Source organism: Streptomyces sp. NPDC044064, from assembly GCF_056434245.1.
This window is the reverse complement of the sequence record NZ_JBWKFN010000035.1, coordinates 57,672-107,703: the sequence shown is the minus strand read 5'-3', so window position 1 is coordinate 107,703 and position 50,032 is coordinate 57,672. Positions and strand designations below refer to the sequence as shown.

General features: G+C 71.8%; 55 protein-coding genes, 1 tRNA gene and 1 pseudogene (1 of these 57 running past the window's edge). 32 read left to right on the top strand and 25 right to left on the bottom strand.

Annotated elements, in window-relative coordinates:
- Positions 1–267: 267 nt before the first annotated feature.
- Positions 268–735 carry an NUDIX hydrolase gene (locus AC07DS_RS39275; RefSeq protein ID WP_479153397.1) on the bottom strand — a complete coding sequence of 156 codons (468 nt, stop codon included), beginning with the start codon at positions 733–735 and terminating at the stop codon, positions 268–270.
- Positions 736–753: 18 nt separating this feature from the next.
- Between AC07DS_RS39275 and AC07DS_RS39270 the strand changes: the two genes are divergently transcribed.
- The 14 genes from AC07DS_RS39270 (at position 754) to AC07DS_RS39205 (ending at position 9,041) form a co-directional block, all read left to right on the top strand.
- Entirely contained in the window at positions 754–1,533 is a 780-nt protein-coding gene (locus AC07DS_RS39270) for a GntR family transcriptional regulator (protein ID WP_479153395.1), read from the top strand.
- A 140-nt stretch (positions 1,534–1,673) separates the two neighbouring features.
- Positions 1,674–2,030: an SCO3933 family regulatory protein gene (locus AC07DS_RS39265; protein ID WP_479153393.1), complete on the top strand. Its 357-nt coding sequence runs from the start codon at positions 1,674–1,676 to the stop codon at positions 2,028–2,030.
- 2 nt (positions 2,031–2,032) lie between these two features.
- Positions 2,033–3,385 carry an FtsK/SpoIIIE domain-containing protein gene (locus AC07DS_RS39260; RefSeq protein ID WP_479153391.1) on the top strand — a complete coding sequence of 451 codons (1,353 nt, stop codon included), beginning with the start codon at positions 2,033–2,035 and terminating at the stop codon, positions 3,383–3,385.
- 82 nt (positions 3,386–3,467) lie between these two features.
- Positions 3,468–3,632, top strand: a complete 165-nt coding sequence (locus AC07DS_RS39255; protein WP_479153389.1) for a hypothetical protein — start codon at positions 3,468–3,470, stop codon at positions 3,630–3,632.
- Complete coding sequence (locus tag AC07DS_RS39250) at positions 3,632–4,300, top strand: DUF2637 domain-containing protein (protein WP_479153387.1); 669 nt, start codon at positions 3,632–3,634, stop codon at positions 4,298–4,300. The genes AC07DS_RS39255 and AC07DS_RS39250 overlap by 1 nt, the downstream gene beginning before the upstream one ends.
- A 21-nt stretch (positions 4,301–4,321) precedes the next feature.
- Entirely contained in the window at positions 4,322–4,513 is a 192-nt protein-coding gene (locus tag AC07DS_RS39245) for a mobile element transfer protein (RefSeq protein WP_279551317.1), read from the top strand.
- Between the two features lie 11 nt (positions 4,514–4,524).
- On the top strand, positions 4,525–4,683 hold the full coding sequence (locus AC07DS_RS39240) for a hypothetical protein (RefSeq protein ID WP_380880610.1): 159 nt from the start codon (positions 4,525–4,527) through the stop codon (positions 4,681–4,683).
- 23 nt (positions 4,684–4,706) lie between these two features.
- Positions 4,707–5,033 (top strand): SpdD-like protein, encoded by a 327-nt coding sequence (locus tag AC07DS_RS39235; RefSeq protein ID WP_479153385.1) that lies wholly within the window; start codon positions 4,707–4,709, stop codon positions 5,031–5,033.
- A gap of 90 nt (positions 5,034–5,123) precedes the next feature.
- A complete protein-coding gene (locus tag AC07DS_RS39230; protein ID WP_479153383.1) occupies positions 5,124–5,675 on the top strand; it encodes a GGDEF domain-containing protein in 552 nt (183 codons plus the stop codon).
- An 85-nt stretch (positions 5,676–5,760) separates the two neighbouring features.
- Entirely contained in the window at positions 5,761–5,955 is a 195-nt protein-coding gene (locus AC07DS_RS39225) for a hypothetical protein (RefSeq protein WP_479153381.1), read from the top strand.
- Positions 5,952–6,194: a hypothetical protein gene (locus AC07DS_RS39220; RefSeq protein WP_479153380.1), complete on the top strand. Its 243-nt coding sequence runs from the start codon at positions 5,952–5,954 to the stop codon at positions 6,192–6,194. The genes AC07DS_RS39225 and AC07DS_RS39220 overlap by 4 nt, the downstream gene beginning before the upstream one ends.
- Positions 6,191–7,579, top strand: a complete 1,389-nt coding sequence (repSA, locus tag AC07DS_RS39215) for a replication initiator protein RepSA (protein WP_479153378.1) — start codon at positions 6,191–6,193, stop codon at positions 7,577–7,579. The genes AC07DS_RS39220 and repSA overlap by 4 nt, the downstream gene beginning before the upstream one ends.
- 2 nt (positions 7,580–7,581) lie before the next feature.
- Positions 7,582–7,779: a helix-turn-helix transcriptional regulator gene (locus AC07DS_RS39210; protein WP_479153376.1), complete on the top strand. Its 198-nt coding sequence runs from the start codon at positions 7,582–7,584 to the stop codon at positions 7,777–7,779.
- Positions 7,779–9,041, top strand: a complete 1,263-nt coding sequence (locus tag AC07DS_RS39205) for a tyrosine-type recombinase/integrase (RefSeq protein WP_479153374.1) — start codon at positions 7,779–7,781, stop codon at positions 9,039–9,041. Before AC07DS_RS39210 ends, AC07DS_RS39205 begins: the two co-directional genes overlap by 1 nt.
- Positions 9,042–9,264: 223 nt before the next feature.
- On the opposite strand, the gene AC07DS_RS39200 is transcribed toward AC07DS_RS39205, so the two are convergent.
- From AC07DS_RS39200 to AC07DS_RS39175, 6 genes are all read right to left on the bottom strand, one after another.
- Positions 9,265–11,337 carry a hypothetical protein gene (locus AC07DS_RS39200; RefSeq protein WP_479153372.1) on the bottom strand — a complete coding sequence of 691 codons (2,073 nt, stop codon included), beginning with the start codon at positions 11,335–11,337 and terminating at the stop codon, positions 9,265–9,267.
- 236 nt (positions 11,338–11,573) lie between these two features.
- Positions 11,574–12,119 (bottom strand): putative immunity protein, encoded by a 546-nt coding sequence (locus AC07DS_RS39195; protein WP_479153370.1) that lies wholly within the window; start codon positions 12,117–12,119, stop codon positions 11,574–11,576.
- Between the two features lie 52 nt (positions 12,120–12,171).
- Positions 12,172–13,581 carry a Cys-Gln thioester bond-forming surface protein gene (locus AC07DS_RS39190; protein ID WP_479153368.1) on the bottom strand — a complete coding sequence of 470 codons (1,410 nt, stop codon included), beginning with the start codon at positions 13,579–13,581 and terminating at the stop codon, positions 12,172–12,174.
- 314 nt (positions 13,582–13,895) lie between these two features.
- Positions 13,896–14,366 (bottom strand): single-stranded DNA-binding protein, encoded by a 471-nt coding sequence (locus AC07DS_RS39185; protein ID WP_479153366.1) that lies wholly within the window; start codon positions 14,364–14,366, stop codon positions 13,896–13,898.
- Positions 14,367–14,683: 317 nt separating this feature from the next.
- On the bottom strand, positions 14,684–17,017 hold the full coding sequence (locus AC07DS_RS39180) for a GTPase (RefSeq protein WP_479153364.1): 2,334 nt from the start codon (positions 17,015–17,017) through the stop codon (positions 14,684–14,686).
- Positions 17,018–17,020: 3 nt separating this feature from the next.
- The gene (locus AC07DS_RS39175) at positions 17,021–18,628 is read right to left on the bottom strand and encodes a dynamin family protein (RefSeq protein ID WP_479153362.1); all 1,608 of its coding nucleotides are present in this window, start codon (positions 18,626–18,628) and stop codon (positions 17,021–17,023) included.
- 271 nt (positions 18,629–18,899) lie between these two features.
- On the opposite strand from AC07DS_RS39175, the gene AC07DS_RS39170 reads away from it, so the two are divergent.
- Positions 18,900–18,975, top strand: a tRNA-Arg gene (locus tag AC07DS_RS39170).
- Between the two features lie 576 nt (positions 18,976–19,551).
- Positions 19,552–19,749, top strand: a pseudogene (locus tag AC07DS_RS39165) (helix-turn-helix domain-containing protein); the annotation flags it as partial.
- 49 nt (positions 19,750–19,798) lie between these two features.
- Here the strand turns inward: AC07DS_RS39165 and AC07DS_RS39160 are convergent.
- Together AC07DS_RS39160 and AC07DS_RS39155 are read right to left on the bottom strand one after the other, a co-directional pair.
- Complete coding sequence (locus AC07DS_RS39160; RefSeq protein ID WP_479153361.1) at positions 19,799–20,365, bottom strand: SMI1/KNR4 family protein; 567 nt, start codon at positions 20,363–20,365, stop codon at positions 19,799–19,801.
- A complete protein-coding gene (locus AC07DS_RS39155; protein ID WP_479153360.1) occupies positions 20,362–21,204 on the bottom strand; it encodes an IS5 family transposase in 843 nt (280 codons plus the stop codon). Before AC07DS_RS39155 ends, AC07DS_RS39160 begins: the two co-directional genes overlap by 4 nt.
- Before the next feature lie 122 nt (positions 21,205–21,326).
- On the opposite strand from AC07DS_RS39155, the gene AC07DS_RS39150 reads away from it, so the two are divergent.
- Together AC07DS_RS39150 and AC07DS_RS39145 are read left to right on the top strand one after the other, a co-directional pair.
- Positions 21,327–21,920 (top strand): hypothetical protein, encoded by a 594-nt coding sequence (locus tag AC07DS_RS39150; protein WP_479153358.1) that lies wholly within the window; start codon positions 21,327–21,329, stop codon positions 21,918–21,920.
- A 529-nt stretch (positions 21,921–22,449) separates the two neighbouring features.
- Positions 22,450–23,019 (top strand): DUF4232 domain-containing protein, encoded by a 570-nt coding sequence (locus AC07DS_RS39145; protein ID WP_479153355.1) that lies wholly within the window; start codon positions 22,450–22,452, stop codon positions 23,017–23,019.
- A gap of 146 nt (positions 23,020–23,165) precedes the next feature.
- Here AC07DS_RS39145 and AC07DS_RS39140 read toward each other — a convergent pair whose 3' ends face one another.
- From AC07DS_RS39140 to AC07DS_RS39130, 3 genes are all read right to left on the bottom strand, one after another.
- A complete protein-coding gene (locus AC07DS_RS39140) occupies positions 23,166–23,771 on the bottom strand; it encodes a transposase (RefSeq protein WP_479153353.1) in 606 nt (201 codons plus the stop codon).
- Between the two features lie 95 nt (positions 23,772–23,866).
- Positions 23,867–25,048: a CapA family protein gene (locus AC07DS_RS39135; protein WP_479153352.1), complete on the bottom strand. Its 1,182-nt coding sequence runs from the start codon at positions 25,046–25,048 to the stop codon at positions 23,867–23,869.
- A 65-nt stretch (positions 25,049–25,113) separates the two neighbouring features.
- A complete protein-coding gene (locus tag AC07DS_RS39130) occupies positions 25,114–25,740 on the bottom strand; it encodes a hypothetical protein (RefSeq protein ID WP_479153351.1) in 627 nt (208 codons plus the stop codon).
- 499 nt (positions 25,741–26,239) lie between these two features.
- Here AC07DS_RS39130 and AC07DS_RS39125 point away from each other — a divergent pair, with 499 nt between their 5' ends.
- Complete coding sequence (locus AC07DS_RS39125) at positions 26,240–26,593, top strand: hypothetical protein (RefSeq protein WP_479153350.1); 354 nt, start codon at positions 26,240–26,242, stop codon at positions 26,591–26,593.
- A 224-nt stretch (positions 26,594–26,817) separates the two neighbouring features.
- Here AC07DS_RS39125 and AC07DS_RS39120 read toward each other — a convergent pair whose 3' ends face one another.
- Entirely contained in the window at positions 26,818–27,237 is a 420-nt protein-coding gene (locus tag AC07DS_RS39120; protein ID WP_479153348.1) for a hypothetical protein, read from the bottom strand.
- 125 nt (positions 27,238–27,362) lie between these two features.
- On the opposite strand from AC07DS_RS39120, the gene AC07DS_RS39115 reads away from it, so the two are divergent.
- Positions 27,363–28,004: an SIMPL domain-containing protein gene (locus AC07DS_RS39115; RefSeq protein ID WP_479153347.1), complete on the top strand. Its 642-nt coding sequence runs from the start codon at positions 27,363–27,365 to the stop codon at positions 28,002–28,004.
- Positions 28,005–28,037: 33 nt separating this feature from the next.
- Here the strand turns inward: AC07DS_RS39115 and AC07DS_RS39110 are convergent, their stop codons facing one another.
- Positions 28,038–28,577: a hypothetical protein gene (locus AC07DS_RS39110; RefSeq protein WP_479153345.1), complete on the bottom strand. Its 540-nt coding sequence runs from the start codon at positions 28,575–28,577 to the stop codon at positions 28,038–28,040.
- Positions 28,578–28,737: 160 nt separating this feature from the next.
- Here AC07DS_RS39110 and AC07DS_RS39105 point away from each other — a divergent pair, with 160 nt between their 5' ends.
- Complete coding sequence (locus AC07DS_RS39105) at positions 28,738–29,136, top strand: DUF6234 family protein (protein WP_479153344.1); 399 nt, start codon at positions 28,738–28,740, stop codon at positions 29,134–29,136.
- 55 nt (positions 29,137–29,191) lie between these two features.
- Here AC07DS_RS39105 and AC07DS_RS39100 read toward each other — a convergent pair whose 3' ends face one another.
- Positions 29,192–29,572, bottom strand: a complete 381-nt coding sequence (locus tag AC07DS_RS39100) for a hypothetical protein (protein ID WP_479153342.1) — start codon at positions 29,570–29,572, stop codon at positions 29,192–29,194.
- A 317-nt stretch (positions 29,573–29,889) separates the two neighbouring features.
- Between AC07DS_RS39100 and AC07DS_RS39095 the strand changes: the two genes are divergently transcribed.
- The gene (locus AC07DS_RS39095; RefSeq protein WP_479153340.1) at positions 29,890–30,537 is read left to right on the top strand and encodes a hypothetical protein; all 648 of its coding nucleotides are present in this window, start codon (positions 29,890–29,892) and stop codon (positions 30,535–30,537) included.
- Between the two features lie 32 nt (positions 30,538–30,569).
- Here the strand turns inward: AC07DS_RS39095 and AC07DS_RS39090 are convergent, their stop codons facing one another.
- Together AC07DS_RS39090 and AC07DS_RS39085 are read right to left on the bottom strand one after the other, a co-directional pair.
- Positions 30,570–31,022 (bottom strand): N-acetyltransferase family protein, encoded by a 453-nt coding sequence (locus tag AC07DS_RS39090; RefSeq protein ID WP_479153339.1) that lies wholly within the window; start codon positions 31,020–31,022, stop codon positions 30,570–30,572.
- Positions 31,023–31,124: 102 nt separating this feature from the next.
- Entirely contained in the window at positions 31,125–33,143 is a 2,019-nt protein-coding gene (locus AC07DS_RS39085; protein WP_479153337.1) for a hypothetical protein, read from the bottom strand.
- A 196-nt stretch (positions 33,144–33,339) separates the two neighbouring features.
- Between AC07DS_RS39085 and AC07DS_RS39080 the strand changes: the two genes are divergently transcribed.
- Together AC07DS_RS39080 and AC07DS_RS39075 are read left to right on the top strand one after the other, a co-directional pair.
- Complete coding sequence (locus AC07DS_RS39080; protein ID WP_479153335.1) at positions 33,340–34,299, top strand: D-2-hydroxyacid dehydrogenase family protein; 960 nt, start codon at positions 33,340–33,342, stop codon at positions 34,297–34,299.
- 813 nt (positions 34,300–35,112) lie between these two features.
- Positions 35,113–35,406 carry a chaplin gene (locus AC07DS_RS39075; RefSeq protein WP_479153333.1) on the top strand — a complete coding sequence of 98 codons (294 nt, stop codon included), beginning with the start codon at positions 35,113–35,115 and terminating at the stop codon, positions 35,404–35,406.
- Between the two features lie 65 nt (positions 35,407–35,471).
- On the opposite strand, the gene AC07DS_RS39070 is transcribed toward AC07DS_RS39075, so the two are convergent.
- The 8 genes from AC07DS_RS39070 to AC07DS_RS39035 form a co-directional block, all read right to left on the bottom strand.
- Positions 35,472–36,338 (bottom strand): tyrosinase family protein, encoded by an 867-nt coding sequence (locus AC07DS_RS39070; protein WP_479153332.1) that lies wholly within the window; start codon positions 36,336–36,338, stop codon positions 35,472–35,474.
- A complete protein-coding gene (locus tag AC07DS_RS39065; protein ID WP_479153330.1) occupies positions 36,322–36,816 on the bottom strand; it encodes a tyrosinase family oxidase copper chaperone in 495 nt (164 codons plus the stop codon). The genes AC07DS_RS39070 and AC07DS_RS39065 overlap by 17 nt, the downstream gene beginning before the upstream one ends.
- A gap of 109 nt (positions 36,817–36,925) precedes the next feature.
- The gene (locus tag AC07DS_RS39060; protein ID WP_479153328.1) at positions 36,926–37,438 is read right to left on the bottom strand and encodes a hypothetical protein; all 513 of its coding nucleotides are present in this window, start codon (positions 37,436–37,438) and stop codon (positions 36,926–36,928) included.
- Between the two features lie 177 nt (positions 37,439–37,615).
- Positions 37,616–38,200, bottom strand: a complete 585-nt coding sequence (locus AC07DS_RS39055) for a vitamin K epoxide reductase family protein (RefSeq protein ID WP_479153326.1) — start codon at positions 38,198–38,200, stop codon at positions 37,616–37,618.
- The gene (locus AC07DS_RS39050; protein WP_479153324.1) at positions 38,200–38,700 is read right to left on the bottom strand and encodes a DUF5949 family protein; all 501 of its coding nucleotides are present in this window, start codon (positions 38,698–38,700) and stop codon (positions 38,200–38,202) included. The genes AC07DS_RS39055 and AC07DS_RS39050 overlap by 1 nt, the downstream gene beginning before the upstream one ends.
- A 104-nt stretch (positions 38,701–38,804) precedes the next feature.
- Positions 38,805–39,098 carry a hypothetical protein gene (locus AC07DS_RS39045; protein WP_479153323.1) on the bottom strand — a complete coding sequence of 98 codons (294 nt, stop codon included), beginning with the start codon at positions 39,096–39,098 and terminating at the stop codon, positions 38,805–38,807.
- Positions 39,099–39,289: 191 nt separating this feature from the next.
- Entirely contained in the window at positions 39,290–40,108 is an 819-nt protein-coding gene (locus AC07DS_RS39040; protein WP_479153321.1) for a hypothetical protein, read from the bottom strand.
- Positions 40,109–40,276: 168 nt separating this feature from the next.
- Positions 40,277–40,516 carry a chaplin gene (locus AC07DS_RS39035; RefSeq protein WP_479153319.1) on the bottom strand — a complete coding sequence of 80 codons (240 nt, stop codon included), beginning with the start codon at positions 40,514–40,516 and terminating at the stop codon, positions 40,277–40,279.
- 325 nt (positions 40,517–40,841) lie between these two features.
- Between AC07DS_RS39035 and AC07DS_RS39030 the strand changes: the two genes are divergently transcribed.
- The 8 genes in view from AC07DS_RS39030 to AC07DS_RS38995 are tightly spaced (at most 3 nt apart) and all read left to right on the top strand, a layout consistent with a single transcriptional unit that may run on beyond the window.
- Positions 40,842–42,086, top strand: coding sequence for a glycosyltransferase family 4 protein (locus tag AC07DS_RS39030; protein ID WP_479153317.1), 1,245 nt, complete (start codon positions 40,842–40,844; stop codon positions 42,084–42,086).
- Positions 42,083–43,504: an exopolysaccharide biosynthesis polyprenyl glycosylphosphotransferase gene (locus AC07DS_RS39025; RefSeq protein WP_479153315.1), complete on the top strand. Its 1,422-nt coding sequence runs from the start codon at positions 42,083–42,085 to the stop codon at positions 43,502–43,504. Before AC07DS_RS39030 ends, AC07DS_RS39025 begins: the two co-directional genes overlap by 4 nt.
- Positions 43,505–43,507: 3 nt before the next feature.
- On the top strand, positions 43,508–44,866 hold the full coding sequence (locus AC07DS_RS39020; protein WP_479153313.1) for an O-antigen ligase family protein: 1,359 nt from the start codon (positions 43,508–43,510) through the stop codon (positions 44,864–44,866).
- Positions 44,863–46,572 carry a murein biosynthesis integral membrane protein MurJ gene (gene murJ, locus AC07DS_RS39015; protein WP_479153312.1) on the top strand — a complete coding sequence of 570 codons (1,710 nt, stop codon included), beginning with the start codon at positions 44,863–44,865 and terminating at the stop codon, positions 46,570–46,572. The genes AC07DS_RS39020 and murJ overlap by 4 nt, the downstream gene beginning before the upstream one ends.
- Positions 46,556–47,317: a polysaccharide deacetylase family protein gene (locus AC07DS_RS39010; RefSeq protein WP_479153310.1), complete on the top strand. Its 762-nt coding sequence runs from the start codon at positions 46,556–46,558 to the stop codon at positions 47,315–47,317. The genes murJ and AC07DS_RS39010 overlap by 17 nt, the downstream gene beginning before the upstream one ends.
- A complete protein-coding gene (locus AC07DS_RS39005; RefSeq protein ID WP_479153308.1) occupies positions 47,314–48,471 on the top strand; it encodes a glycosyltransferase in 1,158 nt (385 codons plus the stop codon). Before AC07DS_RS39010 ends, AC07DS_RS39005 begins: the two co-directional genes overlap by 4 nt.
- On the top strand, positions 48,468–49,124 hold the full coding sequence (locus tag AC07DS_RS39000) for a YveK family protein (protein WP_479153306.1): 657 nt from the start codon (positions 48,468–48,470) through the stop codon (positions 49,122–49,124). The genes AC07DS_RS39005 and AC07DS_RS39000 overlap by 4 nt, the downstream gene beginning before the upstream one ends.
- A protein-coding gene (locus tag AC07DS_RS38995) for a GNAT family N-acetyltransferase (protein ID WP_479153305.1) crosses the window boundary here: on the top strand, positions 49,121–50,032 show its 5' portion. The gene runs 201 nt beyond the window's last position; 912 of the gene's 1,113 nt are visible here — the first part of the coding sequence; the start codon lies at positions 49,121–49,123; the stop codon falls past the right edge of the window. Before AC07DS_RS39000 ends, AC07DS_RS38995 begins: the two co-directional genes overlap by 4 nt.

The window sequence follows — 50,032 nt, the reverse complement described above, 5'->3', positions numbered from 1 at the left end:
TCCCGACCGGCAATGAGTCGAGACTTCCGCGGCAGCTGCATCCCATGTCTGACCAGCGGAATCCACACATGAGCTTCGGAAAGAGAACGACCTCTAAAGCCGTGGAGCCGACCGCCCCAGCCACAGAGGGTGTCTCCCACTTCCTGCCCGCAGTCGCCGAGTGCGCCGCCGGGCGCGGCCAGCCGGGGCGGAGACAGGAGGCAGGCCGCGCCGCAGAGGCGGCGCGCGCCCGCGCCGTGCGCGGGCCTTGATGAAGTAGGGAAAGTCTTATCCCGCCTGGATGAGTCGCCGTCCGTCGTGGCTCCTCACGTGGGGGCCGTTACCATCTAGGGCGTCCAAGAGCCTGATCGCGAAGACCTCGGACATGCGCTCTGCCACCTCTTCGGGCGTGAGCCAGTCGACGGCCGTCGACTCACTGGACGTACGCTCGCTGCCGCCCGAAGGCTTGCAGCGGAAGACCAGGGCCACGATGCCTCGGGTCGTGTTCTTGTACACGCCGGTGAGTTCGTCCACCTCGACGTGGATGCCGGTCTCCTCCAGGACCTCGCGGGCGACGCCGGCCTCCGGGGTCTCCTCGAGTTCGAGTACGCCGCCGGGGAGTTCCCAAGTGCCGTTGTCGGCGCGGCGGATCGCCAGGAGTCGGCCGTCCTCGCGCACCACCACTCCGGCGACGGACACGGAGTGCAGTGGCGTTGACTGGCCTTCCTGGGCGCTGTTACTCATGTACAGGAGCATAGGAGGAAGAGAAGGACTATGGGAACCGCGGTAGGAGGTGAGAGGTCCGTACCTCGGTACGTACAGATCGCCGAGGAGATCGTGCAGCAGATCCGGGCGGGTGTCCTCAAGCCTGGTGAAATGGTGCCGAGTGAGTCCGAGCTGGTCGAGCGCTACGGCGTTTCGGGCGGCACGATTCGCAAGGCCATGGTTGAGGTGCGTGCCAGCGGGCTCGTGGAGACCCGTCACGGCAAGGGCTCGATCGTGAAGGATCGCCCGCCAGTGCGGCATCGGTCCTCCGATCGCTTCCGGCGCTCACATCGCAGGGGTGGGAAAGCGGCCTACCTCGCCGAGTCCGCGCAGTCTGGTGCCACGGCCAAGGTGAGCGTCCTGTACATCGGCCCCATGGAGGCCCCCGAGGAAGCCGCCCGGCGACTGGGCGTCCCCGCCGGCACCCAGGTGCTTGCCCGCCGTCGCCTCTACTTCCGCAACGGCACCCCCGTCGAGACGGCGACGTCGTACCTCCCGTGGGACGTCGTGAAGGACATCCCTGAGCTGTTCGCGGAGAACCCGGGCGGTGGCGGCATCTACGCCCGACTCGAAGACCACGGGCACGAGTTCGCCGAGTTTGTTGAAACCCTGCAGGCGCGTCCGGCCTCGAAGGCGGAGGCCTCCGAGCTTGCGCTGAGCGCTGGGGCACCACTGGTTCATCTGATCCGTGAGGCTCGCACGACCGAGGGGCGCGTGGTCGAGGTCTGCGACACCCTCATGGCCGCTGACCAGTTCGTTTTCGAGTACCGGATTCCCGCCGAAGACTGACGCGCGCTCAACTCCACTCAGCCCGCCGCGAGTTCTTCTTCGTGGCGGGTTGACTCATGTACAGGAGTCGTGCACTCTTCTTCATGTCACTCATGTACATGAGTGGTGGAGTTCAACCCCTATAGAGGAGTGATCCCGCAGTGCGTCAGATCCCCGTCGACACCTCCACCGCGACCGTGATGGTCGCCAAGACCCCGCAGATCAAGCTCAAGGACCGCCGCAGCGGGGAGATCGCCACCGACGCCGAGACCGGCGCGAAGCTGCTGACCGTGGACGTGATGTTCGCGGCGAACGACGAGGTCGAGATCCTGTCCATCACCGTTCCCGAGCCCGGCATCTCGGGTGAGCTGACCATGGGCACGCCGGTCGCGCTCACGGGCCTGATCGCCCGGCCGTGGGAGAACGACTTCAACGGGCAGAAGCGGCACGGCATCGCGTTCCGCGCCGTCGCGGTCACCTCGCTCGCGGAGGCTGCCGCGAAGCCCAAGGCGGCCTGACCGTGACCGTCTTCACGGTCGCGCTCGTGTTGGTCGTCGCCACTGCGGGTCTCCTGCGGTGGCGGCGTCCCGCCTGGTACTGGCTGACCTTCGGGGTCGCCCTCGCCGCCCTGCGGGTCCTCGTCCGCTACGGCTCCGTCATGGACGCTTGCGGGCTGACCGTTCCGCCATCGCGCTGGCGGCTGGCGTTAGCCCGGATGACCAACCGGCCCGTGCCGGAGTCCCGGCCGCCGCGCATCCTCCGGCTGCGCCCGACCCGGACCGGCCTGGTCCTGCGTCTCAAGCTCCGGCCCGGTCAGGATGCCTTCGACATCGCCGCCGCCTCGGACCGGCTGCGGCACTCGTTCTCGATGTACGGCGTCACCTGCCGGGAGCTGCGCTCCGGTGTCGTAGAGGTGCGGATGACCGGCTACGACGTCCTCAAGCGGGTGCAGATGCCCTCCAAGCTCGACGTCCGTCTGATGCGGGTCCCGGTCGCCCTGCGCGAGGACGGTGCGGTCCACTACCGCGACTACCGGGCGATACCCCACGCCCTGACCCTCGGGGCCACTGAGTCCGGCAAGTCCGTCTACCAGCGCAACCTGGTCGCTGGCCTCGCTCCGATGGACGTCGCCCTGGTCGGGATCGACTGCAAGCAGGGGGTGGAGCTGTTCCCGCTGGCCCGCCGGTTCTCCGCGCTCGCCGACAACCCCGACACCGCCGCCGAACTCCTCGATGCCCTCGTGGCTCGGATGGAGGACGTCTACCAGCTCATCCGAGCCGAGCAGCGCATCACCTCGGCCGTTCCGGACGCGGAGATCGCCGCCGACATCTGGGACCTGCCCGACCACCTGCGCCCGACCCCGGTCGTGGTCCTGGTCGATGAAGTTGCCGAACTCGCCCTGAGCACGAAGAAGAACGACCCGCGACGCGATCGGATCATCAAGGCACTGGTCCGTCTCGCCCAGCTCGGCCGGGCCGCCGGCATCTACCTGGAGATCTGCGGGCAGCGCTTCGGCTCCGAACTCGGCGATGGCATCACCATGCTCCGCGCCCAGCTCACCGGCCGCACCGCGCACCGCGTCAACGACGAAGCCTCCGCCAAGATGGCCTTCGGCGACATCTCACCCGATGCTGTCCTGGCCGCCATTCAGATCCCCGCCGAGATGCGCGGGATCGCCATCGCTGGTGACTCGACCGGCGGCTGGCACCGCATCCGCGCCCCGCACACCTCCCTGCGCCAGGCCGTCAACGTCTGCAACCGGCACGCCGACCGCACCCCGGAGCTTCCTGAACTCGCGCCGTTCCGGCCTGCGTTGTCTGGTGCGCCCGAGGCCTCGGTGTCGCTGTCCAAGACGGCTTCTGCTACGGCCTGACCATCCCTCTCTCCGGTCGGCGTGACCGCCTTCGCGCCAGGTCCCTGCCCCCTCCATGCCTGATGAAGGGAGAACCCCCGCCATGTGCCCCGACTGCGAGGACTTCGCCCGCACCGTGCTCCTCCTCGGACAACTCGCCCTCTACGCCGACACGGCTGGCGCTGACCTCGACTTCGTGGACGCCGTCAGCCCCTGTCTGGCCGCCTCGCTCCCCGAGCCGCCCGGAACCTCCGCCGAGGAGTCCTGATGGCCGCCCGCCTGCGCATCGACGCCGTCCTGGTCCAGGCCGTCATCGCCGGAGCCCTGTCCTTCGCCCACCTCCATGACCTGGCCTCCGCAGCCGGGCAGGACGGCTGGAAGGCCTGGGCCTACCCGGTCAGTGTCGACCTGCTCCTGGTTGCCGCCTGGCGCCGCCTCCGCTCGGACGGCCCGTCTCGGCTGGCCTGGTGCTGGTTTCTGATCGCGCTGTTCGCCTCGCTCGGCGCCAACGTCGCCACCGCCGGTTTCCTCGACCTGGCCGACCCGCCCGCTCTGCTCCGCCTCGGCATCGCCGGATGGCCCGCACTGGCCTTCCTCGGCGGCACCCTCCTCGCCCACTCAGCAGACCACCAGATCTCGAATCCGCCGGCACCCGCCCCGGCCCCGGAACCCGCACCGGTCACCAACGTGGAGCCGGAACCCGAGCCGGTGCCTGATCCGGAGCCCGCCCCGGCTTTGACGGAAGAAGCTCCAGCCCTACCGGCCGCTGCACAGGCCGCCGCGCCCGCGGTGCCTGCCGTCCTCGTCGACCACGCCCGCAAGGTCGCCGACGAGTACCGCGACCGCACCGGCGCCCCGATCGACACCGACACGCTGCGCGCCCGCCTCGGCGTCCCGCCCCACCTCGCCGACGCCATCGCCGCCCAACTCGCCTGACCAGGGGGGAGAACCACGGCTATGCCCGCCCGAGACCACTTCCACTCCGTGATGCGGATCGGCCCGGTGCAGATCGGCACCCACCGCGACCGCAACGGCCAGACCAAGCACGCCGCCGTCTGCAGCTCCGACGGATGCGGCTGGTCCGCCGACTACTCCAGCCAGTCCGCCGCCCAGCTTGCCGCCCGCACCCACCGCTGCAAGGTCCGCTAGGAGACACCGCCATGCAGGTCCCGCTCTGGTTCGCCCTCGCCGTCGTCGGCTACCTCGGCGTCAAGTTCCTCCGCCCGCCCTGGTGGCTCGTCGCCGTCCTCCTCCTGGGCGGCTACCTCCTCGCCGACAGCATCCTCGCCCCCGCCATCGACACCGCCATCAAGAAGTAACCGCACGCGAAGGGAGAGCCGCCATGTTCCGCCCGAAGATCCCGACCATGCCGACCCCGACCGGCCTCGTCCCCCCGCTCACCGCCGTGGAGCCGACCGAGGTGGTCCAGCACGCCTCCACCGCACCCGCCCCGGCCCCTGCTCCGACAACTCAGGGCACGTCCAAGCCCACCATTCAGCTCAGCCCGGGCGCCGTGATCGCCCTGGTCTGCGGCGGCACCGCCGTGGTCCTGGTCGTCGGCGCCGTCCTCGTCTCCATGCTCCTCGCCGTCGCCGTCACCGGCGCGTCCGTCGCCATCTGTGCCCTGGTCATCCGCTCCCTGATCAACGCCGAAGCCAAGCGCCGCTGATCAGCCTCTGAGGCGACGCACAAGCCGCCAAGCACGCCGCCGCCTCCGGGACCGGACTGCTCAAGCAACCGCCATCGCCAAGGAGAACCCATGGACCCGCAGATAACCGTCAGCATCGTGCCGTTACTCGGCTGGGCCGTGCACGGCGGCATCCTCACCCGCCGTCTCGCCACCGCCCGCCGCGACCCGCTCACCGGCCTGCACACCTGCGCCGGATGGACCGCCCGCGCAGAACACCTCATCCGCCGGCACCAGACCGCCGCCGTCCTCCTGGTCGACCTCGACCACTTCAAGACCCTCAACGACACCCACGGCCACGCCGCCGGAGACGCCGCGCTCACCGCAACCGCCGACCGGCTGCGCACCTGGTGCGGACACAACGGCACCGCCGGGCGCCTGGGCGGGGACGAGTTCGTCGCCGTCGTCCGCGACCTGGCCGCCGCCGACTTCGACGCGCTCATCGCCGCGCTACACCGACCGCTGCCCTACAACGGGGCGTCGCTGCCGCTGGCCGCCTCGGTCGGTGCCTGCCCCATCGCCGTGCTGCCCGCGCCTTCCCTGACCGGTGCTCTCGCCGCCGCTGATGCGGCCATGTACGCGGCCAAGGGCCGTGGCCGCCGGGGCTCCCGCGCCTCTCGCTGACCAGCCGCCGGGTGGCGCACAAGCCGCCAAGCACGCCGCCACCCGGGGCCGTTCCTCCCAACCGCAATCGAAAGGAGCCACCATCATGGCCCAGCCCACCCCGCCCCCGCCGAGGATCTGCCCGGCCTGCGACGGCTTCGCCTCCGCCGCCATCACCCTCGGCGGCCGCGACGCCCACGGCCACCTGCGCACCATCACCGCCCACTGCCCGGCCTGCCACGGCACCGGTACCACGCCGCTGCGTCGGCCGCGTGCTATCGCGTGGGAGGGGGCGGCGTGAAGAGCCTCACCACATCCGCCCACATCGAGCCGGACACCACCAGCCGCGTGAACGTCTTCCCCCGCACCGGCAGCGGCGGAGCCTTTGTGAGCCTGCGTATCGGCGGCGACCTCATCGACGTCGCGTTCATCGCCCATCCCGGCACCGCTGACGCCCTGCGCGCCCTGGCGCGGGCGGCCGACGAAGCCGCCAGCGTTCTCGACCAGATCGCCGCTGACGAGCAGGAGGGAGCCGCGTGACCAACCCCGCGACCTTCGCGGGCCTGGACCCGATCACCCTGGGAGACCTCCTCAGGGTGGCCGGGTCTCCGGGCTTCGACCGCTGGCAAGACCAGATCCGCCGCACCGGCGGCTGCGCCGACCCCATCCACCTGACCGGCTGGACCCTCCACAAGGACAAGACCACCGGCCAGACCCTGCACCACTACAGCACCGAGAACGAGCCCGGCGGACGGCTCCGCGTCGCCTGCGGAAACCGCCGCGCCTCCCGCTGCCCCTCCTGCGCTTGGACCTACGCAGGCGACACCTACCACCTCATCCGCGCAGGCCTCGCCGGAGACGACCGCCGCGACATCCCCGCCACCGTCCGCGACCACCCCCGCGTCTTCGCCACCCTCACCGCCCCGTCCTTCGGCCCGGTCCACAACCGCCCCGACCAAGGCATCTGCCGCTGCGGCACCCGCCACCAAGCCGACGATCCCGCCCTCGGCACCGCCCTCGACCCGGCCACCTACGACTACGCGGGCGCCGTCCTCTTCAACAACCACGCCGGACAGCTCTGGCAGCGCTTCACCACCCGCCTACGCCGCGAGATCGCCACCCGCGCCGGACTCACCCGACGCGAACTCCCGGACCACCTCCGCGTCTCCTACGGGAAGGTCGCCGAGTTCCAGAAGCGTGGCGCCCTGCACTTTCACGCCGTGATCCGACTCGACGGCCCCGCCGGACCAGACACCCCACCGCCCGCCTGGGCCACGGTTGACCTGCTCACCGACGCGATCCGGGCCGCTGCCGCGCATTCCTACACCTCGGTCTCGGTGCCAGCCGCCGAGGACCAACCCGCCCGCACCTTCCGCTGGGGCACCCAGCTCGACGTCCGCCCGGTCAAGGCATTCGGCGACGGCTCCCAGATCACCGAACAGGCCGTTGCCTCCTACGTCGCCAAGTACGCCACCAAGGCCGCCGAGACCACCGGCACCCTCGACCGCCGCATCGGCGAACTCTCCGAACTCGACCGCCACCAGGTCCCCGACCACACCCGCCATCTGATCAAGGCGTGCAAGGAGCTCGACCCGCTCTACCCCGACCGCCGCCTGTGGGCCTGGGCCCACATGCTCGGCTTCCGCGGCCACTTCTCCTCGAAGTCCCGCAGCTACTCCACCACCCTCGGCACCCTCCGCCAGGAACGCGCCGACTACCGAGCCACCCAGGAGCGCGAGGCCCTCGGCCTGGACGACGCCGAGCCCGACACCGTCCTGGTCCTGGCCGACTGGCAGTACGCCGGACACGGCCACACCCCCGGCGAATCCGCCCTCGCCGCCACCATCGCCCGTGACCTCCAGCTCAACCGCGAGACCGCCCGTGAAGCCCTACGCGATCAACTCACCGACGAAAGGGAACGCTGACCATGGCCTCAGAGCTGCCGAACCGGTTCCTGACCCCTGAGGACCTGGTCGAGATGTTCGAGCTCCCCAGTGTCGAGACGGTCTACCAGTGGCGCCGTAAGCGCACCGGCCCCCGCGGCTTCCGGGTCGGCCGGCACCTGCGCTTCGACCCGACCGACGTGCGGACCTGGGTGGACTCCCGGCTCGGGGAGGCTGCCTGATGGCCGGGCACATCCAAGATCGCTGGTATCGGACCGAGGTCGGCTCGGACGGCAAGACCCGGAGAGTGAAGACCGATCGCCATGGCATCGGCATGCGTTACCGCGCGCGCTATGTAGGCCCGGACGGCACCGAGAAGTCCAAGAGCTTCCCCGACAAGCAAAAGCGGCTGGCCGACCAATGGCTGACCAACATCGAGGCCGACATGGCGCGCGGCCAGTACATCGACCCGAGGGCGGCCCGGGTCACCTTCCGCGAGTACACGGAGCGCTGGCTCGGCGCCCTCACGACGGATCTCACCAGCCGTGCCGCTGTGGAAGGCAGGCTGCGCCTTCACGCCCTGCCCTACCTCGGCACACGCCCTATCGGGTCGTTCCAGCCCGAGCACGTCCGCGACTGGAACCGTCAGCTCGAAGACGCCGTTGCGTCGGCCCAGTACCGGCGCCTCATCTTCGACGCGGTGTCCTCCGTGCTGAACGCGGCCGTAGATGACCGCCTGCTGGCCTCAAATCCCTGCCGAGCCCGATCGGTCAAGGCGCCCCGTCCCGCGCCCACACGCGTCCATCCATGGACTGCTGAGCAGGTCTTCGGCGTACAGGCTGGCCTCCCCGAGCGCTACAGGGCCATGGTCGACCTCGGCGCCGGATGCGGGCTGCGACAGGGCGAGATCTTGGGACTGGCCGTCGACAACATCGGGGACCTTTGCTGGCTGTACGTCCGCCAGCAGGTGAAGAAGGTTCGCGGCACGCTCGTCTTCGCCCCGCCGAAGCGCGGCAAGCTCCGTGACGTCCCGCTCGACCCGGAGGTGGCGGCCGCTCTCCGCGAGCACATGGAGCGCTTCCCGCCCGTCGACGTGACCTTGCCCTGGCTGACCCCGACCGGACCGAAGGTGACGCACCGCCTCGTCTTCACGAGCGGCATCGGCGCAGCCATCTGGAGCCAGGGGTTCAATGACCAGTCGTGGAAGCCCGCTCTGGCATCCGCCGGCATCATCCCGGCCGCCGAGAGAGGCGAGCGCTACGCGGCAGCCCGCGAGCACGGCATGCACGCCCTACGCCACTTCTACGCCTCGGTGCTCCTGGACGCCGGGGAGAGCATCAAGGCTCTGAGCCTGTACCTCGGCCACAGCGATCCCGGATTCACGCTCCGGGTCTACACACACCTCATGCCGTCCAGCGAGACACGGACCCGGAAAGCCATCTCCGCGATGTACCGGGCCGCCGGTCACGCTCATGACGGCCCAGAGACGGCCCAGGCTGCCTGAGACGGCCCCTCATCGGTGGGAAAACTGCTGGTGAGGGGCCTTTTCATGCCCTCTCGTGGCAAGTAACACCCCATCTTGCCTGACCGCTAGCCCTGGATGGAAACCAGTACGGGCGGGCGCCGCTGACCTGGGGTTTCCCGGAACGGCCGAGGGGCCGTCACACCCGCGGACCGGGGTGTGACGGCCCCTCGGACCGGATGGTCCGGCGTGGCCGCCCTGGGACTCAGCCCTTGGCGTGCTCGTTGTCCAGCGTCGCCCCGGCGTCCCGCTGCGTCGGGATCACCGGGAGGGCGCGCACCGCCATGCTCGCCCGGTGCTCGTCGGCCTCCGCGCTCAGCGCCCGGGCCGCATCGTTGAAGCGGACGACGGACGGCGGGTCGGAGGGGCCCAGCAGGTGCAGCTTGAGCTCGGTGCGGGCCTCGGCGTAGGTGTCCTTCTCGGGGTGGCGCACGGACTCCAGCAGGGCCGGTATGCCGGCCGCTTCCGGAGTGAGCACGGCGCCGGCCCGGACCGTCGGGAAGGCCGCGCGGAAGTCCTGCTCGGGAAGGCCGCTGGTGTTGGCGACGGCGTAGGGCTTCTCGCTCTCCAGGTAGTCGGAGATGACGCTGGAGACGTCGCTGACCAGCACGTCGGCCACGTTGAAGCAGGCGTAGACGTTCGGTCGCGCCCCGGTGACGATCTGGTGCTCCCACGCGGGGAACGAGGCCCAGAACGCGGTCTCCCAGGCTGCGGTCGCGGCGGTCACGGCCGCGGCCCGGCCGGGCTCCGGGACCGACTGGAGCGTCATCCGCTCCGCGTCGTCCGCGCTCGCCCGGAACGAGGACGTGGTCAGCCGGTCGAGTTCGGCGGTCCGGCCGGCCAGCTCCGCCGCCGCGGAGGGCGCCGGTCGCTCGTCGGCGTGTTCCGTGACACGGACGGCGTTGGCGGCGCGGATCATCTCCTGGATCCGGGCGTTCGCGGCTCCCGCCTGCGGAACGACCGAACCGGTCAGCGGGTGCGGCTTGTACAGGAGCCGGACCCGGGGATCGGCCAGGAGGGCGCGGACGATGTTCTCGCCGGCCTCGATGATCGAGGTGTTGCCCGGGTTGCCGTCCCAGCCCTCCCAGGTGGGGGCGTAGAGAACCGTGGTGTACAGGCCCGTGGGCGCACCGGCGTACGGCGCGATCGCGTCCAGCTGCGGGCGTCCGATCTCCACGACGTCCCGGTCGTCGACACCCACGTTCGCCAGGGCGTAGCGCTCGCGCGCCGCGGGACCGGCCACCCACACCTCGTCGTACGCCTTCGCGTACGGGTTGCAGCTGGACAGCTTGTCGCTCTCGCCGTGGTTGACGAAGGCGTGCTTGATGGTGGGGATCCGCAGCACCTGGGAGGTCTTGCCCGAGTTCGACGGGTGGATCAGCATCTTCAGCGTGGACTGCTCCAGCCGCATCAGGTCGGCGACCTTGGGCAGGCACACGATCGGGATGTCGGTGGACGCGATCTTCCGCACCATGAAGCGCTCGCGGAGCACGATCAGCGGACGGCCCTCCAGCCGGGCCAGCGGCTCCAGCCACATGTTCGCCTGGTAGGCCGAGCTGTTGCCGCCGGAGAAGTACATGCCCACGGTCGGCTGGTACTCGGCGAGCCAGGCCTCGAACCACTCCAGCGCCTGCTCGCTCGTCACCGGCCTGCGGGCCGGCAGCAGCCGGACCAGCAGCATGCCGACGGCCAGCACGGCGCAGACGGCGGACACGCCTATGCCCGCGGCCGCGGACCAGGCCGAGACGCCCGCCGCGGTGGCCAGCAGGCCGGCCGTCGAGGGCAGACCGAACATCAGGAGCCGCTGCCCCGCGCGGTTCATCAGCAGGGCCGGAGGAGCGGGCCTCAGCTGCAGCGGCGAGGCGTCGATGTTCCGGGTCACCACGGGCAGGGTGCGGGACCGGCGCACGAGGATCGCGAGCGCCTGGCAGGCGAAGTGCAGGGAGTAGAAGACCAGCAGACCGCAGACGAGAACCAGGTACTTCGTCTCGTAGTCCTGGTCCTCGATACGGATCAGACCGGCCACCAGCAGAAGATCCCGCACGACCTGGCGCACGAACACCGTCGCATGCAGCTTCCCGAGGGCCGAGGCCATGCCCCGCTGCCAACGGTGCATGGCCATGTCAGCCAGCAGTCCGGCAGCGGTGGAAGCCACGAGAAGGGGAACGCTCGGGAGGAGGGCGCCGACCGCCTGGCCGGCGTACGACAGGGCGAGCACCGTGGGCAGGAGGAGGCGTGCCGCTGCGGTACGTGACCGAGCAGACAGGGGCGATGACACTTCGCGGGCTCCAGGCAACTCAACATCCCCGAGCACTGACTTGCCGGCGGGCGCGGCCGGACGACCGCGAACTGGAAGCCGATGCACTCGGATGTTCTCCAAATAGGTGGTCGGACTTTACCTGTGCGTCAGCTTCTTTTGGAGCGGGGGTGGCCCGGAACACCCTCCCACTTTGCGCAGCCCGGTCGGCCCTGCGCGGAAATCCGAGCGGGCAGAACGCCCTGACCTGCAGTTTCTCAGGAGCGGAGTGCGGAGTCGAGGTCGCGAATGAACTCGCCCACTCGCCCACCCCCGGGAGGCGCCACGGGCAGCCGGCCGAGCACCTCGGTGACCGCCGCCGGTGCGTGACGACGCGCCCATTCAAGGGTCCCCGCGGCGACGGTCCGGTCCTCGGCCGCCGGCTCTTCGGACGCCAGCTCCTCGGCTCGCGCCGCATGCGCCGCCGCACCGAGGATGTGCTTCACCTGATGCGCGTCCGCCAGGGGGTGGAGGAACGCGGCACCGGCCGCGTGGCAGGCCGCTCGGGCCGCGTCGACCGCGGCGGGTGCGTCGGCCTCCTGAGCCGCCCTGAACGCCGCCCAGGCGCTCTGCCGCAGAGCTCCCGTGCGCCGGCCGCCCCCGGCGAAGGCGTCCGCCGCGTCGATGGCGTCGCGGGGGCGGGTGTCGGCAGGAAGGCTCTCCTCGAAGATCGACAGAGCCCTGCGCGCGCATTCGGCCGCGTAGCCCGTGATCTCACGAAGTTCGTGTTCGCTCAGCTCGATCTTGTCCGACTTGGTTGGCACGGCTCAATCCTGCCGCAGGCCGCCGGGCGGGCGCGGCATGCCGTGGGGTCCGTCACTCCCCCGTGGGCGTCTCCTTGCGGCGCAGGACCACCAGGACCGCGCCACCGATCACGACCAGGCCGATGGCCACCCCGGCGATCATCGGAGTGATCGCGGAGCCTCCCGTGGCGGCGAGGTCGGTGTCCGGCGGGGTCGTGTAGCCGCCGACCGTGGCGGGGCTGGGCTCGCTGAGGGTCTGGGTGCTCTTGGTGGTCAGCGCGCCCTGGGTCCGGCAGTCGAGGACACCGGTGAAGCGTTGGCTGAAGCCGTTCGGGCCGGTGATCGTGAAATCGTAGGGCTGGTCCTCCTGGAGCGGGACCGTCACCGTGCGGGTGGCCCCCGCCGGGATGGTGTGCTCGGCTCCCATCAGCTCGAAGGTGAAGGGCTGGTCGCCCTTGTTGGCCGTGGTGATGTCCACGCCGCCCCTGGCGCAGTTCTTCCGGGCCGACACCGCCGGTATGGCGCCCTTGTCCGCCCAGGTGGCGCTCGCGGTCGCGGAGACCGTGGACTCGCTGGAGCCGGCCAGGATCTGGGTCTGGCTTCGGCTCTCGGAGGCGAAGGCACGGCCCACCGGCACGGTGGTCGACGCCTGCACGGTCAGCTGGGCCGACCCTTCGTCCGCGTCCTCGGGGATGTCGAAGTACAGCTCGCTGCCGTTCCTCGCCGAGGTGATCACCTTGCCGGTCCTGTCGATGATCCGGACCCCGCTGCCGGCCAGGTCCGCGGGCGGGCTCACCGCCACGCTGTCCGCGTTGGTGTGCACGGTCACCGGGCCGAGCAGATCGCCGGGACGACCGGAGACCGCGGACGGGTCCAGGGTCAGCGAGGCCTGCGGCTCGGCGCTGCCGCGGGCGCTCTTCTCCAGATAGTCGGCGAGCTTCTCGGCCTGCGGGTCGACGGCGTCGACCTTCGCCCCGTCCGAGTATCGCCAGATGGCCACCTGGGTGCCGGCCGCCGCGTCCTGCTCGGTCAGTCCGCCCACGCCCGCCTTCCGGGCGAGGGCGGCGAGGTCGTTGACCTGGGGGTAGGAGTTCTGCAGGATCCAGCGGATCCGGCCGGCGTCCTTGTTGGTGCCCAGCGAGGTCCCGCTCCAGGGCGTCTCCTGGTAGCGGGCGTCGCGCTGGGTGGGGTTGTGCAGGTCGACGCAGTACGTCTGCAGGGTGCCGCCGCCGTCCACGGACATCTCGAACAGGCCCGCGGCCACCCGCTGGTCGCCGCCGTCCTCATGGATCACGGCCTCGCCGTAGGTCTTCAGACCGTTGATCGTGGCCGTCGCGCCGCCCTGGGTCTGCGGTCTCTCGTCGGCCGCTGCCACGCCGGAGCCGGCCAGCACGCTCGCCGCCACCAGGCCGGACACCAGCGTCACGGCGCCGAGGCGGGCCACTTGGGCGGATCGAGGAAACCCAGAGAACGCAGCAAGCACAGAATTCCCCTTCGAGCAGGACCCGTTGGACGTGGGGGACGGTCCCACCAGCAGAATCGGCGGCCCCGAGGGGCATGCCCGGCATCCTATGGATCACGCGGACCCCGCCCCGCCGGTCAGATCGTCTGATAGCCGATCCGATCCGGAATCGTTATCGCCCGAACGGGACTCGAGCTGGGCTTGTCGACAAATCCACCGATTCGGTGGAGGTGTTCGGGGTGACGCGGCGACAAGCCGCGACTCGGCCCGGGTGCAGGCCGGGGCGCGGGCATCGCCGGCGACGCGGCCGACGGCGGCGGGCGGCTCGGCTCACGTCATGTCACTGCCGCTGGTTCCGGGCGCTGTTGGGCCGGATCACCGGCCGGGGCTTCGGCGGGCGGTGTCTCCCAGTTCGGCTCCGGACGTGCCGACCCCGGCACCTCGGGCCTGGCCGCGCGGCGGAAGAGCGCGGTGCCCCGCGACAGGTCGTGGCCGATGGTCACCGCGTCGACGTCGGCCGACGCCCAGCTCTGCTGCCCCTCGCGCACCTCCGAGCGCACCCTCAACCGCCCCTGGACGACGACGGGCTGCCCCACCTCCACCGACGCCGCCACGTTCACGGCGAGCTGGCGGTTGGCCCACACCGTGAAGAAGTTGGTGTGCCCGTCCGTCCAGGCGTTCTTCTCCCGGTCCCAGTACCGCGAGGTCACCGCGAGCCGGAACCGCGCCGACGGGCCCGCCGCCGACTCCCGGTACACCGGCTGCGTCGCCACGTTGCCCACCACGCACACCACGGTCTCGTTCATCGTTCACCCCTCCCTCGCCCGGCCCTTCGACCGGGCGGACACGCCTACGGGCCCCTCCCGTACGGCTGCGTCCGCCGTGCCCGCGCACCCGGTCCGGGTACGCCGTCACACGCCACGCCGATCGCCTGCGCCGCCCGCCCTCCACTCGTCGGCCGTGCGGCGCGATCGCCGTGGGACCAGACTGCCTCCGCCGGGCCGAGCCCGCTGAGCGCTGTGGACGGCCATCCGCCTGTGGAAAATCCCGGCACCCGAACGAGTGGCCCACGTGTGCTCCAGTCCTCACCCACCCTCGCCGGCCGCACCCGCACCCGCCGGCTTCACACCGCCCCGGCACCGGTCCGGACCACCCGCCCGTACTGCTCCCGCACCTCCCGGTACCGCAGCAGCTCCGCAGCGACCGGATCGAGCACCCGGGCCCGGCCGCAGCTGGAGGCCGCCTCCCGCAGCCGCCGTTCCGCCTCCATGCCGTACCGGCGTGCCGGTCCTCTGGCCGCCATCCGGCAGCCCCACTCCACGAGCGGCCCGCCGACGATCCCGCACACCATCAGCAGCACCGGCACCCCCAGGTTGGGTGCCATGAACCCGGCGATCTGGCCCGCCAGCCACAGGCCGCCCACGACCTGCAGCAGGGTCATGGCCGCCTGGACCAGAACGGCCACCGGCCACCACCCCGGGCGCGGCGGCCGTCCCGGCGGCATCCCGGCCCGCGCAGCCAGCTCGTCCAGCGCCTCGGGCAGCCCCTTGGAACCGCGTGCGGCCGCCTCGCGCACCGCCGCCGCCCAAGGCGTCGGCAGACCCGCCGAGGCCCGGTCGGCGACCGTACGAACCGCCTGTTCGACCCGCTGACGGGCCGTGGCCTCCTCGTCCGTCTGGGGCCGCACCCGGACCCGGCCCGTCGTGGGTCCGCCACGGTCCTGGTACCAGCGGTACAGCCGCAGCCAGGGCGTGCCGCAGGCGCGGTTGGCGTTGCGCAGCCAGGCGCGTTCGGCGGCCTCGCCGGCCGCGGTGGCGCCCACGGCGGCCGCGAGCCGGGCGGCGAACTCCTCCCGTGCCTCCTCGCTGAGGCCGATGCGCCGGCCGGTGACGTAGACGGGCCGCAGTTCCTCCGCCGCGGCGTCCACGTCGGCCGCGACCCGGCGGGCCGCCGCACCGCGCTCCGTCACGAACTCGCCGAGTGCCTCGCGCAGATCACCGATGCCGTCGCCGGTGAGCGCGGACAGCGCGAGCACGTTGGCACCTGGTTCGCCGTACTCGCCGAGCGCGACGCCGTCCTCGTCGAGCAGCCGGCGCAGATCGTCCAGGACCTGGTCGGCGGCCTCCCCGGGCAGCCGGTCGATCTGGTTGAGGACGACGAACATGACCTCCGCGTGGCCGGCCATGGGCCGCAGGTAGCGCTCGTGCAGTACGGCGTCCGCGTACTTCTCGGGGTCGACCACCCAGATGACCGCGTCGACCAGCTTCAGGATCCGGTCGACCTGCGTACGGTGCTCCACGGCCGCGGAATCGTGGTCGGGCAGGTCGATCAGGACCAGCCCGCGCAGCTGCCCCTCGGCCTCCGCGCTCTGCACGGGGCGCCTGCGCAGCCGGCCCGGGATGCCGAGCCGGTCGATGAGACTCGCCGCGCCGTCGCTCCAACTGCAGGCGATCGGGGCGGCGGTGGTCGGGCGCCGTACGCCGGTCTCCGAAATGGCCACTCCGGCGAGCGCGTTGAACAGCTGCGACTTTCCGCTGCCGGTGGCACCCGCGATGGCGACGACGGTGTGCCGCCCGGAGAGCTTGCGGCGCGCGGTCGCCTCGTCCAGGACCCGCCCCGCCTCGGCGAGGGTGCGGATGTCCAGGCGGGTGCGGGAGAGGCCGACGAGTTCGCGCAGGGCGTCGAGACGGGAGCGCAGGGGGCCGTCGTAGGCCAGCGGCGCGGGGATGTGGCTGACCGCGTTGCGTGCGGGCGTGTCCAGTACGGAGGCACGCTCGGCGGCGAGGGCGGCGGCGGTGCTCTCCGTGACCCGCCGGGCGATGAGCCCGTCGTCCCAGGCGTCCTCGGATTCGGGGTCGGATTCGGGGTCGGGGGCGGATCCGGAGTCGCGGTCCGCGTCGGAGGCTGGGCCGGGGGCCCGGGCTGGGGCCGGGGCGGGCGATCCGCCGTCCTTGGGGCGGGTGTGCTGCCCACTGCCGGCATCGGCTTCGGGGGTCTTCACGCGCGCGTGCGGCTCCCCGTCCCCGTTCGGCTCGGGTACGCGCGCGGGGGGCTCGCTCTCCTTGCGCTTCTCCGGCAGGCGCACGTGCGGGTCGCTCTCCGCGCGCTTCTCGGGTACGCGCGCGTGCAGCACGCGGTCCGTCCCGGCGCCCCGTTCCGCGGCCTCGCCCCCGGCATCGGCATCGGACTCCTTCCCGGCCTCGGCGTCGGCGTCGGTCTCGGTCCTGGCGTCCGTGCCGGCAGCCGTCCCGGCGATGTGCCCCTCCGGAGCCGGGCCGCCCTGCCCCGGAAGGCCGTCCTCGGAACCGCCTCCCCCCGGCGGGAGGCTGTCGCCCAGCTCGCCCTTGCCCCCGAGGCCGGGCTCCACTCCCCCGGCCCCCTCCCCGTGCTCCATGCGTTCCATGTGATCCATGTGGTCCGTGTGGTCCGTGTGGTCGTGGTCAGTGACGGCGGTCACCGGTCACCTCTCCTTCTGCAGTACGGACAGCGCGGCGATGAGTTCGGCCTGGGGCTCGGCCTGGACGTCCAGGGCGTCGAGCGGGGCGAGGCGCCGCTCGCGTTCGGTGTGCATGACGCGGTCGACGTGTTCGGTCAGCAGGCGTCCGGCCCGGTCGCGCAGCCGCAGCGCGCCGTGGGCGCTGATCCGCTGGGCGAGCCCCTCGCCCGCGTTGCGCGCCCGGCGCCCGCCGAGCAGCGTGGTGGCGACCAGAGCGGCGACGACCTCGGCGTCGGGCGCGATGCTGCGCTCGAGTTCCCGCACCTCGTCCTCGGCGTACTCCTCCAACTCGCGCCGCCAGCGCCGTACGGCGAGCCCGATGCGGTGCTCGGCGTTCTCCAGGGAGGGATCCCGGCCGACGAGCCCGGCGGCGCCCGAGGCGGGCTCGCGCCGCCAGGCCTCGTCGACACGCTCGTCGGCGGCGGTGACGGAGCACAGGAGGAGCGCGGCCAGGCTCTCCACGAGGGAGTCGAGCAGCTCACCGGGTGTGCAGTCGAGCGGGAAGGCGCGCCAGCGTTTGAGCGCGTCCCCGGCGAGCACGGCCCCGGACTGCAGCCGGCCGCGCACGCGCGCGTGCTCGCTGTCGTACGCGCTCTCCACGGCGGAGGTGAGCCGGAGGGCGGCCGCGTACTGGGCGGCGGCGGCACTGGCCAGCTCGGGCAGACGCGACTTGAGCGAGTCGAGGAGGCCGTACGCCGTACGGGCCACGGCGCGCTGGCGGGCCGTGGAGTCCTGGGCGTGGTGGACGAGCCAGGTCCGCAGGGCCGCCACGGCGGTGGCCGGGAGCAGGCCGCCGCCCCAGGCCGACTCCGGCAGCTCCGGCACGGTGAAGCGGGGTACGTCACCGAGGCCGGCCTTGGTGAGCAGGGCGCCGTACTGGCGGGAGACCTCGGAAACGACCTGGTGGGGTACGCGGTCGAGGACGGTCACCAGGGTGGCGTCGTACTCCTTGGCGGTGCGCAGCAGATGCCAGGGGACGGCGTCGGCGTAGCGCGCGGCCGTGGTGACCATGACCCAGACGTCCGCGGCGCAGATCAGCCGGGCGGCCAGGACGCGGTTGTCGGCGATCAGGGAGTCGATGTCGGGGGCGTCGAGCAGGGCGAGCCCGCGCGGGAGGGTGTCGGCGGTCTCCACGCGCAGCACGCGCGCGTGGTTCCCGCCGGTGAGCAGGAGGTCGTCACCCGCCTCCTGCTCCGGCACCCACACGCGGGTGAGGTCGGGGAGGACACGCATGCTGCTGAACCAGTGATGGTCCTCCGGATGGCAGACCAGCACCGGTGTGCGGGTCGTCGGCCGCAGCACGCCCGCCTCGCTGACCCGCCGCCCCACAAGGGAGTTCACCAGGGTCGACTTGCCGGCCCCGGTGGAGCCGCCGATGACGGCCAGCAGGGGCGCCTCGGGTTCCCGTAGCCGGGGCAGCAAGTAGTCGTCTAGCTGCGCCAGGAGTTCTTCGCGGTTCGCACGCGCGCGTGGGGCTCCGGCCAGGGGCAGCGGAAAGCGTGCGGCGTCGACACGGTCGCGCAGCGCGGAGAGTGTGTCGAGCAGCTGAGGCCGTACGTCCAAGGTCACCACATGCGAAGAATGCCCAATTTTAGGGGAATTCTGAAGCATATGGACATCTCAGCGCGCCGATGGAACACATCGGATGTAAGGGATGACTGGGACACGGGCACAGTCCAGGCATAACGAGTGCACAACACCCTGTGCGTCAGGGGCCAAAAGCGGTGCACGATTCGTACCTGCCTGCGATTATCAGGACCGCTTCACCGAACCTCCACATCGAGCCACGGAGGCGAAGCAACCGGGTCAAGGAACGGGGAGCTTTATCCTTGTCCCGCACCAGGCCCCCGTAGCTCAGTGGATAGAGCAGGCGCCTTCTAAGCGCTTGGCCGCAGGTTCGAGTCCTGCCGGGGGCGCCACCCCTCGCCCTCCCGCTCGGGAGGGCTTTTTGCTGGTCAGAGCATGTTTCAGTAAGTACGACAGAGCCCCGGGCACTCCCCTGACGATCAAGGGAAGGCTCCGGGGCTGTCCGGCTGTCACCGGGTTTTCGCGGGTGGCCGTGTCGAATACGTGTCGAAGTTCTCGGCCGGGTTCGGCCTGGCTCGGTGGCGGATCAGTCGACGTCCGGCAGCTCAGGGAGGTCCCCCGCAGCTTCGAGCCGCCGCTTCAGATCAGCCAGCTGTCCGTCGACGCAGCGGGCGTAGGTCGCCAGCAGTACGGGCACGCTGTTCCCTGCCCACTCCGCCACCTGAGCGGGCGGAATCCCGTCATTGAGTCACTTCGTCAGGCGCGTGTGCCGCATGTCGTACACGCGCTTCCCCGTGGGTGACTCGAAGACGTGCAGGGGCAGCACGGCTTTGCGCGCACTGCGCCAGGCCCGGCGGATGACGGAGCCTGCGAGGATGCCACCCGTCTCGCCCTGGAACAGGAGATCCTCCGTCTAAAACTGACGATCATCGTTGACACCTGGGTCTCCGATCACTACGGAGATCCACATGCCGAAGTCCACGCCCACCACTCCGCTGCTTGACCGTGAGGCCAAGCGGCGCCTGGCGGTCATACGCCACGTCGAAGAGGTCACCGGGAACGTCGCGATGCCCTGCCGGTACTTCGGGATCAGCCGGCAGGCGTACTACACCTGGTACCGCCGCTACCGGGCCGAGGGTGTCGAGGGCCTGCGCACCCGCTCCAAGGTGGGGGCGAAGGAGGATCTTTAACTCCCCCTCAGACCGTGTTTGAGATCTACTGAGATGCCAGCCATGCGGTGTACCAGTCGTGGAAGTCCGGTCCTGGGGTCAGGCCGCCCCAGGACCGGTCGTCGAGCCAGACTTGTCCGGCGTTTGTGCCCGTGATGGCGAGGCGAGAGAAGGTGCCGCAGCCGATCTCGCCGAGGACCAGAGTCCCCGCGACCGAGTAGTCGGCGTCGCCTCCCCTGCCCGGTCCCGGCCAGTCCGTGGTGTGCGGGAACGGGGTGGCCAGGAAGCCGGCTCGCAGGCACTCGGTCCGAAGGTCGTGCAGGGCCTCTTCGTCATCCACTTCCTCTGCCAGGCCCAGCAGTCCGTAATGAGGTCCCGCTCCGCCACCGGCGACCGTGCCCAGGAAGTCCCGGTAGGACGCGGGAAGGGTGACGCCGTGCAGTTGCTCGAAGGAGCGGATCGCCTCCTCCGACAGGAGCGGTTGAAGCCGGTATCCGTGGTGCGAGGCACCGAAGCGGCGACGCTCAGGATCCTCCAGGGCCATCGCGGCAACACGAGAGCGCACCGAGGCGCCGATCCAGGTCCCGCTCGGGGCGGCAGCATCAGCGGTCACGCCCGAACCGTATCCTCGTCCGGCCCCACCCGGATCAATGGCCTGGGGCCCGGCCGTGTGGCGGGATGACTGCGGGTGAGTCGGCGGACCATGATGCCGATCATTGCCCAGCGGATCATGGTCTCGGAGCGGGCGGGGTGCTGCTCGTAGTCGCGGGCGAGGCGCCGGTGCGCGGTGATCCACGAGAAGGTGCGCTCGACGGCCCAGCGCTTGGGCTGGACCTGGCATCCGCGCTGGTCCGGGGCCTTGCGCACGATCTCCAGCTCGCGGCCGAGGATCGCCCGGGCCCAGTCCACGAGGCGGCCGGCGAAGCCCTGGTCGGCCCAGATCTTCTGAACTCCCGGACGGTCCAGCCGAGTCCAGAGCAGCGGGTGCTTCGCGCCGTCGCGGTCCTGGATGTTCGCGGCGACAACGTGGACGGCCAGGAGCAGGCCGAGGGTGTCGGTGACGATGAACCGCTTGCGGCCCTTCACCTTCTTGCCCGCGTCGAAGCCTCTGGTGCCGACGGGGACGTTGTCGGCGGTGCGCACGGACTGCGAGTCGATCAGCCCCGCGCTCGGCTCCACACTGCGGCCGTCGGCGGCCCGGACCTGGCCGCGCAGGGCGTCGTGGATCCGCTCGACGGTGCCGTCGTCGTGCCACCAGGTGAAGTACCAGTACACCGTCGGCCATGGCGGGAAGTCCCTGGGCAACTGCCGCCAGGCACACCCGGTGCGGACCACGTAGAAGATCGCATCCACGATCCGCCGACGCGGGTGCTTCTCACGTCGCCCGCCCTTGGGACCCACCCGCGCCGGCGGCAGCAACGCCTCCACCAACGCCCACTGATCACCCGTCAAATCTTACGGATACCCGCCCCCGGAACCACTCACGCCGGGCTCAGCGACCCCGCCAGTCACGGGACACGGCAGATCTCAAACACGGTCTCAGGGAAGAGGCCTCGTCGCTAATCTGCACAGTGATGGATGCAGCGATAGCAGGTCTCATCGGATCTCTCGGCGGCGTCGTCGTTGGCGTAGCTGCTCAGTCATGGCAAGCAGCGCGCAGCCGCGCATGGCAGGTAGCCGACCAGGACAAAGCGCGAGATGAAGAACGAGCAGTCCGCTTGTGGCAAGAGCGCCGAACCGTCTATGCAGCGTTCATGGTCGCCGAGTTGGAAGTCATGCGCACGGTGCAGTGGGCGTGGGTAACCAATTCCGCCCTGCCTCGCGTGGAAGATCGCACCGCCGACGACAATGGCCCTCAGCGTGACGCAGCTCGCAGCGCGATGCAGTCGATGTCTGAGAGCCGCAGCAAGGCGACACGTCTCGGAGAGGAAGTTCAGCTCCTCACGGAGAGTAGCGACGTGGTAGCAGCAGCGATCTCCTGCCTCCAGGCCATGATCAGCTGCAATCTGGACGAAGCTCACAACGCGAACTCAAGGTCTAGCGAACAGGAGCGGGAATTCCTCGATCGTTTCGCCGCCGCTCACCAATCCTTCGTGGCAGCTGCGCGTGTAGAACTTCAGCTACCCGCCAGAAACCAGCCAGCGCCAGGCTCAGGTGCAGGGGCGTGAAAGCCGAGTGTCTAACTGCGTGACAACGCCAGCACACAGCCGCAAGCGACTACCGACACTGGCAGACAGTCGACGCATGTGGCAGGCGCACTATCCCCAGACCAAGCTCCCACCCGCGTTGCTTCGGAACGAAGATCGGTCGTGCCACATCCGTGCCAGAACGGGCGGGAACTCACGGGGAGTCGCGGAACGCAGAAGCACGTGCCGGCCGCCGCCTCATGGCAGGGAAATCACAGGACACGTCCCCGATCACCCCACCTCGCTCCTAAAGCGGTGGCCGTGGGCCCCCGGATCGTCGCTGTAGCCGTCTAGGAAGTCGGCGCCGCGCTGGAGGTGCTTCTGTCTGCCCTGACGGCCATCTGCACGGGTGCAGCCTGTCGTCACCGTTTCGTCACAAGTAGTCGCCGCACGGAACGCTGCCGCTCTCCCGCCCTGTCTGCACTCACGTACCACGACACGACCACGCGTACCGCGGGGCAACAACCGACGACCGAAACCCGCGGACGAGACGACTCAGGGGGACCACAGCATGCGGCACAGCAACGGCATTCGCAGGGCGGCTCTGGCGACGACGGCGGTCACGGCCGTCGCGGCGGCGGTGACCGGCATCCTGCCCGGCACGGCCATGGCGGCGAGCACCACCACCTCCACCCCGCCGCCCGCCTGCCCGGCCTCCGCCCTCCAGGTCAGCGCCTGGCAGGCCGTCCACCGGCCCGTCGGGACCGGGACCGGGGCGGCGGTCGTGCAGTTCACCAACGTCTCCCGGAAGACGTGCGTCCTGAAGGGCCATCCGACGGTCGCGGGCGCCGGCAACGGCTCCCCCGCTCACAACACCCCGCTCAAGGTCACCCCCACCGGCAGGGCGGCCACCGTGACGGTCCGGCCGCACGGCAAGGCGTGGGTGAAGCTGACCTTCGTCCAGGTCCAGGGGGAGGCCGACGGCTACTGCGTGTCGGGCAAGGACCCGGTGACGTATCCGACGATGGTCATCGGGCTGCCGCACTCCGGGAAGCACCAGGTCGCCCTGAACGACGGGCTGTGGGCCGAGTGCGACAACAAGGTGACCGTCACCCCGGTCTCGGCGGTCAAGCCTTCCTGACCCCACCGTCCCCACAAATCGAGCAGCCTGCACGACGTTCGCAACGCTCTGACGCATAAATAGGTGCAGGTCAGGTCGGCGATGGGCAGGTTTGGGTGCCCGGTGCCCGGTGGCCGTGGTGGTCGCCGGGTGTCTGGCCCTGTCGGTCAGGCTGTGTCCTCGATCGGGTTGAGGGTGACGGTGTAGCCGAGCTGGTTGATGGCCCGGCGGGTGGCGCGTTCGGGATCGCGTTGAGTGAAGTAGGTGCCGCCGAGGTCGTGGTAGGCGATGTTGTCGGTGAGCATGTGCCAGATCGCGGTGATGATGGAGTGCTCGACGGCGACCAGTGCCCTGAGCGGGCCGCGGCGTGAGGTCAGCCGCTTGTAGCGGGCCTGCAGGTAGGTGTCTTTGGTTCTCACCGCGCCGAACGCCGCAAGGTCGAGGGCGCCTTTGAGATACGGGTTGCCGGGCCGGACCTTGGTCTTCCTGGTGCGGCCGGCGGACTCGTGATGGCCGGGACAGACCCCGGTGGAGGCGAGGTGACGGGCCGAGGGGAATCGGCTCATGTCCCCGCCGGTCTCAGCGGTGATCACTTCGGCGACCGCCCGGTTGATCCCGGGGATGGTGTCGAGCAGGTCCAGGGCGCCTCGAAAGGGAGCCATCGCCTCCTCGATCCTCTCGTCCAGTTGTCCGATCATGGCGGTGAGCTGGTCGTACTGGTCCAGATGCAGGCGGGTCAGGAACGCGTGGTGGGCGCGGAAGCGTCCGGTCACGCAGGTACTCCGGCGGTCCCGGGGCCAGGTCGACGTCCGGCCGGTGGAGACCCGCCGGCTCACCCCAGTCGCGTCCGATCCGGCGCCGCGTCCTGCTACGGGCGCTGGATCGTCCCGTCCGCCGAGATGTGGGCGGCGTGCGGGCCGAAGTCCTCCTCCGACACGCTGGAGACGAGGTCGATCGCCTCGCCGCCCGGCTCCGGCGTGCCGGGCTCCACGATCTGGGTCGGGCGCAGGCGCCCGGACACATAGGTGCCGTCGGGGCGGAGGGTCAGTTGCAGCACGCCGCTGGTGGAGAGTGTGCCGCCGAGGCCGAGCACCTTGTAGCCGGAGAAGTTCCCCAGGCTGTAGGCGATCAGTCGGCCCTTGTAGAACTCCATCCCCCGCATCACGTGCGGGCCGCTGCCCACGACGAGGTCGGCGCCGGCGTCGATCACCGCACGGCTGAAGCGGTAGCAGTCACCGCGGTCCTCGCCGAGGAAGTACTCGGTGCCGGGCTCCACGTGGGTGCGGTCCGAGCCCTCCGCGCCGGCGTGCATGATGACGATCACGACGTCCGCCATCTTTGCGGCGCGGGCGGTGAGTCGCTTTGCTGCGGGGATGTTCGTGAGGTCGTTCGCCCCTCGGTCGGGAGCGAACCCGATCACCGCGACCCGGATGCCGTGCAGCCGCTGGACGGTGATCTGGCCCAGGCGGCCGGTGAACGGCAGGTTCACGGAGCGCAGGGCGGCGAACGTCTGGCGCCGCCCCTCCGCCCCGAAGTCGTCGACATGATTGTTCGCCAGGTTCAGGACAGTGAACCCGGCCTTCTTGAGCCGGCGGCCGTAGGACGGCGGAGCGTGGAACGCGAAGCAGTTCGGGCTGTCGTTGTCGTCGCACTTGCTGGAACCGCCGGTGGTGAGCGTGCCCTCCAGGTTCCCGAGCACCACATCGCCGGCGAGCAGGTGGTCGACAGGGTCGAAGAACGAGGCGCCGTCGTCCGGCGGCAGATCGTCCGGCAGCGAGCCCATCACGATGTCTCCCACGGCGGCGATCCGCACGTTCCCGGCAGGTCGCGGCGGCGCGGGCGCACCGGACGCCGTGGCCCCGGTCGTCCGCAGGGGGGCTTGGGCGGAGCCGATGGAGGCTGTGCCCTCGGAGCCGGCGCGAAATACGAACGCCGCCGCAACAACCACCACACCGGTCCCGACCAGACCGAGGGCGAACAAGCTGTGACGGCGCACCGGATTCTGCCGCTCGCGCCGCGGCCGGGGACGCCGTTCGACGGATCTGATCATTGGCTCATGCTACGAAGCGGACGCCCTTCCTCCGCGGAGGGTCATCGGCTGGCGTGTTCCTGACGTCAGACGTCCATCTGTTCGTCCGTGGCCGAACGACGGCCTCCGTACGAGGAGACCAACGCGTCAGCGACGGCGGCCGCGTCCGCATCGGCCACGTCCGCCGGGTACTCCGGCAGCAGGTCGTCCCAGACGGGCATCCACGACCCATACAGCTGGGCCTGCCCCTCGGGCCTGGCGAAGAACCAGATGTGAAGGTGTGCGGCCCCGTCCCCGATCCGGTAGACGTGGGCCCGGGAGATATGCGGCAGTGCCTGCACATGGCGGACGAGGTGGGTGGTGAGCATCCCCAGTTCGGCGGCCAGTTCGTCGGGCAGATCCGCCATGTCGTAGTGGTTGCGGGGGTACAGCATCAGCACCAGCGGCACGCCGACACCCGTGACCCGGGCCAGTCGCCAGCGTTCGTCGAACCAGATGCCTTCATCTCGGTCGCGGCACACGTCGCAGTCCGCCGGGTCCTCGCCGTGCCGTTCCGGCTCGGGCAGAACCGGCGGGCGCAGCGGCGCGACGCGAAGTCCATCAGGTTCGAACGGGCTTATGTCCCAGCTGGTCATCCGTGCCAACGGAAGCCGAAGCTCACCGTCCGCGGCGGCACGTGCGTGGTCGTGGAACTCATCAGGTCGCAAGGCCATGATCGGAGACTAACGCGGCCCGTCGGCGCTCCGGCAGTCAATGTGATCAGCTGTTGAGCGGACCGGCGCATACGGGCGTGGAGCCGATCATCCCCCGGGCGGTCGGTGATCCGGTCCAGCAGATTCCCCCGGATCGCCGCCGACTGCGGCGGGTCGCCCGAACAGAGGCCTCCCCGTCGTTACCGAAGCCATCCGGCCGTTCGAGGGAGTCGAGGCGGCGAGACCGCCGAGCACGCCACGGACCGTCAGCTGTCTTTTTCCTGGTCGCAGCATGATTCGGAGCCGGGGCAGATCGGCACCCGGCCCCTCCCCCGGTATCGATGGCCCATACAAGCGAGAGTTACGGACATATCCGGTTTTTGTAACACGAATCGCTTCGTTGATCTGGTGTCGCCGTGGAGGGCCACAGTGTGGGACCTCGGCACCGAGCCGGGAATTCCGGATTGCACGCCCCGGCCCCGACCAGGGTCGGTACGCACGAACGTGAGGTGACAGATTCATGTCTGTTTCTCGTACGACGGTCCGCCTGATCGCCACCTGTGTGGCTTCGGGCGCCCTCATCGGCGCGGCTGCCATGCCCGCCCTGGCAGCCGGAGCCGACCACGACCGTGACAACGAGAGGAGTTACTCACACAGCTACAGGAGCGACCACCACCGCGACGGTCACTTCGGCGACCGCGGCTGGGACCGGGGCCGAGGCTGGGACCGGGACCGTGGCTGGGGCCGGGGCCGAGGGTGGGACGGCGACCGGGGCTGGGGCCGGGACCATGACCGCGATCGGGACCGGGGCTGGCACCTCGGCTGGTACCCCGACCGGCACCGGGATCACGACCGCTACTTCGGCCACCGCTAGCCCGCCTCGGCGGCTGTGCCGTGACGCGGAGGCCGACCGCACCCTCTGCCACCCGTCGCCGTAGCCGGCACAGCCGCTGCACCCCGCCGGAGGGCCGAAGACCGCAAGGAATGGTCTTCGGCCCTCCGGCCGCGTGATGCGAGCAGGGGAACGGGCCCGGCATCACCATGAGTTGGGGAAGCGAGCAGGTGGGCCGGACGACTGCCGGCGCGCCCCGTGGCTGATCAGGCGGGGATCCAGTCGGGCCACTGTGGCGGGACGTTGCTCACGGGGCAGAGGCCGGAGTCACCGGGATAGCCCTCCAGCGTCCCTCGGGTCGCGAAGAACCACCATGCCGGCCACACCGTCGCGACAACCACCAGCAGCGTCGGCAGTGAGACGCGGACCGCCGTCGGCGCGCCAAGCACCAGGCGTCGGCCGATGGCCCGGGCCGCAAGTCCGATGAGTGCTTCGGCTCCCACGACCAGAGGGAGCAGAAAGTTGAGTTCGAGGCGTCCGCCGGCGTCGTAACCCGCGTCGCAGTACGCGCGCGCCCAGACGGTCAGCGACCAGGCGACGCAGCCCATCGCGGCTCCGAACAAGGCGGAGACCGCCCAGGGGAGGCAGGAGTTGGATCTCGGCTCGACTGTGTCCACTGTGTTCACGACACAGCACGACATCGAACTCGGCATGCGCGGTTCCGTCGAGCGTCCGCCCGAGCGGTGACATCGCTGCCGTGACTGCCTTCAAGTCTGTTGCGGCGGTGGGACGTTGCTGATTCGATCCCCGAATGGCAGAGATCAAGGAGCCCTGGGGGCTCAGTGTGCTCGGTGCAGGGCACGTGTCGGCGGAGCCGCGGCTGGCCCAGGCGAAGCTTGCGGTCGACCTCCTGGCACCGACACCCAAAGAGGCCTTCGAACAGGCCGGAGCGGCAGTTGTCAGGCTGCGCACCGTGCTGCGGGAGCACGGAATACCCGACTCCGACGTATCGGGATCGCGCCTCGCCCTCCAGTCGGAATTCAAGGGTTACGGCGCGGACCGGACGTTCCACGGCTATCGCTGCGAGGCGACGTACACCGTGCAGACCGAAGCCCTTGACCGGCTCGGACTTCTGATTGAGGACGCCGTCCGGGCCGGCGCGAACCGAGTCGACGAGGTGCACTTCGACGTGTTCGACAAGCCGTCGCTCCGGGACGAGGCCCGCCGCAGGGCAGTCGGGGCCGCGCGGCGCAAAGCCGAGGTCTACGCGGATGCCTGCGGTGTGCGACTCGGCCCTGTGGTGCACATCCAGGACGTCGACCCGGAATCGGTCGGGCTGCGCAGCCACGGGAGCCGTATCGGAGGCGATCCCGAATCCGACGGTGTCTTCGCTCCCGGGACGGTGCGCGTCGAGGCCGCGGTGCTGCTCGGCTTCAGTCTGCTGCCCGACTAGGTTCTTCCGGCGGGTGCGCAGGTCAGCCCCTGGCTACGCGGGAGGGGCGTAGGGGTTCCCGTCGGGCGCCGTCGGGCCACCCCACCACGCCCCCGGCGGCGGGACAGGAGCCCAGTCCGGGCCCCGGTGATCCAGCCACCACCTGCCGATGGTGTGGAACTTCTCCTCGAAGCTGCGATCCCAGCTGAGGAACCCGGTGATCGGCGCCCGCAGGCGGGTACGACGGCCGCCCGTCTCGTAGATCACGACGGTCCAGCTGCCGAAGAGGGACTCGATCCGGATGGCCTGGACGTCCGACCACGGGATGGTCCTGCGCCGGAAGTTGTGCACGACGGCCGCCGACGGGGTGAGAGTGACCCCGAAGGGCCGCGAGGTGATCAGCGCCAAGGGCAGCAGAACGCCCCACACGAGCAGTGAGAAACGTAGCGGGCCGAACGGTCCGCCATCCAGCCAGAGCAGGACCTGGAGCGCCACGATGAAGAAGGCGGGCAGCGCGGACAGCAGGCGCTGGAGGTGCGTCAACCGGTAACGGACGCGCTCCGGCGGCACAGCCTCGACCTGCGATTGCTCCATCGATCCCCGCCTCTCGCACAACGCAGCCGACACCGGCCCGTCACCGCCAGGGCAGCATGACGGACCAGGGGCGCGCTGTCCATCCACCTGCCACTCCGCCTGACCCGAGTTGAGTACGGGTGCTCATGCGCATCACCCTCGGCCGCGGCACCCTGCATCCATGACCGACACACTTTCGGCCCCGGAACGCCGACTCCCCTGGTCGCGCAGAACACGCCTGGGCGTGGACCTCGCCTTCGCGATCCCGCTGTTCCTGCTGGAGACCGCGTGGCTCGTGCTGGACTGGATATACGGCTTCGGGCTGGCGGTATGGGCAGCGCAAGGCGACCGAGCGCAGATCGACGCGGCCGGCCTGGCGCACATCGGGCGGCTACGGACGCTACTGATCGTCGTACTCGTCCTGGCAGTTGTCGCGGTGATCTTCCGCGCCCGCTGGACGGTGGTCGCCCACCTGCTGGTGGCCCTCCTGGTAGGCGGAGCGCTGACGACCGCGCGGCACGAGTGGGACCACAGCCACTCCCCGTCGTCCGGTTGTGTCCGCTACAGCGCGAGCTGTTGAGGCAGCCGGGTGCCGATCTCGGTCCTGGCCGACTTCAACTCCCGTGCACCGGCCGTCAGGTGAGGGTGCCGGAGAGCCATGTGCGCCAGACGTGCCGGGTGTTCGGTGTCCCGGGACGGTCCAGAAGCCACAGCACGTAGCTCGCGTGAAGCTGTGCCGTGGAGTTGTCCGAGCACTTCGCCCTGCGGAGCCTGTCGCGCAGTTCGTCTCCGTCCACTGCTCGGGCCACACGCACGTACTCACGGTCCTTGCACCGGTAGGTCCGCCGGACCACGAGGTCGACCAGGTCGACCAGTCTCGCTCTCAGCTCCTGGTCATGATCGGTGGCGGCCAGATCCCGGATCAGACCTTGTTTCGTGCCCCAGGCCTTGGCGTGCTCCGTCCACTCCTGTGGATAGCGTGCCTCCCACTCCAGGAAGAGCAGCGCAAGGGGCAACCGTGGCCACGTGCCGATCTGCCCATGGGCGTACCTTCTCCCGCTGTACAGCGCTCCCGGCAGGCAGCGAGCGGAGGCCCCGCGATACGCCCGCAGCCTGGCTCTGAACCACAGCCTGGGGAAGGGTCCTTCGTGCAAGCGGACAAACGCAGCCTCTGCCTCCGTGGAGGCTCCAGCGTGCCGGTCCAGGGCCGCGGCGCGCTCAGCGGCGTCCGGTGATATCAGGCCGACAGCCCATGCCAAACCCTCGGCCCACTCATGGTCGTCGACGCCCGGGCCTGCCGCTTCTGTCACAGGAAAGATCATCTCGTGAGGGGATGCGCGACCGCTACTCAATAGGCTCGGTGCACCGTGGCCCTGGACAGGGCTACCGCATTGCGGTGCCGGCCGCCGACAGCGGTACGGCGCAGGTGAACACCTACGCCCGGCAGTTCGACATCGTGAATCAGGCCGCACAGCAGCGGTCTTCCGAGGACTTCTTCCTGGTCACGCACAAGCCGCTCTGGATGGTGAAAGCGGCCGGTCAGGCTCAGGGCGCGGTGGAATGGGCGACTCATGTCCTCGACGACGCCGTGGCCCACACCTCTCTGGGGCGGCCGGCGAACAATGTGCGCCTGGTGCTGTCGGGGCACATCCATCTCTTCCAGACGCTCGATTTCGACACCCGCCGCCCGCCCCAGCTGACCGTGGGCTCCTCGGGCGGACCGCTGGACAACGGCCCGATCGACAGCAACGCCATCAAGCAACAGATCGGCACGCCGCAGCAGGCCGTCCATGATTCGCGCACCCAGGAAGTCAATCCCACGGCCACTCCGCCACTGCTCTCGGGAGTCTTCGGCTACGGACAGCTCCACCACAACAACGGAACCTGGGACCTGACCTTCCACAGGACGGACGGTTCGGTGCGCGGTCAGACCTGCACGCTGAGCACGAGCCTCACCAGCAAGTCGTTCACCTGCCACTGAACGGCCCCGGTGCACGGCTGTGGCCGGGAAGCTCAGGGCGCGGCCGAGGCCGGCTCGCGGAACATGAACACGTCGACCGGGTCCTCGGTCTCGACGGTGAAGCCGTGCCGCTCGTACAGCCGCCGGGCCGGGCTGCCCTGCAGCACCTGCAGCCGGACCGCGGTGCCGTCACGGTCGCAGCGCTCCAGCAGCTCGCGCAGTACGGCCCCGCCGATGCCACTGCCCTGCAGGTGCGGGGCCAGGTAGAAGTGTTCCAGCCAGTGGGCGTCCGCGGCCGGGCGCAGTGCGACGCCGCCGGCGAACGCACCGGCCGCCTCGATCACCCAGGTGTGCGTCGGCACGAACCTGTCCCGCAGCCGCTGCCGCACCCGCTGCTCGTCGTAGCGCCCGAGCCGCTCCAGATCCGCCCGCATCACCACGGCCCGCAGCTCGGCCAGCGGCTCGAGGTCCGCCATCGACGCCGGCCGTATCTCCCAGTCCGCCATGATCGCCAGGCTATCGCGCCGTGAACTGCACGTTCTTACCGGAGCATGGCGCGGGATCCACCCGCACCGGCTCTGTCCCGTCGGATACGGCCCGGCCCGCGCTCAGGCCGCCAGTTCCGCGTCCCCCTCCTCCGCCTCCGCGCGCTCCGCCGCAGCCAGCGCCGCCAGTGCGTTCGCCGCCGCGTTGAAGCGCTCCATGGAAGTGGGGTGGTCCGGGCCGAGGACGTACTCCTTGAGGATGCGGCGGTCGAGGGCCATCGGGTCGGTGTACGGCGCCCGGACCGCGTTCAGGATCTCCGGGAGGCGGGTGCACTCGCGGTCGAGGAGGTAGGCGCCGCCCGCGGTGGTGTAGGCGGCCCGGAACTCGTCGTCGGGCAGGTCGCGGGCGTTGGTGAGGACGTAGGGCTTGAGGCCGGCCACGAAGTCGGCGACGACCGAGGAGACGTCGCTGATGAGGATGTCCGCCTGGTTGAAGCACTCGTAGAGGGCGGGCAGTTGCTTGAGGATCACGTTGTGGCGGACCGGGCCCCGGCTCTCCCAGAAGATCCGGTGCCACTCGGCGCGCAGCTCCTGCCACTCGGCCGCCCCCGCGCGGTCGGGCACCCGGGCCTCGCGCAGCTGCTCGGCGTCGTCGCCGCCGAGCCGGCCGGACAGTTCGTCGAGGCGGGCCTGTATCTCCTGCAGCCGGGGCTTCGCCGCGGCGACCGCGGCCTCGGCCTCGGCGGCGCCGCGCTGTTCGTTGTCGGCCCGCAGCAGCTCGCGGATCGCCTTGTCGGCCGCGGCCGCCTCGGCGGAGCGCTTGCCGGTGAGCGGGTGCGGCTTGTAGATGACCCGGACGTTCTGCGTGAGGAGCTGCTCGATCAGGGACACGCCCATCGGGATCAGCGAGGTGTGGCAGTCGTCGTCGCTCCAGCCCTCCCAGGTGGGCGCGTAGAGGACGACGGGGAGCGGGCCGGGTGTGTGCTCGGCGTGCAGGCGGATCGACGAGAGCTGCGGGCGGCCCACCTCGACGATGGCGCTGTCGCTGATCGCGTGCCGGACCCGCTGGTAGCGGTCGCGGCCCGCGCGGCCGGCCACCCAGATCTCGTCGTACACCTTGCTGACCCGGTTGCTGCTGGCGAGCTTGTCGCTGTCGCCGTGGCCGATGAAGACGTGCTTGGCCTCGGCCACCCGCAGCATGTGCACGTTCTTGCCCGCGTTGCCCGGGTAGAGGACGACCCGGACGCCGGACAGCTCCAGTTCGGCCAGGTCGTCGGCCTTGGGGACGCAGACCACCGGGATCCAGGTGCGGCTGAGATAGCGGAACGAGGCGCGCTCCCGAAGGATGATGACCGGGCGCAGGTCGAGCTGTTCCAGCGTCTCGATCCACATGTTGACCTGGTACATGAAGTCCCGGGAGACGGAGGCGAAGCTGAAGTACAGCGCCACCTCGGGCCGGTATCCGGCGAGCTGGCGGTTGACCTCGGCGAACACCTCGTCCCGGGCGGGCATGCGGCGGACCCTGCGGTACTGGCCCAGCAGCGCGAGGACGCCCGCCGCGGTCACACCGACGGCGAGGGCGAAGCCGGTGTACGCGATTCCCCAGGTCCCGGCGGCCAGAGCGGCGAGGAGGCCGGCGTGGGCGGGCAGGTCCAGGTGGAGAAGCTTGCGCAGGCTGCGCCGGTAGAGGACGGCGGGCGGCTGCTTCGGGACGGGCAGCCCGCTCATGTCGAGGTTGCGCACGACCAGCGGCAGCACCCGGCGCCTGCGGATCGCGTGATGCACCGCCGTGTACAGCATCATCATCGCGAAGTGGGCGCTGAAGACGGCGAGCGCGGCGACCAGCACCTCGTCCGGCGCGTCCGTCCGGCTGGCCAGCGCGAGCAGCATCACGGTGCGGACCGCGAATCGCAGCGGGCGGGTGAGCTGCAGCGTCGCCAGCCTGCGCACGAAGCCCGGAGCCCTGGAGTGCAGCACCTCGTCCGCGAGATACGTCACCGCCGATGCCGCGGCGAAGCCCCACAGGGACGGCAGCAGCGCGAAGACGGGCAGCGCGGCGAAGCCGGCACCGAGCAGGAGTACGAGGAGCAGGTCGGTCGCCCCGCGCACGCGCAGGACACCACACAACCGACGGATCATCATGAGCAGAATTCCTCTTCCGGGATGGCAGGCGCGTGGTGGGGCAAACGCCGCTGTTCATCAGTTCGACGTAAGAAGAGGGTGAAGAGTTGTACACCACACGGAAAGAAGCAGTTCACGTTCCGTTTGGCTGGTGTAAGGCGCCCGGCTCCCGCTCCGGAGCTGCCGGTACAGTCGCCGCGGGGAAGGGAGAGACGACGTGCGACTTCGCTGCGCGGTCCTGGACGACTTCCAGGGTGTGGCCACCGAGTCGGCCGACTGGTCGGTGATCGAGGACCGGGTGGAGGTCGTCGCACTGCGCGAGCACCTCGACGGCGAGGACGCCCTCGCCGCGACCCTCGCCGACTACGACATCGTCGTCACCCTGCGCGAACGCGTCCCGTTCCCCGGCTCGCTGATCGCACGCCTGCCGCGGCTGCGGCTGCTCGTCGCCTCGGGGATGCGCAACAGCGTCATCGACTACGCCGCCGCCGAGGCGCACGGCGTCACCGTGTGCGGTACGGCGAGTGCGTCGACGCCTCCCGTCGAGCTGACCTGGGCGCTGCTGCTGGGCCTGGCCCGCGGGATCGTCGGGGAGAGCGGGGCGCTGCGCTCCGGCGGGCCCTGGCAGTCCACCGTCGGCGCCGACCTGCACGGCCGCCGGCTGGGTCTGCTCGGGCTGGGGAAGATCGGCGGCCGGGTGGCGCAGGTCGGGCTCGCCTTCGGCATGCGGGTCGCCGCCTGGAGCCAGAACCTGACCGGGGAACGGGCCGCGGAAGTGGGTGCGGAACTCGCCGCCTCCAAGGAGGACCTGCTGGCCACCAGCGACTTCGTCTCCGTCCACCTGGCCCTCGGCGACCGCACCCGGAGTCTCGTCGGCGCCGCCGAACTGGCCCTGATGAAGCCGACGGCCTACCTGGTCAACACCTCCCGCGCGGCGATCGTGGACCAGGACGCCCTGCTGGCCGCGCTCCACGAGGGCCGGATCGCGGGCGCCGGTGTCGATGTCTTCGACGTCGAGCCGCTGCCCGCGGACCACCCGATGCGCACCGCACCCCGCCTCCTCGCCACGCCCCACCTCGGCTATGTGTCCCGGGCCAACTACGCGACGTACTACGGCCAGGCGGTGGAGAACATCCAGGCCCACCTCGCGGGTTCCCCGGTACGGCAACTTCCCTGAGGCCGCGTCACGCGACGGACGGATCTGCACCGGCAGAGACTTGACGCTGCGCCGATCGGAAACTTGACGCTGCGCCAATCGCAAACTTGACGCTTCGTCAATTAGCCTTAACGCACGGGTAGATGTCGCATATGCCAGAGGTCTACCGGATGGCGTCGCCGCGTCACATGCTCGATCTCGCCGGAGTCCTCGCACCAGGCCCCGCAGGCGCTCGTCCACGACCCGCTCCGGGCACTCGACGCCCGGCCCGAAGGTCCGCTCGGCGATCGCAGCACCGGCTTCTCCCGGGCCCACCGAGCCGTCGGCCGCACCAGCCGCCCGCCCCGTACGAAGGGGTCCAGGACGGCGTCCGCCGCGCCTCCGGCCCGTGCTCCGGCCGCGCCGACTCGCTGAACAGGCCGTAGAAGAGAGGTAGTTCATGCTGCGCGCCGCCCGTCATCACCTGTTCGCCCAGCCGCGCCCGCGTCAGCACGGTGCCCTTCGCCGACAGCCGGGCCGCCTCGGCGATCCGCTCGGGGCCGTCCGAGCCCAGTGCCACGGCGGCGGGAGCACGCAGCCGGCTCCCCTCGGCCGACGGCCCGGTCAACTGCCGGACCGGCGCGGCCGTGTCGGTGCCGGCGCCGGTGGTCATGACCGGCGGTCAGGGGGACATCCGCACCCGACGTCTCGTATTAACACCGGCCCGCGTCAACGCTCTTACGGGGAGAGTGAACCCCGCCGATCACCGTGACCGGCCCCGTACCACGCAGTTGAAGGGGCAGCGCGGTGGCTGGTCCTGCCACCGCACTCACCGAGCAACAGAAGGAGAACGTGATGTCTCGCATCGCGAAGGCAGCCGCCGTCGCTCTCGGCACCGGTGCCGTGGTGATCAGCGGGGCCGGCCTGGCCCTGGCCGATGCGGGCGCCCAGGGCGGGTCCGCCAACTCGCCCGGCGTCCTGTCCGGCAACGTGGTCGAGGTTCCCGTCCACGTGCCCGTGAACCTGTGCGGGGACACGGTTGACGTCATCGGCCTGCTGAACCCCGCCTTCGGCAACGGCTGCGCCAACCCGGGCACCCCCACCGGCACCCCCGGCACCCCCAGCACCCCCGGTGGCTACGGCAGCTGAGCCCAGCGCACAGGAGAAAGCCCCGGCACCTCGAGCGCCGGGGCTCTTCTCATGCCGTCACGCGCTCACGCGTACCGGTAGACCTTGCTCATGTCCTCCAGCCCGTCCGGCGTCACGTTCCAGGGCGGCAGCTTCTGGTGCCGGGAGACGATCCGCCCGCGCTGCGGGTCGGCGGATCCGGGCGGGTCCGCGGGCAGATAGCGGTGGCTGCGGTGGGCGCGCTGCCACCGGTACCACTGCAGGTCCAGGAAGGCGTGGTGCAGCCAGAACACCGGGTCGTTGACGGAGGCGCCGCCGAGCATCTCGCCGCCGACCCATCGGTGCACCCGGTTGTGGTTGCGCCAGGAGCCGCTGCCGCTGCCGGTCCCCCAGCCCTCCAGCTTGTTGCGGAAGCCCCGGGTGACCGTCGAGTCCCAGGGCCGGACGTCGTAGACGGCGTCGTCGAGGGCCCATTTCAGCTCGCTCTTGGTGGGCAGCGCGATGGGGGCGGCGGAACGGCCCAGGTCCCGGGTGAGGAACTTGCCGTCCGTGATCCCCTCCTTGATGGTCCAGTGGCCCGCCGAGTAGGCGAACGGACCGGTCATCACCTGCCGGTCGGAGCGCCGCCCGTTGCCGCCCAGCAGGTCCTTCGTCCAGGGCACGGACGTCGTCGTACGGTCCCGGGTCCAGTCCCAGTACGGCACCGTCACCGAGGAGTCCACGCGGCGCAGCGCCCGTTCCAGGTCCAGCACGAACCTGCGGTGCCAGGGCAGGAAGGAGGGGGCCATGTGCGCGGTGCGCAGGCCGGCCTCGCCGTCGGCGGTGTAGTAGTTGATGTGCAGGCGCACGAACTCGTCGTACTCACCACGCCGTTTGAGCTCCAGCAGGGCCTTCACGAACCGCCGGCGCTCGGTGGGGGTGAGCGTGCTGACGTCCTTACGCACGTACGCCATGCTCACCCCCCATGTGCATGTGTGCCGTCGTCGGCGTCCCGCCGACCGGGCCCGGGGCGAGGTCGCGCAGCTGCCGGCCGGGGCCCATCTCGTCGACGGCGGCGCGGGTCGCCTCCAGCGGGGTGCGGTACGAGCTGTAGTGGTCCACCATGCTCAGCCAGGTGCCGTCGGCCCGGCGCATCAGGTGCAGCGGGCGGCCGTCGACGGTGACCTGCCATTCGCTCTGGGGCACGGCGCGGCCGGCGATCGGCACCAGGACGCCCAGGATGCGGCGGCCCCGGTAGGTCTCGTCGAAGGAGCTGCCCTCGGGGCCGTCCGCCGAGGGGACCGGGCGGGAGGCGGCGACGACCGGTGCCAGCGCCAGGGCGGCGGCCGAGGCCAGCAGTCCCCGCGTCATCTCCCTCCGCGTCACTCTCCACGCACCCACTCTGACCTGCTGCTCCGCCCCCATCGCTACGCCATCGGCACCCACGACCATCGCTCTCTCCTCGTCCGGGATCAGATGTCCGTACGGGTAACCGTCGGAACGCGGACGGGGTCACCGGCACAGAGCCATCCGGTGGGTACGGCGGCCTCCGTACCGCCGGCTACAGGCCCGGGCCCGTGCCCAGGGAGGCGCCGGGGACGGTCCGCAGGGCCGGGGCGACGACGCCGGCCTGGGGGAGCTTGAGGTCCGGGAGGCCGAAGTTGTCCGGGTCGGGCTGGGTCACGGGGGCGTCCAGTGCCAGGCCGGGGCCGAGCGTGTACAGGTCGGAGGCGGGGGCGCCCATGCCGACGTGGTCGAAGCCGTCACCGAGGACGCGCGGCAGGGGTGCCCTGAGGTCCGCGCCGGGCAGGGCACCGGTCACCGGAAGCTGGGGCAGCGCCCGCTCGGGCAGGAGCCGCCCGGTGGCGTACCGCGGCCCTTCGGGGGCGCCCGGGGTCAGCAGCGGCACCTCGACACCGGCCTTGGGCACCTCCATGTTCAGGGAGTCGGAGACACCTTCCAGCGGTACGGCGACGGGGACCGCACCGACCGCCGCGGCGGGACCGGCGGCCCCCACGACGGCCGCGACGCCCGTGACGACTGCGGCAAGGGTTCCTCGGGTGGTCGACTTCATGGCAGGTACGGGCCCTTTCAGGATGCGTAGGGTTCGACGTCCGTACCGCGTAACGAGCCGGAAAACGACATCAGCTCACATTTCGCCCGAGTGCAGCAATTGTCGGCTCGTCACTCATCAGCTCGTCACTTGTCGGCTGTTCACTCATCGGCTCGTCATTCATCAGCCGATCCTTCATCAGCTGGTCCAGAAGTCCCACCATCGGGTCAGTACGAGCATTCCGACGACACCGACGTGCAGGAGCGGAGGCAGCCAGGTGAACTCCGCGAAGAAGGTCCTGGCCCATCCGGGGGCGGGCAGGAACCCGTTTCCGACGACGAGCGCGGTGGCGTACCAGAACATGACGATCGTGGCGACCCACGCCAGACAGCACCACAGGCACAGCGCGTTGATCCGGTACAGCGACTGGAACTGCAGCCAGGTGCAGAACCCCACGCCGAACAGGCACCCGGCCTCGAACGACAGCCAGTACCAGCCGGGGAACCGGGCGTCGGCCAGCAGGCTCATGCCGACGCAGACGACGATCCCGTAGGCCACCAGGCCCAGCATCGGGTTGGGGAACCCGAAGGCCGCGGCCTGGTCGCTCTTCATCACACTGCCGCAGGACACCACCGGGTTCAGACTGCATCCGGGGACGAAGTTCGGGTTCTCCAGCAGCTTGAACTTGTCGAGGGTGATGACCCAGGAGGCGAGCAGCCCGGCCGCCCCGGTGATCACCAGCAGCAGCCCGAGTCCCCTGCCGCCGGCCAGGGTCCGGGGCATCAGCGGCGCAGGCTGCGGGCCGGCAGGACGACGTGCGCGGCGGCCTTCAGGGTCTCGTCCGCACCGGCGAAGGCGGCCAGCGCGGCGGGCTCGACGGGCTTGCCGGGCTCGCCCTCGGGCCAGGCGCGGGTGGTGAAGACGAGGTAGGCGTAACCGCGTTTGGCGACGGCGGCGAGCCACTCCGGCGGCGCGTCGGCCTGGGCGACCAGCTGCGGCATGTTGAGGACGGCCTGACCGGCCTCGACCAGCAGGGTGACGGGCAGGCTCGGCTTGGCGGTGCCGTCGACCAGGTCGCCGCCGACCGGCAGGCCGTTGCCCTCCAGCAGCCGCCCGACCGCGGCGGCGGTGGCCTCCGGGCCGCCCTCGGCGTCCCCGAGGGAGTAGGCCAGCAGGTACGGCATGTCGCTGCCGTCGGGTGACTCGCCGCTCCAGGGAAGGACGACGAGCGTGCCGAGGGCGGCGGCGCGGAAGGGGCGGGCTTCGCTTGAGGTTGAGGTCACCGCGCGACCTTATCGACGGGGTGTGGCGCGGCCCGGCGGCTTCTCACTCTTACGGACCAGCGCCCGGGGCCGCTCCACACGATCGAGGGAAGGGGTCTCGAACCTCAGCTCTGCAGGGGCAGGCCGCCGAGCAGCGGGTTGTGCTGGTTCAGAGCACCGGTGGCGCCCTTGACGGTGCTGAGCACGGAGTCCTTGTTCTCGGTGCTGAGCGCGTCCGACTGGTGCTGCAGCGGCATGACGTCGTGCAGGGTGAAACCGCCCTTGGAGAGCGTGTTCACGGCGCCGTTGAGGCTGGTGGGCGTGAGGTCGGCGGTGCTGTGGGCGGCGAACGCGGGCGCGGCGACGCCGGCCAGGGCCACGGAACCGGCAACGACAGCGGCAGCCTTCAGGGACTTCATCCTGTTCCTTTCTTCGGCAACTCAGGTCGCCCCAGGGAGTTCTGACGCCGTGCCTAACGAGAGCCCTCCGGGCCGGAAACTCCGCGCCGAGAAGACATATGAGATCCCCTCCCGGCCGGTGAACAGCGCTCGGCCGTCGCGCCCGACGGATACGGCGGACACGACGGCCGAGGCGGCGCGAGCAGCGCGGATCACCCGGTGGGCAGCGCCGGCTCCGCCGGAAGGCTGGGCAGCGGCACGGGCAGCGGCAGGGGCAGGCCGCCGATGGTCGAGGTGATCAGGTCGACCAGGTCGCTCACGGCTCCGGTGACGGTGACCAGCAGCGCGTCGACGTTGGAGGTGACGGCCTGGAGCAGCGCGTCGATCGCGTTCTGCAGGTCGCCGGTGAGGTCGCGGGCCTGGCCGGCCTTGACGTCGCTCTTGGCGAACGTGGTGAGCAGGGGCGCGGCCGCGGGCACGGTCGGCGCGCCCACACTCGGGTCGGCCGGCAGGGACGGTGCGGCGGGCCGGCCCGGCGAGGCCGACGTGCTCGGGGAGGCCGACATGCTCGGGGAGGCGGCCGTGTTCGGGGAGGCCGACATGCTCGGGGAGGCGGCCGTGTTCGACATGGCCGGATCGGTGTTCGACATGGCCGGATCGGTGGGGGTCGCCGGGGTGGTGGGCGTGGCCGGGGTGGCGGGCGTCGCCGGTGCCGTCGGCGCTGCCGCGGCGGCCTTGGCGACGGCCGCCTTGGCCGCTTCGCCGAGCCTGCGGGCCTGGTCTGGGGTCAGCCGGCCCTTCTGCAGGGACTGGTCGAGCAGGTCGACGACCGGGTTGAGCACGGGGTCGACGTTGCGCAGGGACCTGACCTGGGCGAGCAGCGCGTCGGCGCCGGGGACCGCCGAACGGGAGCCGGCGTGGGTGCGCTCCCGGGCCGAGTCGGCGGCGACGGCGGCGGGGCCGGCGATACCGACCAGGAGGGCGGCGCAGAGGGTCGTGGACGCGAGACGCCGCACGGGCAGCACACGCATGGAGGTTCCTTTCGGTGGGGCAGGGGCCTGAGCCCACCGTTGAACCAGCCATGACGTTCCGCAACCGCTCACCCACCTGGAGTGAACCATCCGGGGGAGACCTGAACCGGCCGCCCGCCCGCGGACGAAGCGCGGGCGGACGGCCGGCCGAAGGGGTGCGTCCCGACGTCAGTCGTTGGTGCAGTGCCCGCCGAACGACGGGTTCAGCAGACCGATGACGTCGACGGTGTCACCGCAGACGTTGACCGGCACGTGAACCGGAACCTCGACGACGTTGCCCGACGCCACACCCGGCGAGTTGGCGGCGGTGCCGAGCGCGCCGGAGTCGGCGGCAGCCACACCGGCACCGCCGGCGACGGCCGCGATGGCGGCGGAGGTCAGGACCAGACCCTTCGCGATACGCGACATGGAGAGGTGCTCCTTGAAATCGACACGAACATCCGGGCGGAATGCCCAGCGCTGTGTCAACGCACGACACCGCCTGGGGTTGTGCCGCCAATGGAGTGATCCCTCAGGAAAGAAACCTTCACGATTCCAGCACATATGTCCGGGTTTCTTCCTGACCGCCGCACTCAGCGACCGCGACGCGGTGGTGACCAGCCGGGCGTCCGGCTCGTTTCCCAGCCGGACGCGTCGTGAGCCGGCGCTTCTTCCGTCGCCGTGAACGCGCGGGCATGACGCGCGTACCCACCCGCACCCCCCGAGCACCCCCGTGAGCGAGGTAACCCGCGAAATGCACCAGCCAGCACCCGACTTCCGGCCGCGGGTCCTGCATCTCGCGCAACCCGTCGACGGCGGGGTCGCCCGAGTCGTACTGGACCTCGTGCGGGCCCAGCTCACGGCCGGTCTGCGGGTCACGGCCGGGTGCCCCGGCGGCGAACTCGCCGCGGCCCTGCGGGACCTGGGCGCCGATGTGCGCGAGTGGCGGGCCGGGCGGTCACCGGGTCCGGGGCTGGCCGGTGAGATAGGACGGCTCGCACGACTGATCGACGAGGTACGGCCCGAACTGGTGCACGCACACAGCGCCAAGGCGGGACTCGCCGCCCGGCTCGTCGTGCGCGGGCGCATTCCGACCGTGTTCCAGCCGCACGCGTGGTCGTTCGAGGCCGTCGGCGGCGCCGCCGCCGCCCTCGCTCTGCGCTGGGAGCGGTGGGGGGCGCGCTGGGCCCACCGGGTGGTGTGCGTCAGCGAGGCAGAGCGCACGACCGGAACGAGCGCCGGGGTGCGCGCCGCGTACGCCGTGATCCCCAACGGCATCGACCTCGAGCGTTTCTCCCCCGCACCCGGCTTCTCCCTCATACCCGCCATGCCCGGCTCCTCCCTCACACCCGCGCCCACGGCACCGGAGCGCGACCGTGTCGCCCTGCTGCCCGGCCTCGACCCGACTGCGCCGCTGGTCGTCTGCGTCGGCCGGCTGTGCCGGCAGAAGGGCCAGGACGTGCTGCTGCGGGCCTGGGAGCGCATCCTGCACGCGGTGCCGGACGCCCGGCTGGTGCTCGTCGGCGACGGACCCGACCGCGCCGCGCTGGGCCGGCAGGCCCACCCCGCAGTCCACTTCACCGGTGCCGTGGCCGACCCCGTGCCCTGGTACCGGGCCGCCGACCTGGTGGTCCTGCCCTCGCGCTGGGAGGGCATGGCCCTCGCCCCGCTGGAGGCGCTGGCCTGCGGGCGGCCGGTCGTGGTCACCGACGTGGACGGCGCCCGCGAGAGCCTGCCGCCCGCGCACACGGCCCGCTGTCTGGTCCCGCCGGAGGACGCCGAGGCGCTGGCCGGGGCCGTCGTCGCGCTGCTGTCCGACGCTGCGCTGCGCGCGTCACTGGGCGAACAGGGGCGCCGTCACGTCCGGTCCACGCACGACATACGGCAGAGCGCGGAGCGGGTCGCGGACCTCTACCGCGCGCTCCTCGGCGCCCCGGCGGCGGACGAGGAAACACGCCCGTCCATGCCCTCCGAGTGCAGGGAGTCCATCCACTCGTGACTGCGGAACGCACCGTCCCCTCCCCCGGCGGGCAGCCACGGGACCACGGATTCCCGCCCGTCCCGGTCATGCCGGCCCGCCCCTCGGGCGGCTTCCGGTTCCCGGCTCGGCGGCGGCCCGCACGGCCCGCCTCACCCCTGCCGCTGCTCGCCGCCGACCTGCTCGCCGCGCTGGCGGGCGCGGTCACGCTGGGCGAGGCGGACCGCCGCCTGCTGCCGGTCGTCGTGCTGCTGTCGGGGGCGATACTCCTGCGCCCGCCCTCGCCCCGGCCGCTGCCCGGCGTGCTCGACGAACTGCCCGTCGTCTGCGGCCGGATCGCGGTCGCCTGGCTCTCCCTCGCCGCCCTGCTCGCCGCCGACGACCCCGGCCGCGCGCTGACCGCCCGCGCGCTGCTGCTGGGCTGGGCGGTGCACGCGACGGCGGCCTGCGCGGCCCGCGGCTGCGTGTACTGGCGGCGCCGCATGGTGCTGGTGCGCCACCCGCGTACGGCCCTGCTCGTCGGCTCCGCCGGAACCGCCCAGCGGGTCGCCGCCGCGCTGCTGCGGCACCCGCGCTGCGGGGTGCGGCCGGTGGGGGTCGTCGCCGAGCGTCCCGACGGCAGGGGCGGGCTGCCCGTGCTCACCAGCGGCGAGGAGGTGGAGCGGGCGCTCATCCAGAACGGGGTGCGGGTCGTGCTCACCGTCGAGCCGGCCATGCGCACCCGGCAGGGTCCGCTGCTGCGGGCGATGGCCGAGTCGGGCTGCACGGTGTGGGAGGTGGACGCGGACTGCCCGTCGTACGAGAGGCGCGACCAGCTCGCCGGGTTCTCCGTGCGCCGCCTGGACCTGGGCGACCGGCGGCGCGGCAGCCTCGGCAAGCGGCTGCTGGACACGGTGGTGTCCGGGATCCTGCTGGTGCTGGCCGGTCCGGTGCTGCTGGTGTGCGCGGTCGTGCTCAGACTCACCGACGGGCCCGGGGTGGTCTTCCGGCAGGAGCGCGTCGGCAGGAACGGGCGCCCCTTCACCCTGCTGAAGTTCCGCACCCACCGCCCGGTCGACGAGCACGAGGCGGCGACCCGGTGGAGCGTGGCGGGCGAGCGCGAGATGAGCCGCTTCTGCCGCTTCCTGCGGGTGACCTCCCTGGACGAGCTGCTCCAGCTGTGGAACGTCTTCCGGGGCGACATGAGCCTGGTCGGCCCACGCCCCGAACGCCCCTACTTCGTCACCCGGTTCAGCCGGGTCCATCCCGGCTACGCGGCCCGCCACCGCATGCGGACCGGCATCACCGGCCTCGCCCAGATCAACGGCCTGCGCGGCGACACCTCCATCGAGGACCGGGCCCGCTTCGACAACGCCTACATCGACGACTGGTCGCTGTGGCAGGACATCTGCATCCTGCTGCGCACCGCGGCCGCGCTCGTGCGTTCCACGGGGAGCTGACCGATGAGCCTCGCCCTGCCGCTCGGCCGCCTGCGCGATCCGTCCCCGGCGCTGCCGGTGGTCGCCGTGGTCGCCCTGCTCGCGCTGCCGCTCTCCCCCGGCGGCGAGAGCGGCGCGGGCCCGGCCGACGCGTTGTCCGCCCTGGTCGTCGCCCATTGCGTCGTACGGCTCCTGCGCGAGCGGCGGCGCCCGCTGTCCCGTACGGCCGCCGTGGTGCTCGGTCTGCCGGTGCCCGGCCTCGCGCTCGCCGCGATGGGCGCGGTGTCGCCGGGCGCCGGGATCGCCGGCCTCGGCCGTTACCTCCAGATCTTCGTCCTCGTGCCCGCCGCCGTCCTGCTGCTGATCCGCGACCGGCGTGACTTCCGGCTGCTGACCTGGTCGTTCGTGGGGCTCGCACTGTGGCAGGGGGCGATCGGCGTCGAGCAGTACGCCACCGGGACCGGCGCCTCCTACCAGGGCGAGGACATCCGCGCGGTCGGCACGTTCGGGGCGCAGGACGTGATGGGCATGGCGACCGTGGTGTCCTTCGGGCTGGTGTGCGCGGTCGCACTGGCGCTCGGCCGGACCCGGGGGCGCGAGCGGGGGATCGCGGCCGGCTGCGCCGTCGCCCTCCTGGTTCCCCTGGCGCTGTCCTTCAGCCGGGGCGCCTGGATCGCCACCGCCGTGACCCTCACCGTCCAGCTGGTGCTGGCCGGGGCGCGCCGGGCGCTGCGGGTCGGCGCGGCCGTCGTGGCGGCGGGTGTGGTCCTGGTGGGCGGTCTCGGGGTGGGCACGGCGATGCTGCAGGAGCGGATCGACAGCATCACGCAGGTCACCGACGCGCCCGACCAGTCGGTCACCGACCGGTACACCATGTGGGCGGCGGCCGGCGACATGTGGCGGCAGCACCCGCTGACCGGCGTCGGGTTGAAGGGCTTCCCCGAGTACCGCGACGGGCACGCCTCGCTCGCGCTGTCCTCGGGCAGCGACACGGAGGGCGCGGGCGCCGCCTACCGCAGGCAGCCGCTCCTGTCCCCGCACAACATGTACCTGCTGGTGCTCGGCGAGCAGGGCCTGACCGGGCTGCTCGGCCTGGCGGGCGGCTGGCTGGCCCTGCTGGTGTGCGCGCTGCGGGGCCTGGGGCGGGCCCGTCGTGCGAGCCGGGGCGGGGAGTGCGCGCTCACCGCCTGCGGGCTGCTGGTCTGGCAGCTGGCCGACTTCGCCTACGCCGACATCGGCGGCCCGTCGACCGTACTGACCGCGGTGTGCTTCGGGCTCGTGGCGTGGTGGGCGCTGGTGGGCGCGGAGGCCACCGGCTCCGACGAGCGCGACGCGCTCACGGGTGCCCGGGGCGCCGTCGTCGGGGAGGCCGCGCTCCGATGACGGTGACGCCCTCCCCGGGGCCCGGACCACGGACCGGTACGGTGCCGGGTCCGGACGGCGGCGACGGCGCGGTGGTGCTGCCGCCGGCCCGGTCCGCCGCGCGCGCCGCCCCGGCTGCGGGGACCGGTCCCGAACACGCCCCGCCCACCCGGAGGTTCCTGGCCAGGGCCACCCTCGTCACGGCCTCCCTCTCGGTCGCGGGGGCGCTGCTCGGGCTGGTCCGGGACCAGTCGCTGGCGCGGCTGTTCGGGGCCGGACGTGACACCGACGCCTTCCTCGTCGCCTGGACCGTGCCGGAGTTCGCGGCCACGCTGCTCATCGAGGACGGGCTGGCGTTCGCGCTGATCCCTGCGTTCAGCTTGGCCCTGGCCCGGCGCGCCCGGGGTGCCCCGGGCGACCCGGTCCGTTCGCTGGTGGCCGGCACCCTGCCCCGGCTGGCGCTGGCCTTCGCGGCGGTGGGCGCGCTGCTCGCCGCGGCCGCTCCGCAGCTGGTCGAGGTCCTCGCGCCCGGCCTGCGCGACCCCGCGCTCGCCGTGGACTGCACCCGGCTCACCGCGACCTGTGTGCTCAGCTTCGGGCTCGCCGGGTACTGCAGCGCGGCCCTGCGGGCCCACCGCCGCTTCCTGGTCCCGGCGGCGATCTACGTCGTCTACAACATCGGCATCGTCGGCACCGTGTTCACCCTCGGCGGCCGTTGGGGCGTGCGCTCGGCCGCGCTCGGGGTCGCGGTCGGCGGCTGCCTGATGGTGGTCTGCCAAGTACCGTTCCTGGTGCGGCAGTTGCGCAACCGCGGTACGGCCGGCTCCGTCACCGGGGACGTCGCGGACGCACAGCCCCTGGACATCGCGCTGATGGCCAGCGTGCTGCTGTTCGCGCTGTGCCGGCAGTCCCAGGTGCTCATCGAGCGGTTCCTCGCCTCGAACCTGCCCGCCGGGGCCATCTCGCACCTGAACTACGCGCAGAAGGTCGCGCAGATCCCGATGACGCTGTCGATGATGCTGTGCACGGTCACCTTCCCGCTGGTGGCACGGGCGCTCGCCGACGGCGACACCGAGCGGGCCCGGACCCGGGTGGAGCGGGATCTGGCGGTGGCCTGCTGTCTGGTGCTGCTCGGCACCGCGGCCGTCGTCGCCTGTGCCCCGCAGCTCGTCCGGCTCCTGTTCCAGCGGGGCGCGTTCACCGCCGCGGACACCGCGGCGACCGCGGGCGTGATGCGGGTGTACGCGCTCGGGCTGCTCGGCCAGACGCTGACCGGGGTGCTGGTCCGCTCCTACTTCTCGGCGGGCCGCGCCACCTGGTACCCGCTCGCCGCCATGACCGCCGGCATCGCCGTGACTTCCTGCCTCGGGGCGTGGACGGTCGGCTCCTGGGGCGTCACCGGGATCGCCGCGGCCAACGCCGCCGGCATCACGCTCACCGCCGCACTGCTGCTGTCCGGCATGGGCCCGCGCAGCGTGCCGATCCGTGTCCGGCGTGTGCTGCGTGAGTCGGGCCGGCCGCTGCCCGCCGCCGCGGCGGCCGCGCCGGCCGGGGCGCTGGTCGCGAGCCGGCTCACCGACCCGTTCGCCGGACTGCTCGCCGGGGGCGCCACCGTCACGGTGGTGTTCGTCCTGCTCGGCCGGGCCCTGGGCGCCCAGGGATGCGCGCCCGCACTCCAGTTCCTCCGCACCCTCGCCCGAAGGCTCGCCCATGCCGTCCTCCGTTGAGTCCCCGCTCCGCGCCGGTGCCACCGGACCCGGTTCCGTCCCCTGGATCGCCATGTACCACTCGGTCGGCGACTGCTCCTACGACCCGTACCGCGTCACGGTCACGCCCGGCCGGCTCGACCGGCAGCTGCGCTGGCTGCGCGGCCGGGGCCTGCGGGGCGTGTCGGTGGCCGAGCTGCTCGCCGCCCGCGCCCGGGGCGAGGGACGCGGCCTGGTGGGACTCACCTTCGACGACGGGTATGCCGACTTCCTCGACAACGCCCTGCCCCTGCTGGCCCGTTGGGAGTGCACGGCCACCCTGTTCGTGCTGGCCGGCCGGCTCGGCGGCGACAACGCGTGGGACCCGCTGGGCCCGCGCAAGCCGCTGCTCACCGCCGCCGGTGTCCGGCACGCCGCCCTGGCGGGTGTGGAGATCGGCTCGCACGGACTCACCCACGTCGACCTCACCCGCGCCGGCGACACCTCCCTCGGCGCCGAGACCGCCGAGAGCCGCGCGCTGCTGGAGAAGCTGACCGGCACCCCGGTCACCGGTTTCTGCTACCCGTACGGCACGGTCGACCGACGGACCGTCGACGCCGTACGGAAGGCCGGTTACGGCTACGCCTGCGCCATCGACCCGGGTGTGCTGAGCGGCCCGTACACCCTGCCGCGGGTGCACGTCGGGCAGAACGACACCGCCGTGCGCCTGTTCCTGAAACGCCGGCTCCACCGGCTGCGCCGCCGTCCCGTCGAGGGGCTGCGATGAGGGCGCTGCACATCATCACCGGGCTCGGGGTCGGCGGCGCCGAACAGCAACTGCGGCTGCTGCTGCGGCAGCTGCCCGTGGAGTGCGATGTGGTGACGCTGACCAACCCGGGGCCGGTCGCCGCGGGGCTGGCCGCCGACGGTGTACGGGTGGTGCACCTCGGCATGGGCGGCAACCGTGACCTCGGCGCGCTGCCGCGCCTGGCCCGGATCATCCGGGACGGCCGCTACGACCTGGTGCACACCCACCTCTACCGGGCCTGCCTGTACGGCCGGATCGCCGCCCGGCTCGCCGGGGTCCGCGCGGTCGTCGCCACCGAACACTCCCTCGGCGACTCGCAGATGGAGGGCCGGCCGCTCACCGCGGGCGTGCGCGCACTGTATCTGGCCGGTGAGCGGCTGGGCCGGTCCACGGTCGCCGTCTCCCCCACGGTCGCCGAGCGGCTCACCCGCTGGGGCGTGCCCGGGCCGCGCATCGAGGTGGTGCCCAACGGCATCGACCTGGAGCGGTTCCGCTTCGACCCCGTACGACGCGTGCGCACCCGCGCCCGGCTCGGGCTGCCCGAGGACGCGTTCGTCATCGGCGGCATCGGCCGGCTGCACCCAGGCAAACGCTTCGACGTCCTGATCCGGGCCCTCGCCGAACTCCCCGGCGACAGCCGGCTGCTGCTGGTCGGCGGGGGCGGCGAGGAGGGCGCCCTGCACCGGACCGCCGTCGAGGCCCGGGTCGCCGACCGGGTGCTGTTCGCCGGCGAGCGGCCGTACGCCTGTGCCGACTCCCTCGGCCCGGACCTGCCCGCGCTGGCCTCGGCGATGGACGTGCTCGCCTCGCCGTCCCCGGAGGAGGCCTTCGGACTGGCCGTCGTCGAGGCGCTGGCGGCCGGGCTGCCGGTGCGCTACGCCTCCTGCCCGGCGCTCAAGGACCTGCCGCCCGAGGCCGCCCCGGATGCCCTGCGGGTCCAGGGCGGCGCGGCCGCCTACGCCCGCGCGCTCGCCCGGGTCCGCGCGGCCGGCCCCGGCCCGCGCACCGCCCCGGAGGCGGCCCGCCACTACTGCATCAGCCGCAGCGCCGACCGGCTCATGGACGTCTACGCGGCAGCGCTCGCCCCCACCGTTCCCCAGCCCCGATCCTCCGAGGGAGTCACCTCGCCATGACCGAGAACCTCACCCGGTACCCCCGCCCGGACCGCCTCACCCGCGCCCGCAGGCTGCCGCCCTGGTCGCTGGTGGCGGCCGGCGTCCTCGCGGGCGGGCTGCTGGGCGGCGCGTACGGCGTGCTGAAGACACCGACGTACACGGCCACCAGCTACGTCGTCGCCGTACCCACCGAGCACTCCGACTCCGCCTCCGCGCTCGGCTTCGCCCAGGCCTACGGCCGGGTCGCCACCCAGCTCGCGGTGCTCGGCGACGCGCAGGCGGCGGCCGGGGTGCCCGTGGAGACCCTGCGCGACAGCGTGCGCACCGCCACCTCGCCGGACGCCCCGATGGTCGCCGTGTCCGCCACCTCCGACCGCCCGGCCCGGGCCGCCGACATGGCCGACGCGGTCGCCCGGGCCCTCACCCGGCAGGCCGACGCCGCCAAGGCCGAGACGCACGTCGAACTCGTGCAGTTCTCCCGCGCGTTGCCGCCGACCGCGCCGAGCTCGGCGTCGGCCGGGGTGACCGCCGCGGTGGGCGCGAGCGCGGGCGGGCTGCTCGGCGGGCTGGTGCTGCTGGTGCGGCCCGGGCGCCGGCCAGAGCAGGAGCCCCTGCGCCCGGCCTCGGTGCCCGGACCCGCGATCGCCGCCGACGCGCGCGGCCGGCTGTGACGGCGACGTACACGGCGTCCCCGGCCCACACCGCCGGCCTCGTCACCGACGGGGACGCCTTCGCCGAGCTGGCCCCGGACTGGGGGCGGCTGTACGGGCGCTGCGCCACCGCGACCCCGTTCCAGAGCCACGCCTGGCTGCACTCGTGGTGGCGGTCCTACGGCAGCCAGGGGCGGCTCAGACTGCTGCTGGTGCGCTCCGGCGGCGAACTGGTCGCCGCCGCGCCGCTGATGCTGGTCCGCCGCCCGCTGCCCGCGCTGGTGCCGCTCGGCGGGGCGATCTCCGACTACGGGGACGTGCTGCTGGACGACACCGTCCGCGGGCACGCGGCCGACACCCTCACCGAGGCCCTGTCGGAGGCGGCGCGCACGGCGCTGATCGACTTCCGCGAGGTGCGGCCGGGCGGCGCGGTGGAGCGCGTCTACGACCGCTGGCGCGGGCCGTGCCGCACGGTCGGCGACTCGGTGTGCCTGGAGCTGCCCGCCGTGCCCATGGACGAGCTGGTCGCCCGGCTGTCGTCGGACAAGGCCCAGCGGGTGCGCGCCAAGCTGCGCAGGCTCAGGGCGCTGGGCGTGGAGCGGCGGGTGGTCGCTCCCGAGGACGTGGCCACGGCGCTGCACCGGCTGCTGGAGCTGCACCGGCTGCAGTGGCAGGGGCGGAAGGTGACGACGGAGCATCTGCGGCCGCGCTTCCGGGAGCACCTGGTGCGCGCGGTGGGGCCGATGGTCCGCTCCGGCGACGCCGTCGTGACCGAGTTCCGGATCGGCGCCGACGTGGTGGCGGTCGACCTGACGCTGCTGTCCCGGAGCCTGGCCGGCGGCTATCTGTACGGCGCCCATCCGGGCCTCAGGGAACGCAAGGCGGACGTGGCCGTGATGCTGCTGGACGCGTGCGCGGAGGGCGCCGCA

Coding starts and splice junctions, on each gene's coding strand:
- AC07DS_RS39275 (WP_479153397.1), bottom strand. CDS start 735: ATGCTCCTGTACATGAGTAACAGCGCCCAGGAAGGCCAGTCAACGCCA.
- AC07DS_RS39270 (WP_479153395.1), top strand. CDS start 754: ATGGGAACCGCGGTAGGAGGTGAGAGGTCCGTACCTCGGTACGTACAG.
- AC07DS_RS39255 (WP_479153389.1), top strand. CDS start 3,468: ATGTGCCCCGACTGCGAGGACTTCGCCCGCACCGTGCTCCTCCTCGGA.
- AC07DS_RS39250 (WP_479153387.1), top strand. CDS start 3,632: ATGGCCGCCCGCCTGCGCATCGACGCCGTCCTGGTCCAGGCCGTCATC.
- AC07DS_RS39245 (WP_279551317.1), top strand. CDS start 4,322: ATGCCCGCCCGAGACCACTTCCACTCCGTGATGCGGATCGGCCCGGTG.
- AC07DS_RS39240 (WP_380880610.1), top strand. CDS start 4,525: ATGCAGGTCCCGCTCTGGTTCGCCCTCGCCGTCGTCGGCTACCTCGGC.
- AC07DS_RS39235 (WP_479153385.1), top strand. CDS start 4,707: ATGTTCCGCCCGAAGATCCCGACCATGCCGACCCCGACCGGCCTCGTC.
- AC07DS_RS39230 (WP_479153383.1), top strand. CDS start 5,124: ATGGACCCGCAGATAACCGTCAGCATCGTGCCGTTACTCGGCTGGGCC.
- AC07DS_RS39225 (WP_479153381.1), top strand. CDS start 5,761: ATGGCCCAGCCCACCCCGCCCCCGCCGAGGATCTGCCCGGCCTGCGAC.
- AC07DS_RS39210 (WP_479153376.1), top strand. CDS start 7,582: ATGGCCTCAGAGCTGCCGAACCGGTTCCTGACCCCTGAGGACCTGGTC.
- AC07DS_RS39205 (WP_479153374.1), top strand. CDS start 7,779: ATGGCCGGGCACATCCAAGATCGCTGGTATCGGACCGAGGTCGGCTCG.
- AC07DS_RS39185 (WP_479153366.1), bottom strand. CDS start 14,366: ATGAACGAGACCGTGGTGTGCGTGGTGGGCAACGTGGCGACGCAGCCG.
- AC07DS_RS39150 (WP_479153358.1), top strand. CDS start 21,327: ATGGATGCAGCGATAGCAGGTCTCATCGGATCTCTCGGCGGCGTCGTC.
- AC07DS_RS39145 (WP_479153355.1), top strand. CDS start 22,450: ATGCGGCACAGCAACGGCATTCGCAGGGCGGCTCTGGCGACGACGGCG.
- AC07DS_RS39135 (WP_479153352.1), bottom strand. CDS start 25,048: ATGATCAGATCCGTCGAACGGCGTCCCCGGCCGCGGCGCGAGCGGCAG.
- AC07DS_RS39130 (WP_479153351.1), bottom strand. CDS start 25,740: ATGGCCTTGCGACCTGATGAGTTCCACGACCACGCACGTGCCGCCGCG.
- AC07DS_RS39125 (WP_479153350.1), top strand. CDS start 26,240: ATGTCTGTTTCTCGTACGACGGTCCGCCTGATCGCCACCTGTGTGGCT.
- AC07DS_RS39115 (WP_479153347.1), top strand. CDS start 27,363: ATGGCAGAGATCAAGGAGCCCTGGGGGCTCAGTGTGCTCGGTGCAGGG.
- AC07DS_RS39110 (WP_479153345.1), bottom strand. CDS start 28,577: ATGGAGCAATCGCAGGTCGAGGCTGTGCCGCCGGAGCGCGTCCGTTAC.
- AC07DS_RS39105 (WP_479153344.1), top strand. CDS start 28,738: ATGACCGACACACTTTCGGCCCCGGAACGCCGACTCCCCTGGTCGCGC.
- AC07DS_RS39095 (WP_479153340.1), top strand. CDS start 29,890: ATGCGCGACCGCTACTCAATAGGCTCGGTGCACCGTGGCCCTGGACAG.
- AC07DS_RS39090 (WP_479153339.1), bottom strand. CDS start 31,022: ATGGCGGACTGGGAGATACGGCCGGCGTCGATGGCGGACCTCGAGCCG.
- AC07DS_RS39085 (WP_479153337.1), bottom strand. CDS start 33,143: ATGATGATCCGTCGGTTGTGTGGTGTCCTGCGCGTGCGCGGGGCGACC.
- AC07DS_RS39075 (WP_479153333.1), top strand. CDS start 35,113: ATGTCTCGCATCGCGAAGGCAGCCGCCGTCGCTCTCGGCACCGGTGCC.
- AC07DS_RS39070 (WP_479153332.1), bottom strand. CDS start 36,338: ATGGCGTACGTGCGTAAGGACGTCAGCACGCTCACCCCCACCGAGCGC.
- AC07DS_RS39065 (WP_479153330.1), bottom strand. CDS start 36,816: ATGGTCGTGGGTGCCGATGGCGTAGCGATGGGGGCGGAGCAGCAGGTC.
- AC07DS_RS39060 (WP_479153328.1), bottom strand. CDS start 37,438: ATGAAGTCGACCACCCGAGGAACCCTTGCCGCAGTCGTCACGGGCGTC.
- AC07DS_RS39055 (WP_479153326.1), bottom strand. CDS start 38,200: ATGCCCCGGACCCTGGCCGGCGGCAGGGGACTCGGGCTGCTGCTGGTG.
- AC07DS_RS39045 (WP_479153323.1), bottom strand. CDS start 39,098: ATGAAGTCCCTGAAGGCTGCCGCTGTCGTTGCCGGTTCCGTGGCCCTG.
- AC07DS_RS39040 (WP_479153321.1), bottom strand. CDS start 40,108: ATGCGTGTGCTGCCCGTGCGGCGTCTCGCGTCCACGACCCTCTGCGCC.
- AC07DS_RS39035 (WP_479153319.1), bottom strand. CDS start 40,516: ATGTCGCGTATCGCGAAGGGTCTGGTCCTGACCTCCGCCGCCATCGCG.
- AC07DS_RS39030 (WP_479153317.1), top strand. CDS start 40,842: ATGCACCAGCCAGCACCCGACTTCCGGCCGCGGGTCCTGCATCTCGCG.
- AC07DS_RS39020 (WP_479153313.1), top strand. CDS start 43,508: ATGAGCCTCGCCCTGCCGCTCGGCCGCCTGCGCGATCCGTCCCCGGCG.
- murJ (WP_479153312.1), top strand. CDS start 44,863: ATGACGGTGACGCCCTCCCCGGGGCCCGGACCACGGACCGGTACGGTG.
- AC07DS_RS39010 (WP_479153310.1), top strand. CDS start 46,556: ATGCCGTCCTCCGTTGAGTCCCCGCTCCGCGCCGGTGCCACCGGACCC.
- AC07DS_RS39005 (WP_479153308.1), top strand. CDS start 47,314: ATGAGGGCGCTGCACATCATCACCGGGCTCGGGGTCGGCGGCGCCGAA.
- AC07DS_RS39000 (WP_479153306.1), top strand. CDS start 48,468: ATGACCGAGAACCTCACCCGGTACCCCCGCCCGGACCGCCTCACCCGC.